Origin of the sequence: Micromonospora sp. MW-13, from assembly GCF_003434305.1 — a bacterium.
Taxonomy (GTDB): Bacteria; Actinomycetota; Actinomycetes; order Mycobacteriales; family Micromonosporaceae; genus Micromonospora.
In genome coordinates, this window is sequence record NZ_QKKX01000035.1 from 1 (window position 1) to 55,022 (window position 55,022).

The following is a 55,022-nucleotide window of genomic DNA, read 5'->3' on the forward strand; positions in this document are numbered from 1 at the left end:
CGCCCTGCTCCTGGCGGCAGCGCATGATCGCGGCGACCACGTTCGCGCCGACGTTGCGGATCGCGGCGAGGCCGAACCGGATGTCCTTGCCGACCGGGGTGAACGGCCCGGCCGAGGTGTTCACGTCGGGCGGCAGGACCTGGATGCCCATCCGCCGGCACTCCGACAGGTAGAGCGCCATCTTGTCCTTGTCGTCGCCGACGGAGGTGAGCAGCCCGGCCATGTACTCGGCGGGGTAGTGCGCCTTCAGGTACGCCGTCCAGTAGGAGACCAGGCCGTACGCGGCGGAGTGCGCCTTGTTGAAGGCGTACCCGGCGAACGGGACCAGCACGTCCCACACGGCCTGGATGGCCTCGTCGGAGTAGCCGCGCTCGCGGCAGCCGTCCCGGAACGGCACGAACTCCTTGTCGAGGATCTCCTTCTTCTTCTTGCCCATCGCCCGGCGCAGCAGGTCGGCCTGACCGAGGGTGTAGCCGGCGAGGATCTGCGCGGCGCGCTGCACCTGCTCCTGGTAGACGATCAGGCCGTAGGTCGGCGCGAGGATCTCCCGCAGCGGCTCCTCCAGCTCCGGGTGGATCGGGGTGATCTCCTGGAGGCCGTTCTTGCGCAGCGCGTAGTTGGTGTGCGAGTCCACGCCCATCGGTCCGGGCCGGTACAGCGCCAGGACGGCGGAGATGTCCTCGAAGTTGTCCGGCTTCATCAGCCGCAGCAGCGACCGCATCGGCCCGCCGTCGAGCTGGAACACCCCCAGCGTGTCGCCCCGGGCCAACAGCTCGTACGCGGCCTTGTCGTCCAGGTCCAGGCCCAGCAGGTCCAGGTCCTTGCCGTGGTTGAGCTGGATGTTCTTGACCGCGTCGTCGATGATCGTCAGGTTGCGCAGGCCGAGGAAGTCCATCTTCAACAGCCCGAGTGACTCGCACGTCGGGTAGTCGAACTGGGTGATGATCACCCCGTCGGCGTCCCGGCGCATCAGCGGGATGTGCTCGATGATCGGCTCGGCGGACATGATCACGCCGGCCGCGTGCACACCGGTCTGCCGGATCAGCCCCTCGATGCCCTTCGCGGTGTCGATCACCTTGCGCACGTCCGGGTCCGACTCGTACAGGCCCCGGATCTCCCCGGCCTCGGCGTAGCGGGGGTGCTTCGGGTCGAAGATGCCCGACAGCGGGATGTCCTTGCCCATCACCGCCGGCGGCATCGCCTTGGTGATCCGGTCGCCGACCGCGTACGGGAAGCCGAGCACCCGGGCCGAGTCCTTGATCGCGGCCTTCGCCTTGATCGTGCCGAAGGTCGCGATCTGGGCGACCTTGTCCTCGCCCCACTTCTCGGTGACGTACTTGATCACCTCGCCGCGCCGGCGCTCGTCGAAGTCGATGTCGACATCCGGCATCGAGACGCGCTCGGGGTTGAGGAACCGCTCGAAGATCAGCCCGTGCGGGATCGGGTCCAGGTCGGTGATGCCCAGCGCGTACGCGACGAGCGAACCGGCGGCCGAACCACGCCCCGGGCCCACCGCGATGCCCTGGTTCTTCGCCCACTGGATGAAGTCGGCGACCACGAGGAAGTACGACGGGAAGCCCATCTGGATGATGACGCCCAGCTCGTACTCCGCCTGCACGACGTGCCCCTCGGGGATGCCACCGGGGTAACGACGGGCCAGCCCGGCGAACGTCTCCTTACGGAACCACGACTCCTCGGTCTCCCCCTCCGGGATCGGGAACCGCGGCATCAGGTTGTGGAACTCGAACATCCCGGTCGGGTCGACCTTCTCGGCGACCAGCAGCGTGTTGCGGCAACCCTGGAGCCACAGCTCGGACGAGTCCACGGCGCGCATCTGGTCGGCGGACTTGATGAAGTAGCCGCCGCCCTCGAAGCGGAACCGGTTCGGGTCGGCGATGTTGCTGCCGGTCTGCACGCAGAGCAACACGTCGTGCGCCTCGGCCTGGGCCTCGTGGGTGTAGTGCGAGTCGTTGGTGACCACCGGCGGGATGCCGAGCTTCTTCCCGATCTCGGTGAGCCCCTCGCGGACCCGCTGCTCGATGCTCAGCCCGTGGTCCATCAGCTCCAGGAAGTAGTTCTCCTTGCCGAAGATGTCCTGGTACGCGGAGGCGACCTTGAGCGCCTCGTCGAACTGGCCGAGCCGCAGCCGGGTCTGCACCGCGCCGGAGGGGCAGCCCGTGGTGGCCATGATCCCCTCGGCGTGCTCGGCGATCAGCTCCATGTCCATCCGGGGCCACTTGACGTAGTGGCCCTCCATCGAGGCGCGCGAGTTGAGCGTGAAGAGGTTGTGCAGGCCCGTCTTGTTGGCCGCCCACATCGTCATGTGGGTGATCGCGCCGTTACCGGAGATGTCGTCGCTCTTCTGCTCCGGCCGGCCCCACTTCACCCGCGCCTTGTGGTACCGCGACTCGGGGGCGACGTACGCCTCGACGCCGAGGATCGGGGTGATCCCGGCGGCCATCGCCTGCTTGTAGAAGTCGTTCGCGCCGTGCATGTTGCCGTGGTCGGTCATCGCGACCGCGGGCATGCCGAGCCGACCCGCCTCGGCGAAGAGGTCCTTGAGCCGGGCCGCACCGTCGAGCATCGAGTACTCGGTGTGCACGTGCAGATGCGCGAACGAATCGCCCATGCAGAGCGCCCCCCCGGGTCGGATCATGGGTCGGCCGGACTGGCCGGGCACCACCCTACCGACGTGATCGAGCCGGCTCCACCGTCCGCGCCGGGGGTGGTGGCCCGCGTCTCCACCGGCCGCCCCGACGAGCCTCGTCCCACAACAACGATGTGCCGGGTGACAATAGTGTGTGGCATACAGTATGGTGTGAGGCATGGTGAGCGACGACATCCTGCGGACCCATCTCCAGGAGCTGCGCCGGGGCACGGTGGTGGTGGCGAGCCTGGTCGCGCTGCGCCAGCCGGGCTACGGCTACGCGCTGCTCCAGCGACTCACCGACCACGGCTTCCCGGTGGACGCCAACACGCTCTACCCCCTGCTGCGCCGACTGGAGGAGCAGGGGCTGCTGACCAGCGAGTGGAATACCGAGGAACGCCGGCCGCGGAAGTTCTACCGGACCAGCGAGGACGGCGAGACGGTGCTGCGCCTACTGCTGACCGACCTCGCCGCCGTGCAGAAATCCCTCACCGGCCTGATCGAAGGAGTGGACCGATGAGTTCGCTGACCGACCGCTACCTCGCCGCGACCCTGCGCGCGGTGCCCACCCCACGGCGGGAGGAGATCGCCACCGAGCTGCGCGGCTCGATCGAGGACATGATCGAGGGCCGGACCGGCGCCGGGCAGGACGCCGCCACCGCCGAGCGCGAGGTGCTCAACGAGCTCGGCAACCCCGACCGGCTCGCCGCCCGGTACGCCGACCGCCGGTTGCAGCTCATCGGCCCCACCTACTACCTGCACTGGCGGCGACTGCTGCGGCTGCTGCTCAGCTTCGTCCCGGCGCTGGTGGGAACGCTGGTCGGCCTGGCCCGGGCAGCCGCCGGAGACGGCCCGACCACCGCGATCACCTCCGGATTCACCACCGCCTTCGACGTCGCGATCCAGATCGCGTTCTGGGTGACCCTGGTCTTCGCCATCGTCGAGCGCGTCGACCCGTCGCTGAAGCTGCCGGCGTGGACGGTCGACCAACTGCCCGAGGTGCCGGCGAAGAGGGACATGACCCTGACCGACATCGCCGCGTCGGTCGCCCTGCTGCTGTTCACCGCGGCCTTCCTGCCCTGGCAGCACTTCTGGTCGTGGGTGAAGGACACCGACGGCGAGCGCATCCCGCTGCTCGACCCGGTGCTGTGGCGGTCGTGGCTGCCGGTGCTGATCGCCGTGCTGCTGGCCGGGGTGGTCTTCGAGCTGGTCAGGTACCGCGTCGGGCGCTGGACCTGGCCGCTGGTCGCGGTGAAGGCCGCGCTGGACCTGGCGTTCTCGGTGCCCGTGGTCTGGCTGCTGGTGGACGACCGGCTGCTCAACCCGGCCCTGGTCGAGCGCTTCGCCTGGCTCCAGGACGAGGGCAACCGACAGTCGATCACCGTCATCGCGATCATCACGGCGGTGGTGGTCCTGGTCTGGGACCTGATCGACTCCGGCGTCAAGGCCCGGCGCGCCGGCTGACCGCCCCCGCTGCGGCGGCCCGGCACGTCGGCACCGGCGGGCCGGGCCGCCGCGGCGGGTCAGAGCGGGTACGACGGGCGCGCCGTCGCCGCCGGGGCCGGCGACACCCGGTCGAACGGCATCGGGGTACCGCCGGTCCACCGGTGCAGGGTCGCCGTCGCGTCCTGGCGGCGCTGCCCGTCCACCACGATCCACCCGCCGGTCACCAGGTAGAAGCTGCCGTCGCCGAGCGACTCCAGGCCCCGGCTGCCGGGCGACACCCAGCCCCGGACCCCGGTACGCCGGTCGGACAGGCCGCCCCCGGCGAGGGTGGCGAGCCGGCCGGTCTCCCCCGCCGGCTGCCCGCGCACCACGCCCCGCCGCGGCGGGGTCGCCCCGTCGACGGCGTACAGCGAGTAGTTCGGCCAGGCCCGCTTGCCGCCGGGGTACACGGCCATCAGCCACCGGCCGGTGTGCCGGTCGTACTCCAGGTTCTGCACCCCGAAGGCGGTGTTGCCGGTGCGGACGAAGACCTTGTCGTCGGCCGTCCGAGGGCCGCTGCGGTGCGGGTGGCGCTGGTCCAGTGGCCGGGCGAAGCGCTGCCACCCCCGCACGTCGAAGGCGAGCAGCACCTGGTGGTCGTTGTCGCGGCGCCGGGTGTCGGGGTACACGCCGTACGCCACCATCAGCACGTCCGGGCCGTCCGGGTCGCCGAGCGGGGGCCCGAACGAGATGCCGTCCACGCCGCTGGCGCCGTAGCGGTGCCGCCGCGGCACGACGCCGGCCGGCAGGCCCGCGGCGCCCGCCCCGGCGGCGAAGTCCTCGGCGACGTCGCGCAGGTGCACGGTGGTCAGCACCCCACCGGTCTGGGCGTCGATGCCGACCCGGTCGATCCGGGCGCCGTCGAAGATCGCCACGTAGAACGCGCCGGCGTCGCGGTACTCCAGCGACCCGTACACCCGGCCGTCACGCCGGTCGAGGTCGAGGTCGCCCAGGTGCCCGGTGATCCCGGTGACCGTGCCGAGCACCCGGCCGGCGAGATCCGTCCTGACCAGCACCTCGGTGAAGGACCAGTAGACCGACCCGCGGCGCCGGTCGACCGCGATGCCCTGCACGTGCGAGGTCGGCCAGGCGCCGCCGTAGATCACCGCCGGCAGTTCCCCCGGCCCCCGGCGCGGGGAGGCGTCGGCCCGGGACGGCCGGCCCGGCAGGGTGTCGGCCAGCACGCCCACGCCCAGCGGGGCGAGGGCGTCCCGGGCCGACTGGGCCAGGGCGTTGACCGGGGCGAGCGCTGCCACCAGGGGCAGCACGGCCGCGACGACGACGGCGGCGGCGTTCCTACGCACTGTTACTCCGAGGTACTCCGGTGACCGGGCGGTCACAGACACTATCCGGACAGTGGGCACGACACACCACGAACAGGTCAACCGGGGATGAAGCGTACAGCGGGCCCGGCGGGCCGCGCAGCCGGGGTCAGCAGGGGATGGTGTCCCACCCGGCGGGCAGCGTCGGTACCGGCCAGGCCGGGTCGGGACGCCACCTCGCCCAGCCCGGGTCCCACCAGCGCTCCCCCGCGTCGAGCAGCGCCGCGATCCGGTCCCCCTCCGCGCGGATGGCCGCCGCCATCCCCGGGTAGCGCCCCTCGACCAGGCGCTGGGCGAACAACTCGGCGTCCTTGAAGACGTACCGGTCGGCGTCCGCCGCCCACCACAGGTCCAGCTCGTGGTCGAGCGTGTCCACCCCGATCGGGGTACGCCGCAGCGGGTCCTGGAGGTTGAAGTACCAGCCGGCGAACGTCCGCCCCGGCCCGGACCAGAACACGTCGACGGAGTGCGCCTCGCCGGGGCGGTGCAGCATCAGCTTGCCGGGCCCGCGCCACGCCCGCTGCCCGGCCACCTGCCAGGGGTGCCGCCCGCAGGGGAAGCGCCCGCGCTCGGGGAAGCCGAACTCGGCCCCGGTGGGCAGGTAGAGGGCGAGCACGTCGGGCGCGTCCCGCACGCAGACGGTCGGGACGGCGAACCACACCTCGCCGCGCAGGATCTCGCGCCGGACGACCACATCGCCCGGCGCGAACCGCCGCTCCCGCCCGGCCGCCACGGCTCAGCCGACCGCGGCCATCACCTCGTCGGAGACGTCGAAGTTGGCGTAGACGTTCTGCACGTCGTCGCAGTCCTCCAGGACGTCGATCAGCTTGAAGACCTTGCGGGCGCCCTCCTCGTCCAGCGGCACGTTCATGCTGGGGATCAGGGAGGACTCGGCCGACTCGTACTCGATGCCGGCGTCCTGCAGGGCGGTGCGCACCGCGATCAGGTCGGTCGGCTCGGAGACCACCTCGTACGCCTCGCCGAGGTCGTTGACCTCCTCCGCGCCGGCGTCGAGGACGGCCAGCATCACGTCGTCCTCGGTGGTGTCGGCCTTGGGGACGATCACCACGCCCTTGCGGGAGAACAGATAGGACACCGAGCCGGCGTCGGCGAGCGAGCCGCCGTTGCGGGTCAGCGCGGTGCGCACCTCGGTGGCGGCCCGGTTACGGTTGTCGGTGAGGCACTCGATGAGCATGGCCACGCCGTTCGGACCGTAGCCCTCGTACATGATCGTCTGCCAGTCGGCGCCGCCGGCCTCCAGGCCGGAGCCGCGCTTGACCGCCCGGTCGATGTTGTCGTTGGGTACGGAGTTCTTCTTCGCCTTCTGGATGGCGTCGTAGAGCGTCGGGTTACCGGCCGGGTCGCCCCCGCCGGTGCGGGCCGCGACCTCGACGTTCTTGATCAGCTTGGCGAACATCTTGCCGCGCTTGGCGTCGATCACAGCCTTCTTGTGCTTGGTGGTCGCCCACTTTGAGTGGCCGGACATCTGCTACCTCCGTCTGTTGATCACGCCTGCGTCGACTGCCCGCGCCAACTTCACACCGCCACCGGGCACCGCATGCCACCGGCCGGGGACCGGGCGGCTCCGCGTGGAGGGCGGCGGCGGGCGGCGGCCCTGCCGAACCGCCGGTAATCCTACCGAGGCCGCGCCTGGCGGCGTCACACCCGCCACCGCGGCCGGGCCGCCGCGTCCCGGCGGCCCGGCGCCGCGGTGACGGGCATCCGACACTCCCGCGAGCCTCCACCCGGAAGGACGCCCCGCGACGCGCGACCACATTCCCGCTGACCTGCCCCGATTCCCGCCTCCCGACCGGGTCGTCCGCCGAACGGCCAGCCGAACCGACAACGGGTCGCGCCCCCGCTGCCCTCTCCACCCCGGCAACCGCGGTCCACCGATCGACAACCTGCGATCGCCGTATGCCCGGACCGGGAGGGCGGATCACCGGATCGGCTGCAACGTCGGGGAACTGCTGCGACTCTCGCCGGAGGAGCAGGTGGTCGCCTTCAAGAGCGACCGGATGTCGCTCGCCGGCGTGGCCGGCCCCGGGGTCACGCCGCGGCGCGGACCAGGTCCACGAAGTAGCGGTGCAGCCGCAGGTCGCCGGTGAGTTCGGGGTGGAACGAGGTGGCCAGCAGGCTGCCCTGCCGGACGGCGACGATCCGGTCCGGGGCGGGACCGTCGGTGACCCGGCCCAGCACCTCGACGCCCGGGCCGACCCGCTCGACCCAGGGGGCCCGGATGAAGACCGCGTGGAACGCCCCGTCCGCCACCCCGGCGATCTGAACCGGCGCCTCGAACGAGTCGACCTGACGGCCGAACGCGTTGCGCCGGACCGTCATCTCGATGCCGGCGAAGCCGCGCTGGTCGGGGCGGCCGTCGAGCACCTCGGTGGCCAGCATGATCATGCCGGCGCAGGAGCCGTAGACCGGCATCCCGGCGGCGATCCGCTTGTCGATCGGCTCGCGCATCTCGAAGATGTCGGCGAGCTTGCTGATCGTGGTGGACTCGCCCCCGGGGATGACCAGCCCGTCGACCGAGTCCAGCTCGCCCGGGCGGCGGACCGGGCGGGCGTCCGCCCCGACCCCGGCCAGCGCGCCCAGGTGCTCGCGGACGTCACCCTGCAGGGCGAGCACACCGATGACCGGTGCCGTCACGTTCACTCCTCTCGGGTGTCAGGAAAGGGCCCCTGCTCCTGCCAGAGGCGGGGAGCAGGGGCCCTTTCGCACGTCACCAGCCGCGCTCGGCCAGGCGGTGCGGCTGCGGGATCTCGTCGACGTTGATGCCGACCATCGCCTCGCCGAGGCCCCGGGAGACCTTGGCCAGCACGTCCGGGTCGTCGTGGAAGGTGGTGGCCTTGACGATCGCGGCGGCCCGCTGGGCTGGGTTGCCGGACTTGAAGATGCCGGAGCCGACGAAGACGCCCTCGGCGCCGAGCTGCATCATCATCGCGGCGTCGGCCGGGGTGGCGATGCCGCCGGCGGTGAACAGCACCACCGGGAGCTTGCCGGTCTCGGCGACCTCCCTGACCAGCTCGTACGGGGCCTGGAGTTCCTTGGCCGCGACGAACAGCTCGTCGGCCGGCAGCGAGCTGAGCCGGGCGATCTCCTGGCGGATCTTGCGCATGTGCATGGTGGCGTTGGAGACGTCGCCCGTGCCGGCCTCGCCCTTGGAGCGGATCATGGCCGCGCCCTCGGTGATCCGGCGCAGCGCCTCGCCCAGGTTGGTCGCCCCACACACGAAGGGGACGGTGAACGCCCACTTGTCGATGTGGTTGGCGTAGTCGGCCGGGGTGAGCACCTCGGACTCGTCGACGTAGTCCACGCCGAGCGCCTGGAGGACCTGGGCCTCGACGAAGTGGCCGATCCGGGCCTTGGCCATCACGGGGATCGAGACGGCCTCGATGATGCCGTCGATCATGTCGGGGTCGCTCATCCGGGACACCCCGCCCTGGGCGCGGATGTCGGCGGGCACCCGCTCCAGGGCCATCACCGCGACGGCGCCGGCGTCCTCGGCGATCTTGGCCTGCTCGGGGGTGACCACGTCCATGATCACGCCGCCCTTGAGCATCTCAGCCATGCCGCGCTTGACGCGGGCGGTCCCGACGACGGGGGTGGCGCTGGCGTTCGGGGAACTGGTTTCGGGCACGGGTAATCGCTCCTCGGCGTGCTCGGGGGGTGGCTCTGCTGAATGCTACGACGGGCTCAACGCCGCTCCGACAGCCAATCAGACCCCGGGTGGCCTGCTCTGTGGCCGTCATCACCCCGCCGCCGGGCGGCGGGTGACGAGCCGGGGCGGCGGCCGGCTCCGCTCAGGCGGGCACGTCGGCGGGGAGCGCGAGGGTCGGGTCGTCGATGTCGAAGTAGCGCGGCCACGGGTGCCGGTGGCCCATCCGCAACAGCCGCACCAGCCGCCGGCCGCGCGCCGCGCGGGCGTCCCGGACCAGGTCGGTGTGCACCTGGCGGGCCAGGGCGAGCCGCCGGCTCGCGGCGATCACCGCCTCGCAGTCCGGGTCGGCCGGGTCCAGCCGCACCGCCCGTAGCTGCCGGGTGAGGTCGTTCTCCGCGGCCTCCCGCTCCTCCGGCTCGGCGTCCAGGGCGATCCGGGCCGCCGCGTACAGCTCCACGCCGTAGCGCCGCTCGGCGAGCACCGCGGCGGCGGCTGCCCGGCGCAGCAGGTGCGCGTCCAGGGCCCGGGCCGCCGACTCCGCGCGCACGCGCAGCCGCTCGACCCGGCCGACGGTCCAGGTCAGGTACGCCGCGAGCAGCCCCACGACGAGACTCGCGCCCACCCACCACCACATGCCCGGCATCGTAGTGCTGCTCCGTTCGCCTCTGGCCGGGGCGCGACCCGCCCCGACACCCGCGTCCCACCGGCACCCCCGGCCACGGCGGTCAGCCCAGCCCCGCCCATTCCTGGTCGATGACCCGCCCGTCGGTTGCCTCGATCGCCGCCGCGTACACCTCCAGCACCCGGCGGGCGACCACCGGCCAGTCGAAGTGCGCCACCACCTGGTCCCCGCACGCGGTCAGCGCGGCCCGCCGCGCCGGGTCGTCCAGCAGCCCGACCAGGGCCGCCCGCAGCGCCACCGCGTCCCCGGTGGGGAAGAGCAGCCCGGCCCGGCCGCCGTCGAGCACCCGGCGGAACGCGTCCAGGTCGCTGGCCACCACCGTGGTGCCGGCGGCGAGGGCCTCGGTGAGGATCATCCCGAACGACTCCCCCCCGGTGTTCGGGGCCACGTAGAGGTGGACGCTGCGTAGCATGCGCGCCTTGTCCTCCTCGGAGACCAGGCCGAGGAAGGTGACCCGGTCGCGCAGCTCGGCGGGAAACCGGTCGAACAGGTCGTCCGGGTCGCCCGGCCCGGCCACCAGCAGCCGCAGGCCCGGGCGGGAGCGGGCCAGCTCGACGAAGGCGTCGCGCAGGATCGGGAAGCCCTTGCGGGCCTCGGTGAACCGGCCGAGGAAGCCGAGCGTGCCGCCCTCCCCGAGGTCGCACTCCCCCGGCCAGCCGGGCAGCGGCGTCGCGTGGCTGAACTTGGCCACGGTGACGCCGTTGGGGATCTCCACCGCCCCACCGTCCATGTGCTCGACCTGCACCTTGCGGGCCAGGGCGCTGACCGCGATCCGGGCGGTGATCCGCTCCAGCACGATCTGGAGCACGCCCTGCGCGGCGGCGAGCACCCGGGACCGGGTCATCGCGGTGTGGAAGGTGGCCACCACCGGGCCCCGGGCGGAGAGCACGGCCAGCATCGACACGCTCATCGTCAGCGGCTCGTGCACGTGCAGCACGTCGAAGTCGCCCCGCGTGATCCACCGCCGGACCCGGGCGGTGGAGACCGGGCCGAACGCGATCCGGGCCACCGACCCGTTGTACGGCAGCGGCAGGGCCCGGCCCGCCGGCACCACGTACGGCGGGAGCGGGGAGTCCTCGTCGGCGGGCGCGAACACGCTCACCTCGTGCCCGAGCCCGATCAACGCCTCCGCCAGGTCCATCACGTGGTTCTGCACCCCGCCGGGCACGTCGAAGGAGTACGGGCACACGATGCCGATCCGCATGTGAGCGCCCCTCCGCCTCAGACCGTTCCGGTGGCGGCCGGCGGCGTGGAGACGGGTCCGGGCCCGCCGTCGCCGGTGCCGCGCTGGTCCAGCCACATCCGTTGCAACATGTGCCAGTCTTCCGGATGCCGGGCGATGCCCGCCGCCAGACCGTCGGCAATCCGCTGGGTCAGCTCCCGGACCCGCTGGTCCAGCGGCCCGCTGTCCTCCCCGGGCACGGGCAGCGGGCCCTCGATCGAGGCGCACGCCGCGTCCGGTTCGTACCACAACGAGGCGACGTAGAGCGGTGCCCCGGTGCGCAGCGCCAGCAGCGCCGGTCCGGCCGGCATCCGGGTCCGCGCGCCGAAGAAGTCGACCTCGATCCCCCGGGCGGAGAGGTCCCGGTCGGCCAGCAGCGGCACCACCGTGCCGGCGCGCAGCCGGTCCACCAGCACGTCGAACGCGGGCCGCTCGCCGCCGTGGGTGGGCAGGATCTCCATGCCCAGCCCCCGCCGGAAGGCAAGGAAACGCTGGTAGACCCCCTCGGGCTTGAGCCGCTCGGCGACCGTGGTGATCGGCCAGCCGGTGGCCGCCACCCAGGCCCCGGCGGCGTCCCAGTTGCCGGCGTGCGGCAGCGCCACCACCGCGCCCCGGCCGGCGGCGACGTCGGCGGCGAGCAGGTCGACCCCCTCGGGGGCGAGCCGGAACCCGGCCAGGAGCTGCCCCCGGCTCAGCGCCGGCAGCCGGAACGCCTCCATCCAGTACCGGGCGTAGGAGCGCAGGCCGCGCCGGAGCAGGTCGTCCAGCTCGGCCTCGGGCAGCTCCGGGCCGACCACCCGGCGCAGGTTGGCGCGCAGTCGGGCCGTACCCGCGCCGCCGGAGCGGTGGGCGCGGTCGGCGCCCGCCCGGAAGGCCGCGGCGACCAGGGGCCGGGGCAGTGCGCGGACCAGGCGCCAGCCGGCGACGTAGCCGAGCTCGGTGAGGTTCACCCCTGCGGCCCGTCCGGGGCGGCCTCGCGGGCCTGCCGGTACACGTGGGCGATCCGCTGGCCCACGGTGAAGATCGAGACGGCGGCCAGCAGCCAGAGCGCGATCTGCAGGGCGTACGGGACGCCGAAGCCGGTGAGCAGGCCGCCGACGCCGACGATGAGCAGCCGCTCGGTGCGCTCGGCGATGCCCACGTTGCAGGTCATCCCGAGCCCCTCGGCGCGGGCCTTGACGTAGGAGACCAGCCCGCCGGCGGCCAGGCAGAGCAGCGCGGCGGCGACCCCGCCGTGGTCGCCCTCGGTGGCCAGCCAGTACGCGACCGCGCCGAAGACGGCGCTGTCGGCGACCCGGTCCATGCTTGAGTCGAGGAACGCCCCGAATCTCGTCGAGCCGCCGCTCATCCGGGCCATCGTCCCGTCGAGCAGGTCGGTCAGCGCGAAGACCGTGACGATGAGGGCGCCGGCGACCAGATGGCCGCGGGCGCCGAAGCCGAGCGCCCCGACCAGCACCCCGAGGGTGCCGGCGACGGTGACGACGTTGGGGGACACGCCCGCGCGGAGCAGGCCGCGCGCGATCGGCTCGACGATGCGGGTCATCCCCGCCCGGACTGACACTTGGAAGATCTTCGCCATGGCGGTCCCACGATAACGGCCGGCCCCCGGCGACGGTACGCCCCGGTCGCCGACCCGCCCGGGGAAGTCTTGTGCCGGCTCCGCGAGGGGTGTGAGATCGAACCTGAGGGTGAGCCAGCTCACCCGACCGACCGTCCCGTACCCGCCGCACGGCAGATCACCGGAGGATGGCGCCGCGGAACTTCCGTACCGGGCCGCTTCCCCGTCGCGCGCGGCGGTCGCCACCAACCACCGGCAGAGGGAGGTGCGCCCCATGGCGCAGAGGAACCAGGACAAGGGAGTCACCGGCGGCGTGCCGGTGGTGACCGAGCCCGCCAGGGTTCGCAACGTGGTGCTCGTCGGGCACTCCGGGGCGGGCAAGACCACCCTGGTCGAGGCACTGCTCGCGGCGACCGGCACGATCGGGCGGGCCGGCGCGGTCACCGACGGCACCACGGTCTGCGACCACGACCCGGCCGCCGTGCGCCAGCAGCGCTCGGTGAGCCTGGCCTGCGCCCCGCTGGTGCACGACGGCGTCAAGGTCAACCTGCTGGACACCCCGGGCTACGCGGACTTCGTCGGCGAGCTGCGCGCCGGCCTGCGGGCCGCCGACGCCGCGTTGTTCGTGGTCTCCGCCGTCGACGGGATGGACGCCGCCACCGCCGCGCTCTGGGAGGAGTGCGCCGCGGTGGGCATGCCCCGGGCGGTCGCGGTGACCCGGCTGGACCACCCCCGCGCCGACTTCGACGAGGCCGTGGCGCTGTGCCAACGGGTCTTCGGCGACAACGTGCTCCCGCTGCACCTGACGATGCTCGGCGACGACGGCGAGTCGGTGGTCGGGCTGCTCGGCCTGGTCACCCGCCGGGTCTTCGACTACACCGCCGGGCTGCCGGCGCAGGTGCGCGAGCCCGACCCGGAGCACCTGCCGGCGATCGCCGAGTCCCGCAACGAGCTGATCGAGGGGATCATCGCCGAGAGCGAGGACGAGTCCCTGATGGACCGCTACCTCGCCGGCGAGGAGATCGACGCGCAGGTGCTGGTCGCCGACCTGGAGAAGGCGGTCGCCCGGGGGCACTTCCACCCGGTGGTGCCGGTCTGCGCGGCGACCGGGGTGGGCCTGGACGTGCTGCTCGACGGCCTCGTATCGGCGTTCCCGTCCCCGCTGGAACACGAGTTGCCCGCCGTCACCGGCGTGGACGGCTCCCCCCGGCCGCCGCTGACCTGCGACCCGGACGGCCCGCTCGTGGCCGAGGTGGTGCGCACGACGGTGGACCGGCACGTCGGCCGGGTCTCCCTGGTCCGGGTCTTCTCCGGCACCCTGCGACCCGACCGGACGATGCACGTCGCCGGCCACGGCCTGGCCGAGCGGGGGCACCCCGACCACGACGCGGACGAACGGGTCGGGCATCTCCACACCCCGCTGGGGGCGGCCCTGCGCGAGGTGCCGGTCTGCGTGGCCGGTGACATCTGCGCGATCACCAAGTCGGGCAGCGCGGAGACCGGCGACACGATCTCCGCCAAGGAGGACCCGCTGCTGGTGGCCCCGTGGGAGATGCCCGAGCCGCTGCTGCCGGTGGCGGTCACCGCGCGCAGCCGGGCCGACGAGGACACCCTGTCCCGTAACCTGGCCAGGCTGGTCGCCGGGGACCCGACGCTGCGGCTGGAACGCAACCCGGAGACCCACCAGCTCGTCCTGTGGTGCATGGGCGAGGCGCACGCCGACGTGGTGCTCGACCGGCTGCGCGGTGGCGGCGTCGAGCTGGACACCGAGCCGGTCCGGGTGGCGCTGCGGGAGACCCTCGCCGCCCCGGCCACCGGGCACGGCCGGCACGTCAAGCAGTCCGGCGGCCACGGCCAGTACGCCGTCTGCGACATCGAGGTGGAGCCGCTGCCCCGGGGGGCCGGGTTCGAGTTCGTCGACCGGGTGGTCGGCGGCGCGGTGCCGCACAACTACGTCCCGTCGGTGGAGAAGGGCGTGCGGGCCCAACTGGAGCGCGGTCTGGTCGCCGGGTACCCGGTGGTGGACCTGCGGGTGACCCTCGTCGACGGCAAGGCGCACAGCGTCGACTCGTCCGACGCGGCCTTCCAGACCGCCGGGGCGCTGGCGCTGCGCCACGCCGCCGAGCGGGGCCAGCCGACCCTGCTGGAACCGGTGGACGAGGTGGTCGTCCGGGTGCCGGACCACACCGTCGGGGCGGTGCTGGGCGACCTCTCCGGCCGGCGCGGCCGGGTGCTCGGCACCGAGCCGGACCCGGAGGCCGACGGCCGAACCCTCGTCCGGGCGGAGGTCCCGGCCACCGAGCTGCTCCGGTACGCGATCGAGCTGCGCGCGTTGACCTCCGGCACTGGCACCTTCCGCCGCCGGTTCGTCCGCCACGACCCGATGCCCACCCACCTGTCCGACCAGCCCCGCAGGCAACACCCCCCCACCCCCTGACCCACCCGTCGATCATGGGCCCGCGCGGTCAGGGGCGGGCGGGTCCGGTGGGGGGCATCGGCCAGTGGGGGCGGTCGGCGGAGCGCAGAGCCGCCGAGCGGAGCGCCGCGAGCTGGCGTTCCACCTCGGCGAATTGGTCGGCGGCGAGCGGGCCGAGGGCCAGGGCGGCGGCGTTCTCCTCGACCTGGGCGACGGTGCGGCAGCCGGGGATCGGGACCGTGCGGTCGCTGCGCGCCCAGATCCAGCCGAGCGCCCCCTGGGCCGCGGTGCGCCCGTCGGCGGTCAGCGCCGCCCGGACCGCCCCGACCCGGCGCAGCCACTCCGGGGCGGGCCGGCCGCTGCGGAACCACTCCACCCTGCTCACCGCGGCCCCCCGCACGTCGTCGCGGGGCAGCGTCGAGCCGGCGCCGTACTTGCCGGTGAGCAGCCCCATCCCCAACGGGCTGCGGTTGACGCTGGCCAGGTCGTACTTGTCGCAGACGGCGAGCAGCTCGGGGGCGTCGCGCAGCACCGACAGGGTGTGCTGCACGGCGGTGGCGTGCCGGCCGCCCTGCCCGAAGCAGGTGGCCCGGTCGGCCCGGTCGGTGCTCCAGCCGTACGCCCGGACCAGGCCGTCGGCGACGAGGTCCTCGCAGGCGCCGATCAGCGCCTCGGCCCTCGGCACCGGCAGGTCGCCCAGGTGTAGCTGGTAGAGGTCGATGCGGTCGGTGCCCAGCCGGCGCAGCGAGTCGGTGACCGCCTGGCGCAGGTACTCCGGCGAGGCGTCCTCCCCGGTGGCCTGGCGGGTGGCCTCGTCGAACGTGTAGCCCCACTTGGTGGCGATCACGGCCTCGTCGCGGTGGCCGGCGAGGGCCCGGCCGAGGACCCGCTCGCCGTGCCCGGCCCCGTACGTGTCGGCGGTGTCGAAGAGGGTGACCCCGAGATCGAGCGCGTGGCGCACCGCGCGGACGGACTCGTCGTCGTCGACCGCGCCCCAGCCCAGCGGCTGGACGCCCGCGGCCCAGGGGCCACCGATCGCCCAGCACCCCATGCCGAGGGCGCTGACCTCGATGCCGCTGCGACCCAATGTCCGTGTCGTCACTGCCATCGCCAGATCGTGTCACCTCCGGCCCCGCTGGGGGCACCGGCTTCACCGGAAGGACACAGTCGACCACGCAGGGTCAGCTCCGGCCGGCTCCGGGGTCAGACCGGCCAGGCGCGGGTGAACAGCTCGCGGGTGTCGGTGAGCACCTGCGGCAGGACCTTGGTCCGCCCGATCACCGGCATGAAGTTGGCGTCGCCGCCCCAGCGGGGCACCACGTGCTGGTGCAGGTGCGCGGCGATCCCGGCGCCGGCCACCCCGCCCTGGTTCATGCCCAGGTTGAACCCGTGCGCGTTGCTGACGCTGCGCACCACCCGCATCGCGGTCTGGGTGAACGCCGCCAGCTCGGTGGTCTCCGGCAGGTCCAGGTCGGTGTAGTCGGCCACGTGCCGGTAGGGGCAGACGAGCAGGTGGCCCGGGTTGTAGGGGTAGAGGTTCAGCACGGCGAACACGTGCGCGCCCCGGGCCACCACCAGGCTCTCCTCCGGCGGCAACCCGGGCGCCCGGCAGAACGGGCAGCCGGCAGGCTTCTCGTACCCGCCCTCGGGTCGGTCCTCGCCCGAGATGTAGGTCATCCGGTGCGGAGTCCAGAGCCGCTCCAGCCCGTCGGCCATGCCGCTGTCCGTGTGCCGTTCCGCCCCTGTCACGCCACCGATCCTACGTTCCCGGCCGGCATCGCCCCAGTGCCCCACGGGCCGCGCCCCGGGGGCGTCCGGCGGTGTGTCGCGGGGCCGCGCCGGGGGCGGATAGGGGGTGAAAAAACTTGACGTACTGATGCTCGTGAATGAAAACTTCCATACTGATCGATCCTGACGACCGTCGATGGGAGACCCCCGTGAAGACCGCATTCCGCCGGCTCGGCAGAACGCTGGCCGCCTGCGCGCTCGCCGCCGCCGCCACCCTGGTGGGCCTGACCGTGACCACCGGCGCGGCACACGCCGACGGCTGTTACACCTGGGGCCGTACGCTCGCCTCCGGCGCCTCCGGCGAGGACGTCCGCCAGCTCCAGATCCGGGTCGCCGGCTACCCGGGTTACAACTCGTCCATCGCCATCGACGGCGTGTTCGGCCCGGCCACCCGCTCGGCGGTGATCCGCTTCCAGCAGGCGTACGGCCTGTCCGCCGACGGCATCGCCGGCCCGCTGACGTTCAACAAGCTGTACGCCCTGCAGGACGACGACTGCACCCCGGTCAACTTCACCTACGCCGAGCTGAACAACTGCAACTCGACCTGGTCCGGCGGGGCGGTCGCGGCGAGCACCGCCAAGTTCAACGCGCTCGTCTCGATGTGGAAGCTCCAGGCCCTGCGGCACGCCCTCGGCGACGTCTCCATCTACATCAGCAGCGGCTTCCGCAGCTACGCCTGCAACAGCGCGGTCGGCGGGGCGTCGAACAGCCGGCACCTGTACGGCGACGGGGTTGACCTGGTCGGGTCCCCGTCGTTCTGCCGGCTGGCCCAGCAGGCCCGCTACCACGGCTTCGGGAACATCCTCGGCCCCGGCTACCCGGGCCACAACGACCACACGCACGTCGGAGCGGTCGGGGGCTGGTCGGCGCCGTCCTGCGGCATCTGATCGACCGACACCGGCACCAGCACGACGGCCCGACACGGGTGGGGCTCCTCCCGTCGCCCAGGCGACGAGGGGAGCCCCACCTCGCGGGTCAGGCCGGGTCGGAGGCGGTCGGTCCGGTGTTCGACCGGGAGGTGACCACGTCGAGCACGTGGGCCACCGCGTCGGCGACCGGCACGCCGTTGCGCTGCGAGCCGTCCCGGTACCGGAACGACACGGTCCCGGCGGCCACGTCGTCGTCGCCGGCGATCACCATGAACGGGATCTTCTGCTGCTGGGCGGTGCGGATCTTCTTCTGCATCCGGTCGTCGCCCGCGTCCACCTGGGCCCGGATGCCCTCGGCGCGCAGCGCCGCGACGAACCCGTGCAGGTAGTCGGCGTGGTCCTCGCGGATCGGGATGCCCACCACCTGCACCGGGGCCAGCCAGGCCGGGAACGCCCCGGCGTAGTGCTCGGTGAGCACCCCGAAGAACCGCTCGATCGAGCCGAACAGCGCCCGGTGGATCATCACCGGCTGCTTGCGGGTGCCGTCGGCGGCCTGGTACTCCAGCCCGAACCGGGCCGGCTGGTTGAAGTCGACCTGGATCGTCGACATCTGCCAGGTCCGGCCGATCGCGTCCCGGGCCTGCACCGAGATCTTCGGGCCGTAGAAGGCCGCGCCGCCCGGGTCGGGCACCAGGTCCAGCCCCGACGCCTCGGCGGCGGTGCGCAGCGCCTCCGTCGCCTCCGCCCAGTCGGCGTCGTCGCCGATGAACTTCGGCGAGTCGTCCCGGGTGGACAGCTCCAGGTAGAAGTCGTCCAGGCCGTAGTCGCGCAGCAGGTCCAGGACGAAGGTGAGCAGGGCGGACAGCTCGCCGGGCATCTGCTCCCGGGTGCAGTAGATGTGCGAGTCGTCCTGGGTCAGCCCGCGTACCCGGGTCAGGCCGTGCACCACGCCGGACTTCTCGTACCGGTAGACCGTGCCGAACTCGAACAGCCGCAGCGGCAGCTCCCGGTAGGACCGCCCGCGCGCCCTGAAGATCAGGTTGTGCATCGGGCAGTTCATCGCCTTGAGGTAGTAGTCCGCCCCCTCGAACTGCATGGGCGGGAACATGGTGTCGGCGTAGTAGGGCAGGTGGCCGGAGGTCTCGAAGAGCTGCGCCTTGGTGATGTGCGGGGTGTTGACGAACTCGTACCCCGCCGCCTCGTGCCGGCGGCGCGAGTAGTTCTCCATCTCCCGGCGGATGATGCCGCCCTTGGGGTGGAACACCGCCAGGCCGGAGCCGATCTCGTCGGGGAAGCTGAACAGGTCCAGGTCCGCGCCGAGCTTGCGGTGGTCGCGCCGGGCGGCCTCCTCCAGCAGCTTCAGGTACGCCTTCAGCTCGTCCCGGGTCGGCCACGCGGTGCCGTACACCCGCTGGAGCTGCGGGTTCTTCTCGCTCCCCCGCCAGTACGCGGCGGCCGAACGCATCAGCTTGAACGCCCCGATCAGCCGGGTGTTCGGCAGGTGCGGGCCCCGGCACAGGTCCGACCAGCAGACCTTGTCCTCCTTGGCCGCGAGGTTGTCGTAGATGGTCAGCTCGCCGCCGCCCACCTCCATCACCTCGGAAGAGTCCAGCCCCTCGCCCTTGACGTCGATCAGCTCCAGCTTGAACGGCTCGGCGGCCAGCTCGGCCTTCGCCTCGTCCAGGCTGCCGAACCGCCGCCGCCGGAACCGCTGCCCCGACTTGACGATCTCCTGCATCCGCTTCTCGAGCTTGGCCAGGTCGTCGGGCTGGAACGGCTTGTCCACGGCGAAGTCGTAGTAGAAGCCGTTCTCGATCGGCGGGCCGATGCCGAGCTTCGCCTCGGGGAACACGTCCTGCACGGCCTGGGCGAGCACGTGCGCGGTCGAGTGGCGCAGCACGTTCAGCCCGTCCGGGGTGTCCAGGCCGACCGGCTCGACGGTGACGTCCTCGGCCGGCGTCCAGTCCAGGTCGCGGAGCTGGCCCTGCGGGTCGCGGACCACGACGACCGCCTTGGGGCCGCTGGCCGGCAGGCCGGCCGCGACCACCGCGTCGGCCGCCGTCGTCCCGGCGGCGACGACGACGGGGTCGGCCACGACGGGGGTACGGGGTGCGGACACGGTGACTCCTCCAGCTGACGACGGACGCGACCGGGCGGTCGCCCCCGCTGATGCTAGCGGGCCAGGAAGTACCCCTTCTTATCGCATTCGGTGGTGGAAGGGCTCCTTTTGACACCGGCCCCGGGTGGGCCGGTCGGCACGGCCGCGCGGAGACCGAGGGGTGCGACGATGCCTGGAGGTCAGGGCGCCCAGTCGGGCAGCGGCTCACGGGCCGCGAGCCAGTCGGTGGGCACCCCGCCCGGCGCGCCGACACCGGTGTGGGCGGCCACCACCGCCCCGGCGATCGCCGCCGTGGTGTCCACGTCCCCGCCCGCCTCGACGCACGCCCGGATCGCGGCCGGGTAGTCGTCGAGGCCCGTGGCGGCGACCCAGAGCGCGAAGGGGACGGTGTCCTGCGCCGTCACCCGCGAGCCGTTGCCGAGCGCCTCGGCGGCGACCGCCACGGGGCGGCCCAGCAGGGCGGCGGCCCGGCGTACCCCCTGGTGCACCTCGCCGCCGGGGTCGAGGGCGGTGGCCACCGCGGCGAGCAGCCGCGACGGCGGCGGGCGATCCCCGTCGAGGCGGGCCCGGGCGGCCAGGGCGGCGGCCACCGCCACCGCCACCGCGCCGGCGATCCCCTCCGGGTGGGCGTGGGTGACCTCGGCGGACGCCCGGGCCTGGGCCGCCGCCCGCCGGGTCGAGTCGGCGAACCACGCCCCGAGCGGGCCGACCCGCATCGCCGCGCCGTTGCCGCACGAGCCCTGCCCGTCGAACGCGGAGGCCGCGGCGACGGGCCACGGCGTGCCGGTACGGATCAGCCGCAGGGTGGTCACCGCCCCGGGGCCGTAGCCGCGGTACGGCTCGCACCGGTGCGCGAAGGCCAGCGCCAGCCGGTCCCGGTCGACCTCGCCGGCGCCGGCCAACTCGGTCAGCACGGAGCACGCCATCTCGGTGTCGTCGGTCCACTGCCAGGGCGGCGCGGGGAGCCGGCCGGCGGCGAGGTCGGCCGGCCGCTGCCCCGGTACGAAGAACTGGGAGCCGAGGGCGTCGCCCACGGAGAGGCCGGCGAGACTGTCCCGGGCGAGGGCCAGGCGGGTGTCCGGGAAGAGCGTGAAGGACATGGTCGTATCAGCTTGCCCGGTTCGCGGGTGCGCCGCAACGCGATCGGCTTGCCCCGCCGAGTACGGTGCTGACGTGGCCACGGTGCTCCTGGTCGAAGACGACCACGTCGTACGCGGCGCGATGCTGCGGTCCCTCGCCGACCGGGGGCACGCCGTACACGCCGTCGGCACGGCGCTGGACGCGCTGCGCCGGGTGGCCGCGGAGACCCCTGACCTGGTGGTGCTCGACCTCGGCCTGCCGGACCTGGACGGCTCGGACGCGCTGCGGATGCTGCGCGGCATCACCGACGTGCCGATCATCATCGCCACCGCCCGCGACGACGAGCAGTCGGTGGTGCGCCTGCTGCGGGCGGGCGCGGACGACTACATGGTCAAGCCGTTCACCGGCGCGCACCTGGACGCCCGGATCACCACGGTGCTGCGGCGGGCCGGTCGGGCCAGCCGGAGCGTGCAGCCGGCCGTGCACACCGTCGGCGGCCTGCGGGTGGACGTCGGCGAACGCAGCGCCCAGCTCGACGGGATGCCGCTCGCGCTGACCCGCAAGGAGTTCGACCTGTTGGCGTATCTCGCCGCCCGACCAGGGCGGGTGGTGTCCCGCCGGGAACTCTTGGAGGAGGTATGGCGCCAGCCGTCGGTCGGCGAGGACCAGACCATCGACGTTCACCTGTACTGGCTGCGCCGCAAAATGGGCGAGTCCGCGGCGAAGCCGCGCTACCTGCGCACCGTGCGGGGGGTGGGCTTCCGGTTGGTGGCCCCGGACTGAGGGTCGCGCTGGCCTGGCTCACGGCGGGCATGTGCGCGCTCGTCGCGTTGGCGTTCCTGGTCCCCCTCGGCACCAGCCTGGGTGAGCAGACCCGCCAGGAGGCCCTCGCCGACGCCGCCCGGCGCGGCGCGCTGGTCACCGGCGCGCTCGCGGTCAGCACCGAGCCGGCGGCGGTGCGGCGCGCGGTGGAGGCCAGCGGCGAGGACCCGGCGACCCGGCCGGTGGTACACGGGCTGGGCGGCGTCGGCCCGGCCGGCCGGGCCGACCCGGCGGAGCTGGCCAGGGCCACCGGGGAGCGGCGCTCGGTGGTCGTCGACGTGCCCGGCGGGGCGCTCCGGCTGGACCCGGTGGTGCTCGGCGACACGGTGGCCGTGGTCGAGGTGTTCGTGCCGGACTCCGGGCTCGAGGAGGGTTCCGGGGGCCGGTGGCTGCTGCTGGCCGCGGTGGCGGTGGCCCTGGTCGGGGCGGCCGTGCTGGTGGTGGACCGGGTCGCCGCCCGCGCGGCCGACTCGACCCGGGGGCTGGTGAAGGCCGCCCTCGCGGTCGGCGACGGCGACCTCGGGGTACGCGTCGAGCCGAGCGGCCCGCGTGAGCTGGCCGAGGCCGGCTACGCGTTCAACCGGATGGCGGACCGGCTGGTGGCGGCGCGCACCGACGAGCGGGAGCTGGTGGCGGACCTGTCGCACCGGCTGCGCACCCCGTTGACCGTGTTGCGGCTGGACGCCGAGGGGCTGGACTCCGACGACACCGGCGTGGGCTCGTTCACCGAGGCGGAGTTGGACCGGCGACGCGCGATCCGGCGGATCCGGCAGGCCATCGTGACCCTTGAGGGCGAGATCGACGTACTGATCAAGACGACCCGCAAGGCGATCACCCATGAGGTCGGCCCGGCGATGTGCGACGTCAGTGAGGTGGTCCGGGACCGGATGGTCTTCTGGTCGGCCCTCGCGGGGGACCAGAACCGGCCGCACCGGGTCAGCGGGGCGCAGCTTCGCATCCCGGCGCCCGTGCCCCGGGCCGAGCTGGCCGCCGCCCTCGACGCGGTGATCGGCAACGTGTTCCGCTACACCCCGCAGGGCACCGCGTTCGAGGTCGCGGTCTCCCGCCGCGACGGATACGTGGCGATCCGCGTCGACGACGCCGGCCCGGGCATCGCCAACCCGGACCGGGCGCTGCGCCGGGGCACCAGCGACCAGGGCTCCACCGGGTTGGGCCTGGACATCGCCAAGCGGGTGTCGTTGCAGGCCAACGGATCGGTGAGCATCGACCGGGCCCGGCTCGGCGGGGCCAGCGTGGTGATGCTGCTGGCCGACCCGGAGGCCACCCCTCGGCAGGTCAACCGGTTCGGACTGGTCGGCCGGATGGCCCGGGAGGCCCGGGAGCAGAAGAGCGGGGGCCGCCGCTGGCCCCGGCAGCGCCCCACGGACGGCTGACCGCCCGCCCGTCTGTGGGCAGACGCAAGTCTTTCTTAGATCCGGATTAACGGCACCGGCGCGCCGGGCGCGGCCTGACAGGATCGAAGGGCGAACCCATCAGTTCCACCGGCCACTCCCGGATCCACCCCCCTGGCCGGTGGAGCCCGTGCGCGCGGCGGGAGTCCGGTCCCCCCACAACCAACTCCCGCCGCGCGCACCAGCCCCCACGACCTGCGCGCCGACCGGCCGGACGGCCTGCGGCGGGCCGGTCGGCGCCGTCGGGTCAGCGGGTCGCCGTGGCCAGGTAACCGTCGATCTCGGCGGTGAGCCGCGCCTTCTCCCCCGGCTCCAGGAACGCGGCGGTCACCGCGTCGGTGGCCAGCGCGGCCAGCCCCTCGGCGCCGCGCCCGAGCAACCGGGCGGCCACCGCGTACTCGTCGTTGAGGGTGGTGCCGAACATCGGCGGGTCGTCGGAGTTGATGGTGACCAGCACGCCCGCCTCGACGAGCCGGGGCAGCGGGTGGTCGTCGAGGGAGGCAACCGCCCGGGTACGCACGTTGGAGGTCGGGCAGACCTCCAGGGCGATCCGCCGCTCCGCGAGGTGGGCGAGCAGCTCCGGGTCCCCGGCGGCGGAGATGCCGTGGCCGATCCGCTCCGCGCCGAGGTCGCGCAGCGCGTCCCAGACGGTCTGCGGGCCGGTGGTCTCCCCGGCGTGCGGCACCGAGCGCAGCCCGGCGGCCCGGGCCTGGTCGAAGTACGGCTTGAACTGCGGGCGGGGCACCCCGATCTCGGGGCCGCCCAGGCCGAAGCTGATCAGCCCGGCGGGCCGCTCCTCCAGGCAGATCCGCAGGGTCTCCTCGGCCGCCGGCAGCCCCGCCTCGCCCGGGATGTCGAAGCACCAGCGCAGGGCGATGCCGAAGTCGGCCTCGGCGCGCTTGCGGGCGTCCTCGATCGCCTCGCAGAACGCGGGCGCGGGGATGCCCCGGGACACGTGCGAGTACGGGGTGACGGTCAGCTCGGCGTACCGGACCTGCTGGCGGGCCAGCTCGCGGGCGACCTCGTGGGTGAGGATCCAGACGTCCTCGGGGTCGCGGATCAGGTCCACCACGCTGAGGTAGACATCGATGAAGTGAGCGAAGTCCCGGAAGGCGAAGTAGTCGGCGAGGGCTTCCGGATCCGCCGGCACCGGGCTGCGCCCCTCGTGCCGGGCGGCCAGCTCGGCCACGATCCGCGGCGACGCGGAGCCGACGTGGTGCACGTGCAGCTCCACCTTGGGCAGTCCGGCGATGAAGGTGGACAGGTCGGTCACAGGTTCTCCTCTATGCGGGCGCCGGTTCGGGCGACGACGAAGACCCGGCGGAACGGGAAGGACACCTGCCCCCGCCGGACCGGGTACGCCGCCGCGAGGCGTGCTCCCAGCGCGGTGCGGAAGTCGGCCCACCGCGCGGCGTCCAGCGCCGCCCGGACCGGGCGTAGCGCGGTGCCCTCCATCCAGGTCAGCACCGGATGATCGGCCTCGGCGGGGGCCGGCAGCAGGTGCACATAGACAGTCTCCCAGGCGTCGACCGCGCAGCCGGCACCGGTCAACAGCGTGGCGAAGCCGACCGCGTCGTCGACCGGGGCCCCGCGCACCAACGGGTTCAGCTCGGCCGCCCACGGCCCCTCCCCGGCCACCGCGCGCAGCGCCCGGTGCGACGGCGCGTCGAAGTTCCCCGGCACTCCGACGGCGAGCCACGCCCCGGCGGGCAGCCCGGCGGCCCACCGGGTCAACAGTTCCCGGTGCTCCGGCACCCACTGGAGCACCGCGTTGCTGACCAGCACGTCGACATCGGCGGCGGGACGCCAGTCACGCACGTCGCCGACCGCGAAGTCCACCGGCGCGCCCAGGGCGGCGGCCCGGTCGATCATCTCCGCCGACGAGTCGAGGCCGGTGACCCGGGCGCCCGGCCAGCGGGCGGCCAGGGTGGCGGTGAGCGTGCCGGGGCCGCAGCCGAGGTCGACGACGGCCCGGGGCCGCCGGGCCCGGACCCGGGCGACCAGGTCGTGGAAGGCCCGCCCCCGCTCGTCGTCGTAGCGCAGGTACGCCGCCGGGTCCCACATCGCCGCCTCCCAAACCGTACGTTCGTCTTGTTGTACGGTACGGCCCGCCGCACGGCCGGGCAAGCCGATCACTAGGCTCGGGTCGTGCAGCAGCGGACCCGCACCCGGCTCGGGCGGCGCGTCGGCCTCGGCGCCGGCGACGCCGACCAGGCCCGGCGTGCCGCCGCCGCCGGCCCGCCACCGCCCGTCCACCAAGGAACTGGCCGTCGGCCGAGCCGCCCACGACGAGCTGGTCCGGCCGCGGGCGCACGACCGGTGACGACCCGCCCGGGGGCGACGGTGCCCGCCCAACCCGGCGACGGCATGCATGCTGGACGGGCCCGGCCGGCCGGCGAAGGAGGAACGCGATGAAGGGGTGGCTCCCGCTCACCCTCGGACTGCTCGCCATGGTCGTGGGCGCCGTCTGGACGGTGCAGGGCCTCGGCTACGTCGACGGCAGCGTCATGACCGACCAACGGATCTGGGCACTGCTCGGCCTGCCGCTGGCCCTGATCGGACTCGTGACGATCTGGCGCGGCCTGCGCAGCCGCCGCCGGCCCTGACCGCTCCCCGGCGGATCGGGCACCCGACCGGCCGGGCCCGACGCGCGGGCCGGTCGAAGCGAGGTAGGTCGAAGCGATGCCCGGTCGAAGCGAGGCCGGGCAACGGGTGCGGGGCAACCGGGTGCGGGGGGCAACGGAAAACCCCGCATCCCGGACGGGACGCGGGGTTTCACTGTGATCCGGGTCGGATCATCCCCTCGGCCGGCGCGCCGGCCACGGCTGCTCAGATCGGGCGGACCTGCTCAGCCTGCGGGCCCTTCTGACCCTGGGCGATCTCGAACTCCACCCGCTGGTTCTCCTCCAGCGAGCGGTAGCCGCTGGTCTGGATGGCCGAGAAGTGGACGAACACGTCAGCACCCCCGCCGTCGACGGTGATGAAGCCGAAGCCCTTGTCTGCGTTGAACCACTTCACGGTTCCCTGCGCCATGTGTATCTCCTTCTAAAACTGGCGGCCGAGCACGCCGTGCGGCCGATTGGCCGTTTTCGATCAGCGGCGCCTGAGGCGGCCCCCTGTGCAGGAGACTTCTCTCAACCCACGCCATCTCGCAACAGCGTGGAACAGCAAACCACGTAGCGAAAACTCTGCACAGCCTACCCGACGAAATTCTCCGGCAGGTGACCCGAAGGACGCCCGAATTCCGGCTTGGTGGGCCGGCGTCGCCAGCAGAAAGGGCCCCTCCCCGGCGTACCGGAAAAGGGCCCTCCGCCTGGTAACGACAGGTCAGTCGGGCCAGCGGCCGGTCAGCCGACGTACGCCGACCGCCCCGCCCCGGTCCACGGCCGCCCGGACCACCGCGAAGATCGCGCCCTGGAGGGCGGCGGCGGCCAGGATCTCGCCCCAGCCACGCTCCTCGTCGGTCGCGCTCGGGGCCTCGCCGTCGCCAGCGGTCACCTTCCAGACCTGCCGGAAGATCACGCCCGCGACGGTGCCGGCGGCCAGGCCGAGCAGCACCCCGACCGGCTTGTACGCGGCCTTGCCGATGCCCCTGCTCACCTGCGCCTCCCCCGAACGATCAACAGCACGATCATGGTAGCCACCGCGCCGGCCGCGACGGCCGCCCACGGTACCGGGCCGCGCAGCCCCGCGCCGGCGGAGGACGCCTCCCGCGCCGCCCCGGCGCTCTGCGTCGCCTGCTCCCGCACCCGGGCCACCGTCTGCGCGGCCTGCTTCCGCATCCGGCCCTTCGCCTGCTCGGCGGAGGATCTCAGGCGGGCCTTGACGTCGGCCTTGGCGGCCAGCGCCTCCATCGTCTCGCCCAACTCCACCCTGGTCCGCCGGATCTCCTCGCGGAGCGCCTCGGTGTCGCCGGTCCCGTTGCCCGTCATGCCCGTCCCCTGTCCTTCACCGCGGCGGTTACGGTGTCCACGTCCGCCCGGACGCTGCGTACCGTCGCCGCCGGAAGCGGCGGGACCGCCTGGCTGACCTGCTTCTTGCCGACCAGGGCGAGGATCCCGGCCATCAGGAAGAGCGCCACCGCCACAATCAGCGCCGCCAGCCACGCGGGCATGACCAGCGCCAGCAACAGGATCACGGCGGCGACCAGCGCGCCGAGCCCGTAGAGCGCCAGGGCCCCGCCGCCGCCGAACAGGCCGATCCCGATGCCGGCGTGCTTACCCTTCTGGGTCAGCTCCGCCCGGGCCAGCGCGAGCTCGTCCCGGACGAGGCGAGAGACCTGCTCCGTGGCCCGCTGCACCAGTTCGGCGGTGGACGGCTCGCTCCCGTTCTGAGACGTGCGGTGGTTCGCGACGTCAGCCATGCTGTCCTCCTTTCATCATCACCGCGCTGTATGCCCGGAGTAGCCGCCCGTCAATCCTGCGCGCTGCGGCCAGTCGCCTGACCACCGCGCACCAGTCCCCCACAATCAGCCGCTCAAACCCCCACCCCACCCACCACCCCCACCCACGCCCACCCCGCCGGCCCACGGTGATCAAGAGGTTTGCGTCGGGATCCCGCGGCCGGGGCGACGCAAACCTCTTGATCACCGCTTCGAGCGGGGGTGGGGTCAGCGGGGGGTGGGGGTGGGGGTGTCTTCTGGGCCGACGAAGGCCTCGCTGCGGGCCGCGCCGTCGTCGCTGCCGCCGAAGACCCGGGCGTCGTCGGGGACGTCGGTGTCGGCCGGCCGGCGCACCGGGCGCCGGGGCTGCACCGACTGCCAGGGCAGGGCGCCGGAGGAGTCGCCGATCTCGGCGCGCATCCGGGGCAGGGCGGTCGGGCGGTGGTCGCGGACCCAGCCGACCAGGTGCTCGCGCACCAGGCAGCGCAGGTCCCACAGGCTGCCGGCGTCCGCGGCGCTGACCAGGGCGCGGACCTTGACCAGGCCGCCGGTCGCGTCGGTCACCTGGAGTACGCAGACCCGGCCGTCCCACAGGTCGCTGCCCTCCACCAGCCGGCGCAACTCCTCGCGCATCGCCTGCACGTTGACCGACCAGTCGACGTCGAACTCGGCGGTCCCGAGCACCGCCGCCTCTGTGCGGGTCCAGTTCTGGAAGGGCTTGCTGGTGAAGTACGAGGTGGGCAGGATCAACCGGCGGTCGTCCCAGATCTGCACCACCACGTAGCTGAGGGTCAGCTCCTCGATCCGGCCCCACTCCCCCTCGACGACCACCACGTCGTCCAGGCGTACCGCGTCGCTGAACGCGAGCTGGAGGCCGGCGAAGACGTTGCCGAGCAGGCTCTGCGCGGCCAGCGCGGCGACCACACCGGCCACGCCGGCGGAGGTCAGCACGCCGGCCCCGACGCCCCGGACGCTGGGGAAGGTCATCAGCATCACGCCGACGGCCAGGATCACGATCACCGCGATGGTCAGCCGGCGCAGCATCACCACCTGGGTACGCACCCGGCGGGCGTGCCGGTTGTTCGGCACGTCCACCCGGAACCGGGCCAGCGCCACGTCCTCGACCACCACCAGCAGCGAGGCGACCAGCCAGGCCGCGGTGACGATGACGGTGAGCACCAGCACGTGCAGCACCACCTGCCGCCACTGGGTGCCGACGGCGTAGCCGGTGGAGAACCGGACGGCGAACTGCACGGCGAGGACGGTCGCGGCGACCTGGAACGAGCGGTGCGCGTGGTCGGTCAGCTCGGTCATCAGCAGCGAGCGCCGGCCGAGCCGCCGGGTCGCGCGGTGCACCACCTCGACCAGGAAAACGGCGATCGCCGCCGCGGCGAGCGCGGCGACGACCGTCGTGAGGTAGCTCTGCACGGGTGTCTCTCTCCCTCCAACGGGCACCCTGGGTCCGGGCAAAGGCCCAATGGTGCCCGTTGTTGCCCGATCCGGCCAGATCAGACCTTGCGGTACCGGGACTGGAGGAAGCAGTAGGCGCCGAAGCAGGCGATGCCGAGGGCGACCAGGGCCAGCAGGAACGGGCCGTAGGACTGGTCGCGCAGGGCGCGCAGGGCGGCGTCGAGGCCGCGGGCCTTCTCCGGGTCGTAGTTGACGGCGGCCACCACGACCAGCAGGCCCGCGATGCCGTACGCGACGCCCTTGGCGATGTAGCCGGCCATGCCGAGCCGGCGGGCCAGGGTGCGGGTGTGGGGGCTCATCTCACCGGTCTTCAGGTGCTTCTCGAACTTCTTCCTCCACCCGTAGACCACCAGGCCGATGCCGATGGCGGCGAGCACCAGGCCGGCCAGGCCGACCAGCCAGCGTCCGCCGGCGGAGGTCATCAGCTTGCCGGTCAGGGCCTCCTGCTGCTCGGCGCTGCTGGAGCCGGCGTTGGAGAAGACCTTCCAGGCGGTCCAGGCGAAGTAGAGGTAGACCAGGGTGCGGGCGGCCGAGGCGATCCGCTCGACGAGCCGCTCCTTGTCGCGCTCGGCGCGGTGGCCGACGGCCGCCTCCAGGGCCTGCCAGATCGCCATGGCAAGCATGCCGACGGCGATGGCGACGCAGAGGAACTTGCCCAGCGGCTGCTCGGCCAGGGTGCCCAGCGCACCGGACTGGTCGCCGCTCTTGCCACCCGAGCCGCCGAAGGCGATCTGTAGGGCCAGCCAGGCGAACAGCAGGTGCACGACGCCGTAGCCGATGAAGCCGGCCCGGGCGAGTAGTTCGAGCCACCGGCTGTTCGCGGCCTGCGAGGCGGTGGCTTCGGCGTTCCGGGTGAGTGACATGGCGCCACAATCTCCGATCGCGGAGATCCCCAAACGTCGGCCACCGCCGCCGCGGCGCCGTCAGCCGGAGGGGTTGCGCGAGACGCGGATCTTGACCTCCTGGTCGGTGACGCTGTCCAGGGTCACGGCGAAGCCGCCGACCTCGGTAGCCTGCTGGCCGACGGTCAGCGACAACTGCTCGCCGGCGACCTCGACGGTCACCTGGTCGCCCTGGGCGCCGACGAGCTTGGCCTCGACGCCGAGGATGGTGGCGCTGGCCTCGACACCACGGTCGAAGGTGACCGTGCAGGCGTCCAGGCCGCAGTCGGTGGAGGCGCCCTCGCTGCTGCAACCGGCGAGCAGGGCGACGCCGAGCGCCATGCCGGCCAGCAGGCCGGCGGCCCGGCGGGTGGGGGTGGACGGAGAGGTACCGGGTCGGTTCGTCACCCGATCAAGGGTACGAGGCCCGCGCGAGCGCCCGAGGGGCCCACGATCGCCCCTGCTTGCCCTGGGCGGACGTGCCGGCGGTCGCCAAGGCGGCGCACGCGGCCGGCGCGCTGGTCTGCGTGGACGGGGTGCACTCGGTGCCGCACGGCCCCACCGGCGTCGCCTCGCTGGGCGCGGATTTCCTGGTGACCAGCGCGTACAGGTGGTCCGGGCCAGCCGACCAGGTGGACCGGTTGCTGGCGAACTGGACGAGCTGGCCGGAACCCGGGGCAGAATGACCGGGTGAGCTTCCTGGTCGAGGACAACCCCGCCCGCCGCCGCTTCGAGATCCTGGTCGACGACGCGCTGGCCGGGTTCACCGCGTACCTGCCCCGCGGCGAGGTGCTGGTCTTCACGCACACCGAGGTCGACCCCGGGTTCCAGAACATGGGGGTCGGGTCCGCGCTGATGCGGGCCACCCTGGACCAGGTCCGCGAGCGCGGCGGCCGGGTGGTGCCCAGGTGCCCGTTCATGGCCGCGTTCATCGAGCGCCACCCGGAGTACGCGGACCTGGTCACCACCGGCTGATCCGGCGGGCGCGCCGAGGCGGGCGGCCCGACCAGCGTCGGCGGGCCGGGGCCCGGCCGGCCGGGCCCCGGCCCGCCGGGCGTCGAGGCGTCAGCCGAGGACGTCCAGCCGAGGCTGGCCGGCGGTCGGCCGGGTGCCGGCGAGCAACTCGGCCGCGGCGCGGGCGCCGGCCCGGGTGGCGCCGTGCGTGGCCACGTGCACCGCGCCGGCGACCAGCACGGGCACGCCCAGCTCGACCACCACCGCGTCGGGGCGCACGGCGATGGCCCGCCGCACGGCGGCGCGCATCCAGTCGTGCCGGTGCAGGTCGCGGACGACCAGCACCAGCGGCCGGCCGGCCGCCCCGGCGGTCGGGTCGGCGGGCAGGTCGGCCTCGCCGAGGCGTACCGAGGTGGTGCCGGTGAGCAGGCCGGCGAGGGGGGCGGCGATCCCCCACGGGGTCTCCGGACCGATCGCGATGTTGCGCGGCGGCTCGAACTCGACCACGTGCGGGGCGGCGGCCAGCGGCAGCGCCGACTCGGCGCCGGTGCCCGCGGTCACCCGCAGCGCCCGGCGGGCGGCGGCCAGCCCGACCGGGGAGCCGTCGACCCCGACGCCGGGGCGGGCCGGGATCCCGGCCCGGGCCGCCGTCGTCCAGCTCGCCAGCCGGCCGACCCGCTGAGCCGCCTCGGCCAGCCGCTCCTCGGGCAGCTCGCCGGCCACCACGGCGGCGACGATGGCGTCGCGCAGCTCGCGGGCGGACTCCTCGTCGGCCCGTTCCCCGCCGATGCAGATCGCGTCCGCGCCGGCGGCCAGGGCGCGCACGGCCGCCCCGGCGAAGCCGTACCGGTCGGCGACCGCGCGCATCTCCACCGCGTCGGTGACCACCACGCCGGCGAAGCCGAGCTCGTCGCGCAGCAGGCCGCCGAGGATGCGCGGGCTGAGCGTGGCCGGCAGCTCCGGGTCCAGCGCCGGGACGAGCAGGTGGCCGGTCATCACCGCCCGCACCCCGGCCGCCACGGCGGCCCGGAACGGGACCAGTTCGGCGGCGTCGAGCTGTTGCCGGGTGCCACCGATGCGGGGCAGGTCGTGGTGCGAGTCGACCCGGGTGTCGCCGTGGCCGGGAAAGTGCTTGGCGCAGGCGGCCACCCCGCCGGACTGCAACCCCCGGACCCAGGCGGCGGTGTGCCGGGCGACCAGGGCCGGGTCGGCACCGAAGGCACGGACCCCGATGACCGGGTTGGCCGGGTTGGAGTTGACGTCCGCGTCCGGGGCGAAGTTGAGGGTGACGCCGACCGAGGCCAGTTCGCGGCCGAGGTCGCGGGCCACCTCGTGGGTCAGCTCCGGGTCGTCGACCGCGCCGAGGGCGAAGTTGCCGGGGCGGGAGCTGCCTCGTCCGGACTCGATCCGGGTGACGTCGCCGGCCTCCTCGTCGATGCCGACCACCACGTCGGGCCGCTCCGCGCGCAGGGCCGCGGTGAGCGCGGCGACCTGGTCGAGGTCGACGATGTTGCGGGCGAAGAGGACCACCGAGCCGAGCCCTTCGCCTAGCCACCGGCAGACCCAGGGCGGTGGGGTGGTGCCGACGAATCCCGGTTGCAGGACGGCGGCCGCCAGGCTCGCCAGCTTCCCCGTCGGTGCGCTGCTCATGCGGCTGCCGTACCCCCGTCTTTCCCGTTTCGGACCCGGCCGCGGGACGCGGCGGTGCTTGCCATGGTCACACCGGGCCCAGTAATAGTCAATAAACCTTACTGTTAACGGATGGCGCGGGCCGGCCCGGCGTGGGAGAGTTCCCACATGCCACTGCCGCCCCTCGCCGACGCGACCAGCGCGGCCGACGTGCCCGGTGTACGGCTGCTCGGACTGGTCGTCGGCGGCCTGCTCCTGCTCGCCGCCATCCGGGCGATGTTCCGCCGGCGCTGACCCCCGCGGATCCCGGTCGGCGCCGCGCGGGCCGGCCGGGCACCCCGCCGTTCCCCGGGTACGGCCCGGCAGGTCCGGCGCTGCGCCCTCCTGGCGCGGGGTTTCGCCGCTGATCGCGGCGGGTACCTCCGGCCCTCGATGAGACTGTCCACGCACTCGATGACGTTGCGCCGCGCGGCGCGCAGCCTGTTCGGCTGGACCGCCCTGCGACCCAACCAGCTCGCCGCCATGCGCGCGGTGATGAAGCGACGCGACGCCCTGGTGGTGCTGCCCACCGGCGCCGGCAAGTCGGCGATCTACCAGATCCCGGCCAGCCTGATCCCCGGCCCGACCGTGGTGATCTCCCCGCTGCTCGCCCTCCAGCAGGACCAGATCGCGGCGCTCAACGAGCGCCGACGCCCGGAGCTGCGGGCGGTGCGGATCAGCTCGGACGAGACCGCCGCCCAGCAGGCGGAGGCGATCGCCGAGATCCGCGAGGGCCGGGCGGAGTTCCTCTTCATCACCCCGGAGCAGCTCGCCAACCCGGACCGGATGGCGGAGGTGAAGTCGCTGCGGCCGGCCCTCGTGGCGATCGACGAGGCGCACTGCATCTCGGCGTGGGGGCACGACTTCCGCCCCGACTACCTGGCGCTGGGCCACCTCATCGACGGCATCGGCCGGCCGCCGGTGGTCGCGCTGACCGCCACGGCCTCGCCACCGGTCCGCGACGACATCGTCGCCCGGCTGCGGCTGCGCGACGCCGAGGTGGTGGTCTCCGGGCTGGACCGGCCGAACCTCTTCCTGGAGGTGGCGCACTGCCCCACGGAGGACTACCGGTGGCGGCGGCTGATCGCGCTGCTGCGCGAGGACCGGCGGCCCGGGATCATCTACGTGCCGACCCGGCGCGCCGCCGAGGAGCTGGCCGGCCGGCTCACCGACGCCGGCCTCCCGTCGCAGTGCTACCACGGCGGCATGCCCGCCGGGGCGCGCGGGGAGCTGCACGAGGCGTTCCTCGCCGACCAGGTGCCGATCATGGTGGCCACCTCGGCGTTCGGCATGGGCATCGACAAGCCCGACATCGCCTGGGTGGTGCACCTGGCGCTGCCCGACTCGCCGGACAGCTACTTCCAGGAGATCGGCCGGGCCGGGCGCGACGGGAAGCCGGCCCGGGTGCTGCTGCTCTGGCAGGCCGAGGACGTCGGCCTGCAACGCTTCTTCTCCGGCGGCCTGCCGGCCGCCACCGAGCTGCGCGACCTGGCCGCCCTGCTGCGCAGGAAGCCGGCCACGAAGAAGGAGCTGCGGGAGCTGACCGGCCTGGGGCCGCGCAAGCTCGGGCAGTACCTCGCCCTGTTGGAGCAGGTCGGCGCCGCCGAGCCGCGGCCGAAGCAGCGGATCGGCGCGCCCCGGTACTCCCTCACGCCGGCCGAGGCCGGCGAGGCCGCGCGGGCCGAGGCGGAACGCCAGCAGACCGTGACCCGGTCAAGGACCGACATGATGCGGGCCTTCGCCGAGACCACCGGCTGCCGGGGGCAGGCGCTGCTGGCGTACTTCGGCGAGCAGATGACCGAGGTGTGCGGGCACTGCGACAACTGCCTGGCCGGCACGAGCGTCGCCGACGACGGCGCGGGCGGGCCGTTCCCGGTGCACAGCCAGGTGCGGCACCCGGAGTGGGGGCCCGGCATGGTGCTCAGTTACGAGGACGACCGGATGACGGTGCTCTTCGACGAGGTCGGCTACAAGACGCTGTCGGTGCGCGTGGTGTCCGGACAGGGGCTGTTGACCCTCGACTAGCCTGAGCCGGGCCCCGGCGACCGGGGCGGCGGCAGTCGAGCCGAGTGAGACAGTCGAGCCGAGTGAGACCAGGATGAGAGGAGCGGGGACGTGATCGAGCAGCCGGCGTACACCGGGTTCGGTTTCTCCGACGAGGAGTGGGGGCTGCTGGTCGGCCTGCCGCAGTCGGTGCTCACCGCGGCGAGCGCCGCCGAGCACGACAGCGCCCGCCGCACCATGGCCGAGAACGCCGCGGGCCTGGAGACCATCGCCACCGGGCGGGAGTCGGCCAGCCCCCTGGTCGCGGCCGTGTCGGGCGAGATCGTGTCCCGGGTGGGCGACCCGGAGGCCGGCGAGGAGCTGCCCGTGATCGCGCCGGCCGACCCGCGGGCGATGATCGAGGACGTGCTGAACCGGGCCGCCTCGGCGGCCCGGCTGCTGGCCGCCAAGGTCGACGAGGGCGAGGCCGGCGCCTACAAGCACTGGCTGGTCGAGATCGCCGAGCACGTGGTGGGCGCGGCGTCCAGCGGCGGCATCCTCGGCCTCGGCGGCGACCAGGTGAGCGACTCCGAGCGGCGGTTCCGCGACCGGCTCTCCCAGGTCCTCAACGACTGACCCCGGGCAGCGCGCCGGCCGTGCCCGCACCGGGCGTGGCCGGCGTCGCCGTCTGCTCGCCCGGCGCGGCCGGTCCCGTCCCCGGGCCGGGGGGTCGGCGGCACCGGCCCCGGTCGGCTCCGGCGCGCTCGACCGGGTGCTCGACGGCTTCGCGGCCCTGGTCGCCGCCCACACGCCCTGACCGGGTGCCCGCGCCGGCACCCGTACTGTCGGCCACCCGACCGTCCCGAGGGCCGCCGGGGGCTCCGGCGGCGGCCCTCGGGCGCTCCCCGCGTCGACAATGGAGCGACGGCGGGGACGGGGAGGGGACGGTGGACCGCCGACCGGCGACGGATGCCGGCCGGCCTCGTCGTCGACACCGCACGGCGCGACACGGGAGGTCGGTGATGGGCACACTGCGGGCCGAGACGGTGGACACGACGGCGCTGCCGCCGGCGGAGCGGTGGCCCTTCTGGGTCGACATGGCGGCCCGGGTCTCCGCGCCGATCGCGTTCACCAGCGACCACACGGCCGACTTCCGGGGCCGCGCCCGGCTGGTCGACCTGGGCGGCGGGATCCAGCTCACCCGGTTCCGCTACCAGTCCCTGGTGGGGCGGCGGACCCCCCGGCTGATCCGCCAGGGCGACCCGGAGGTCTACCAGATCCCGCTGACCGTCGCCGGCACCAGCGCGATCAGCGCCCGGCGCCGGGACACTGCGATGGGCAGCGGTGACTTCGCGCTCATCGACTGGGGCCGGCCGCACGACATCATGCACGCCAGCCGGCAACACGGCCGGGAGGACGCCGCCTCGGCCACCGTGCTCATCCCCCGGGCGCTGCTGCCGCTGGACACCGACAAGGTCGACCGGCTCTCGGCGGTGCGGATGTCGGGCGCCCAGGGGCACGGCGCGCTGCTCGCCCAGCATCTGCACCAGATCACCCGGCACCCCGAGCAGTTCCGCGCCACCGATGCCCCCCACCTCGCCGACGTCACCCTCACCCTGGTCTCCCTGCTGCTCGCCCGCCACCTCGACGCGGAGGCCGCCCTCCCCACCGAGCTGCGCCAACAGGCCCTGCTCACCCAGGTACGCGACTTCATCGAGCGCCACCTCGGCGACCCCGACCTGTCCCCCCAGTCCGTCGCCGACGCCCACCACGTCGCCCTGCGCACCCTGCACCGCCTCTTCGCCGACCAGGACGAGACCGTCGGCGGCGTCATCCGCCGACGCCGCCTCGAACGCTGCCGCCGCGACCTCGCCGACCCGCTCCTGCGCGACCAGACCGTCCAGGCCATCGGCGCGCGCTGGGGCTTTCGCGACAAGACCCACTTCAGCCGCGCCTTCCGCGCCGCGTACGGCACCAGCCCGCGCGCCTTCCGGGAGAGCCGGTAGCCGGCGGCGGTCCCGACCCGACCGGCCCACGGCGCTCGGCCCGCACCGTCCCGCAGGGGTGACCCGTACCACCCGCCGGGGCGCTGGCGGGCGCACCGCCCTCGACGGCACGGATCGTCAACCGCCCGGCGTCCACTGTCAACTCCGTCCCGCCGCCGCCCACCGATACTGGGGGCGGGCCGGCGAACGGGACGACCGGCGCGGCGGCCCACACGTATCGGGGGGCCGTGGCGAGGCGCCCGCGACCGACCGTCGCGGGCGGTCGCCCGGTGCCGTCCGGCCGCGTCCCCAGCCGCGCGACGCGACGATCCCGTGCGTCGGTCGCCGCCGGCCCCGGCCCCGGCCCCGTCGCTCTCCCCCCAGGACCGTCGGCGGGGCCGGTCAGGCTTCCTCCAGCAGTTCCAGCACCCGCCGCTCCGCCTCCGCCCGGGGCGCGCCCGGCTCCACCGGGGCGACCACCCCGTCGTGGAACAGGTCGACCACGCGCGGGTCCACGTAGGAGGTCCGGGCCACGGTGGCGGTGTTGCCGAGCAGCTCGGCGACCTCGCGCATCACCGCCGCCACCGCCCGCCTGCGGGCCGTCGCGGACCGGGCCGGCCCGTGGGTGGCCAGCTCGGTGGCCGCCAGCACGGTGGCGTGCCAGGTGCGGAAGTCCTTCGCGGTCATCTCGCCGCCGCTGGCGGCGCGCAGGTACTCGTTGACCTCGTCGGCGCGCACGTCCCGCCAGTCCCGGCCGTCCCAGTAGCCGAACAACCGCTCGGCCCGGCGGCGCTGGCGGCGCAGGTTGGTCAGCACCCGGCACAGCTCCGGGTCCTCGATCCGCCGCACCTGGTCGATGCCGCCCTTGGCGGGGAACTCGAACACCACGCAGCCCTGCCGGCTGCGGGCGTGCTCGGGGCGCAGCGTGGCGACCCCGAAGGTGGCGTCGTCGCCGACCGCGTACTGGTCGCTACCGACCCGGAACATTCCCATGTCGAGCAGGCAGGCGACCGTGGCGAGCACCCGGTCCCGGTTCAGCCCCCGGCCGGACAGGTCACATCGCACCCGCTCGCGCAGCACCGGGAGCCGGTGGGCGACCTCCAGCACGTGGTCGAACTTCGCCTCGTCCCGGTTGCGCCGCCACTGCGGGTGGTAGAGGTACTGCTTGCGGCCGGCCGCGTCGATCCCGGTGGCCTGGATGTGCCCGTTGTGGTGCGGCGAGATCCAGACGTCCCGCCAGGCCGGCGGGATCACCAGGTCCCGCAGCCGGGGCAGCTCGCCGGAGTCGCGGACCGGCTCGCCCCTCGGGTCGAGGAACGTCCAACCTCTGCCGCTTCGCCGGCGGCCGTACCCCGGCCCAGCCGGATCGCTACGCCGTAACCGCACCGGAGACCCGCACCGCCCGTTCCGCGTCGTCCACGGCCGCCAGCACCTCGTCGAGGCCGACGGCCGACAGTGTCGAATCGGTTGTTACCCCGTCGTACCCGGGCCAATCGCCCCGCGCTCCGGGTGGCCGGGCGGCGGGCCGGTGGGGCCGGTGGGGCCGGGCACCGTCGCCGTGCCAGAGCACCCGGTGCCACGGGCGGTCCGGCGGCGGCCCCCACCGCGCCGGCGGGACGGGACCGAAGAGCACCACCGACGCGGTGCCGTACCCGGTGGCGAGGTGCGCGACGCCGGTGTCCCCGCTGACCACCAGGCGGGCACTGGCGACGAGGGCGGCGAGGTCGCCGAGGTCCGTCCGGCCGGCGAGCACGGCGTCCGGCGCCAGCCCACCGTGGTACGCCACCCACCCGGCCAGTTCCCGCTCGCCCGCCGATCCGGTGACCACCACCCGGTGCCCCCGGCCGGTCAGCTCCCGGGCCAGTGCCGCGAACCGCCGGGCCGGCCAGCGCTTGGCCGGGACCTTGCTGCCGGGGTGCACCACCGTCACCCCGGTCGGGATGCCGCCGGGGGCGGGACGGCGCAGGGCGAGGTCGGTGCGGTCGGCGGGGACGCCGTACCAGCCGAGCAGTCGGCACCACCGGTCGATCTCGTGCTCGTCGGCCCGCCAGTCGGGGCCGTCGGCGTGGCCGGCGTCGGGACTGGCGAAGGCGAGCAGCCGGCCGGGGCGGGTGGCGGCCAGCACGCGGTGCGACCGGGGGCCGCATCCGTGCAGGTTGACCGCCAGCCCGGGCGGCGGGCCGGGCCACCCCAGGTTCCCCAGGCCGTCCGCCGGCACCAGGCGGTCGACGCCGCCGACCAGGTCGACCAGGGGGGCCAGCCAGCGCGGCGCGGCCAGCGCCAGCTCCCGGTCGGGGTACGCGGCGCGCAGGGCGCGCAGCGCCGGCACCCCGGTGGCGAGGTCGCCGACGCCGAGCGCCCGGAGCACGAGGATCACGGGTACGACGACTCCTGCTCGGCGCAGACGACCAGCTCGCGGACGGTGCTGCCGGGCGGCTGGGACAGGGCGAACATGACCGCGGCGGCGGTGTCGGCGGGGTCGTTGAGGTTGGCGTCGGGGCCGGGCCGGTACTGCGCGTCCCGGTCGTCGAAGAAGGCGGTGCGCATCCCGCCGGGGACGAGCAGGGTGACGCCGACCGCGCCGGCCAGCTCGGCGGCGAGGGCGCGGGTGAAGCCGACCACGCCGAACTTCGCGGCGCAGTACGCGGTGGCGTCGCTGACGGCCTTGACGCCGAGGGTGGAGGCGACCGTGACGACGTTGCCCCGGGACTCCTCCAGCCAGGGCAGGGCGGCCCGGATCACCGCCGCGGTGGCGAGCAGGTCGACGGCGACGATCCGGTCCCAGGTCTGCCCGGGCACGTCGGCGAGCCGGCCGGGCACGTCGATGCCGGCGGCGGTGACCACGGCGTCGAGGCCCCCGGAGCGTTCGGCGAGCCGCCGGGTGGCCGCCTCGGCGGCCCGGGTGTCGGCCAGGTCGCACTCGACCCACGGCACCCCGTCGGCCGGGGCGTCGCGGTCCAGCACCAGCGGCCGGCCGCCGGCCCGGGCCACGGCCGTCACCACGGCCGCCCCCAACCCGCTCGACCCGCCCGTGACCAGGACGGTCGGCCCCGTCCCCACAGTGTTGCCGGTCATCGTGCCCCCTTCGCCGTCGCGCCATCCACGCCCACCGCGACGCCTGGCGGCGGCCCGGGCACCCGGTCGCCGGACCCGGTCGTCCCGCCGCCGGCGCGGGCGGCGGCGATCATGTCGGTGGTGGAGCGCCCGTCGAGGTACGGCACGACCACCGTGTGCCCGCCCCAGCGGCCCAGCAGCTCCGCCTCGGGCAGCCCCGGCTCGCCGCCGGTGGCGTAGTCGCCGCCCTTCACCCAGATGTCGGGACGCAGCCAGGTCAGGGCCGCCTGCGGGGTGGGCTCGTCGAAGACCAGCACCGCGTCGACGCAGCCCAGTGCCGCCAGCAGCCGACCGCGGTCGCCCTGCGGCACCACCGGCCGGTCCGGCCCCTTCAGCCCCGCCACGCTGGCGTCGGAGTTGAGGCAGACGACCAGGCAGTCACCGAGCTGGCGGGCCGCCTCCAGGGTGGCCACGTGCCCGGCGTGCAGCAGGTCGAAGCACCCGCCGGTGGCGACGACCGTGCCGCCGGCCGCGCGGACCGCGGCGACCACCCCGGCGGCGGCGCCCACCCCGACCCGGTCGCCCCCGCCGCGGCGGGACCCGGTCAGCGAAGCCGTCCGGGCCGGCGGCGGCAGGGCCGCGGCCACTCCCCCGGCCGCGACGTACGCCGACGCCTCGGTGACCGCCGCCTGCACCGCCTCGGAGACCAGCGCGCCCCGGGACAGGGCGATGCTGGCGGTCGCGGCGAACCGGTCGCCCGCGCCGCAGGTGTCCCCCTCGGCGCTGGCCGGGGCGGGCACCACCAGCGGCGTCGACCCCGCGTGGCAGAGCAGCGCGCCGTCGCCGCCCAGGGTGACGGTGACCGCGCCGGCCCGCCAGCGCCGGCGCAGTTCCTGCGCGCCCCTCGACGCGGTGGCCAGCCGGGACGCGCCCGGCCCGGTCTTCACCAGATCGCGCACCTCCGACTCGTTCGGGGTGGCCAGATGCACCCCCGGCACCGCCGCCGGCCCTCGGGGGTGCGGGTCCCACACCACGGGCGCGCGGGTCGCCGCGAGCGCGCAGCGCAGGGCCGGCTGTCGGGCCACCCCCCGGCCGTAGTCGCTGACCAGCACGGCGGACGCGGAGGCGAGCAACCGCAGGGCGGCGTCGCTCGGCTCGCCGGGCTCCCCGGCCGACCCGCCCCGGTCGTGCCGCAGCAGCACCCGGCCCCGGGCGTGCAGCCGGATCTTCTCCGGGGTGGCGCCGCGCAGCGGCAGCGCGTACACCTGCACCCCGGCCGCGGCGAGCAGCGTGCTCAGCCGGGCCCCGCCCTCGTCGTCGGCGAGCGCGGTCACCAGGGCCACCTCGGCGCCCAGCGCGGCGGCGAAGACCGCCGCCAGGCCGGCGCCGCCGGGCCGGTCCACGGCCGTCGACTCGTCGAGCACCGGCACCGGGGAGTCCGGACAGAGCCGGTTCACCACCCCCTCGACGTCCCGGTCGAGCAGGATGTCACCGACCACCACCACGGGTCCCGCCATCAGCTCGCCTCCTCAGCCCGTCTCGACCTGCCGGTCGGCCTCGCCGTCCAGCACCACCTCGACCCCGGCCCGCACCGGCCGGTCCGGCCCACCGGACGGAGCCGCCGCCGGTTCCGCGCCGCCCGGGCCGCGCGCGCCGGCCACCGCGAGGGCGGCGGGCAGCACCCGGTCGACGTACTCGCAGAGCACGTGGACGGAGACCAGGTGCAGCTCCTGGACCACCTGGCTGTCGGGGGAGTCGATGGCGAGGACGTCGTGGCAGGCGTCGGCGAGGGGGTTGGGGGTGGGGCCGGTGAGGGCCCAGCAGAGCAGGCCGGTCTCGCGGGCGGTGTGGGCGGCGGTCAGGAGATTGGTGCTGGTGCCGCTGGTGGACATGAGCAGGAGGATGTCGTCCCGCCGGCCGTGGGCGCGGACCTGGCGGGCGAAGGTGTGGTCGTAGCCGTAGTCGTTGGCGATGGCGGTGAGGGCGGAGGTCTCGGCGTGCAGGGCGATGGCGGAGAGGGGCTGGCGGTCGTCGCGGAGCTTGCCGACGAGTTCGGCGGTGAGGTGCTGGGCCTCGGCGGCGCTGCCGCCGTTGCCGGCCACCAGCAACCGGCCGCCCGCGGCGAGCCGGTGCGCCAACTCCCCGCCCCACCGGGCCAGCAGCTCCTCCGACCGGCGGTACGGCAGCAGGGCCGCGGCCAGGCTGGCCAGGTGCCCGTCGAGCACCGACGGGGCGGCCGGGCCGGCGGGACCGGGCGGCGCGGCGGCCATCAGGCGACCACCCGGGTGGGCCGGCGCACCGCCGCCACCTGGCCGTACACGTCGGCCAGCCGCTCGGCCGTGGCGGCCCAGGAGTAGCTGCGCCGGGCCCGGTCGCGGGCCGCCCCGGCGTAGGAGAACCGCCGGATCCGGTCGTCGAGCAGGCGGCGGATCGCGGCGCCCAGCGCGCGCGGGTCCCGGGCCGGCACCAGGTCGCCGGTCACCCCGTCGAGCACGGTGTCGGTCAGCCCGCCGACGGCCGTGCCGACCACGGGCACGCCGCACGCCATCGCCTCCAGCGGGGTCAGCCCGAACGGCTCGTACCAGGGGGCGGCGACCAGCACGTCGGCGGAGCGGTACCAGCGGCCCATCTCCTCGCGGGGCACCGCCCCGACCAGCGTCACCCGGTCGTCCACCCCGCAGGACTGGGCGAGGGCCCGCAGCCGGCGGGCGTGCGGGTCGGTCTCCAGCAGCCCCTCCGGCGGGCCGCCCACCACCACGCACTCGGCGTCCGGCACCAGCGGCATCGCGCGGATCACGTCCTGGAAGCCCTTGCGCTCCACCAGGCGGCCCACGGTGAGGATGCGGCGCCCCGGGCCCCGCGCGGCGGCCGGGCCGAGCGGCGTGAACGTGCCGAGGTTGACCCCGGACGGGACGACGGTGATCCGCGACCGGGGCACCCCGAGCCGGACCAGCTCGCCGACCTCGTCCTGGCACTGGGCGACCACCCGGTCGACAGCCCGGCCCAGCTCCCGCTCGTGACCGATCCGGCGGGGCGGGCTGGTGTCCTGGACGCCCTGGTGGCGGCGCTTCACCGCGCCGAGGGCGTGGTACGTCTGCACCACCGGCACCCCGGTCTGCCGGCCGGCGGCCAGCGCGGCCAGGCCGCTCATCCAGAAGTGGGCATGGATCACCTCGGGCGTCCAGTCCCCGGCGCGCCACCGGTCGACCAGCCAGCGGCCGAACGCCCGCATGTGCGGCAGCAGCGCGTCCTTGGCGACCGGCTCGGCCGGCCCGGCCGGCACGTGCACCACGTCGTACCCGTCCGGGCTGCGGACCGTCACCGGCAGGTCCACCGCGTCCCGGCGGGTGTACACCCGCACGTCGTGACCGGCGGCGGCGAGCGCGGCGGAAAGCTCCGCGACATGCGTGTTCTGGCCGCCGGCGTCCTCGCCGCCGAGGACGGCGAGCGGGCTGGCGTGCTCCGAGATCATCGCGATGCGCATACTTCCTCCTCCAGCAGCCGGTCCCAGTCAGCGAGGAAACGGTCCAGGCCGTAACGGTCCCGGGCGGCCCGCCGGGCCGCCGTGCCCGCGCGGCGGGCGGCCGACGGGTCGTCGAGGAGCCGGCGGGTCGCCGCCAGCAGGTCGTCGACCCGGGTGGAGAGCGCGCCGGCCTCCGGCGGCACCGCCACCACCGCCTCGGTGGTGGCCAGCGTGACGACCGGCATGCCGATGGCCATCGCCTCGATCAGGCTGAGCCCGAGCGAGGTCCACCGGCACAGGTGCAGGTAGGCCCGCCGCCGGGCCAGTTCGGCGTGCATCCGGTCCTGCGGCACGTCGTCGTGGCTGGCGACCCGGTCGGCGGGCAGCCCCAGCCGGTCGGCGAGCCCGGCGACCCCCATGCCGAAGACGTCCAGCGGGGCGAGGGCGGCGAACCGGGGCAGCAGGTCGGTGCCGGTGACCCGCCAGCGGCGTACCGGCTCGTTGATGACGACGGCGAGCCGGTCGAGTTCGCCGGTCCACTCGACGTTCGGGGCGACGATGCCGTGCTCGACGACGGTGCTGCGGGTGCCGCCGTTGTCCCAGAAGAGCTGGTTGAATCCGGTTACGTGGACGAGCAGCAGGTCGTCGCGGTCGGCCATCGGGTGACGGCTGTTGGGCACGTCCCCCTTGGGGGTGTTGTGCTCGACGTAGACCGCCGGCACGTCCCGGCCGACCCGGCGGCCGAGCCACTCGGAGGCCAGGTCGAACTCCTCGGGGCGCTGGAGGATCACCACGTCCACCTCGGCCCCGCGCAGCTCGGCCGGGGTGACCTCGACGGCCCCGTCGGGCCACGGGTAGGTGCGGGCCCGGCCGAGGCCGTAGGGGCCCCGGTCGGGGGTGACCGGCACCAGGTAGCGGTGCCTGCCGTGCACGAAGGACGTGGCCCAGGAGCCGTGCACGTGCCAGACCAGGATGTTCATCGGCCGCTCCCGCCACCGGCCGGCACGGCGACCGCCGGCGGCCCACCGGCGCCGGCCGCACCGCCGGCACCGGCCGTGACGTCCGCACCCGCCGTGGCGTCGGCGCGGGCGGCCCCCGTGGTGGGCACGCCGAGGAGCCGGACCGCGGCGAGGACCGCGGCGGGGTCGACCCCGGCGAGGCAGGGGTGCCCGGCGACCGGGCAGCCCGCCGAGCGGGTGTCGCGGCAGGGCGCGTCGGCGTCGCCGAGGCGGACGGTCGGCACCCGGTAGGGCCCCCACTGCCCGAACGGAACGGTGGGGGCGAACAGGCTGACCACGGGGGTGCCGAGCGCGGCGGCGAGGTGGGCGGGGCCGGTGTTGCCGACGACGAGGGCGCCGGCGCCGGCGATGATCCCGGCCAGCTCGGCGAGTCCGGTGCGTCCCCCGAGGTCGGTGCCGCCGGCGGCGGCGACCCGGGCGGTCAGTTCCCGTTCGCCGGGCCCGCCGGTGACCACCACCCGGTGACCGGCGCCGGCGAGCACCCGGACGATCCGGGCGGCCAGCTCCGCCGGGCAGGCCCGGGCCGAGGCCGACGAGCCGGGGTGCACGACCACGTACCCGGGCGGGCCGAGCCGCGACGGCGCGGCCGGCACCGCGTCCCGGCGCAGGCGCAGTCGGGGTTCGTCGTCGGCGGGCAGGGCGTGGCCGGCGGCGGCGGCCAACGACAGGGCCCGCTCCGGCTCCGGCGCTCCCACCGGGACGCGGTGGCGCACGTCCAGCAGGCTGCCCGGGTAGTCGTCGCTGATCGCGGCGATCCGGGGCACCCCGGCCAGCCGCAGCAACAACGCCAGCGGCAGCGGCGACTGGTGGAAACTGGTGAAGATCACCGCCTCGTCGGCCCCCACCGCCGCCAGCCGCCGCACCAGCCGCCGGGTCCGCTCCGGATCCACCCCGGCCGGCTTCGGATCGATCCACTCCAGGGGCCACTCGACGATCTCGTCCACCCCCGGCAACAACCCCGCCGCCGCCCGGCCCCGCGGCCCGCACAACAGCACCACCCGCTCCGCGTGCGCCGCCACCGCCCGGATCCCCGGCCCGGTCACCAGCACGTCCCCCGCCGAGTCCGAGCGCACCACCAACACCGTCCCCGCCGTGCGCGGCACGGCCGCGACGACGGCGGCCTGCCGGCGCAGGATCTCCTCCACCGCGGCCGGCAGCGTCGGGGCGGTGTGCGGGGCGGCGGCGACCTCCTCGGCCCGGGTCACCGGCGTCGGCACCAACACCCCGGACGCGCCCGCCGCGAGGGCGGCGGTCATGTCCCGGCCGATGTCCCCCACCACCACGCAGCGTCCCGGCGTCGTGCCCAGGTCGGCGGCGGCGGCGCGCACCAGCCCCGCCGCCGGCTTACGGCACCCGCACCCCGCCCCGTCGTCGTGCGGGCACACCCGCCAGGTGTCGAAGGGGCCGAGCAGCTCCTCGATCCGCGCGTGCACCCGGCCCAGTTGTCCGGCGGTGAAGCAGCCCCGCGCCAGGCCCGACTGGTTCGTCACCACCCCCAGCCGCAGCCCCGCCGCCCGCAACCGGTCAAGGGCCTCCCGCGCCCCCGGCATCGGCCGCACCTTCTCCGGATCCCCGTTGTACGGCACGTCCTCGACCAGGGTCCCGTCCCGGTCGAGCAGCACCGCGTCGAACAGGACGCCGCCGGACCGGCCCCGGCCAGCACCCGGGTCCACCCGGGCTGACCTGCGCCGATCCGGCTCCAACTGGTCCCGTCGCACGGGCGGCGGGTTCCCTGCGCCCTGAGGAGTAAACGTCGTCCCCGGGCGCGGTAGCGCCGCTCGTGCGACGGACCAGCCCTCGCGCCGCCCTCCGGGCCGGCGGCCGTCGCGGGCGCTCACCTTCGGCGGCGGGCCGGACGCGACGGGACGTCCGTCGGCTCCGGTGCGGCGATACCCGCCGCACCGGAGAAGCTAACCCGCTCGGGTCGTTAGCCCACCTCGGACCCGGGTACGGCAGGGCGGTGGCGACTGTGGATGAAGTGATCGAGGCACCCCCGCAGCAGGTCTTCGACGTCCTCGCGGACGGCTGGACGTACAGCGACTGGGTGGTGGGCACGGTGCACGTGCGCGACGTCGACGACGCCTGGCCCCGGGTCGGCGCCCGGCTGCACCACAAGGCCGGGCCCTGGCCGTTCTCCCTCCAGGACACCTCGACCGTGCTGGCCTGCGAGCCGCCCCGCAGGCTGGTGCTCCGGGCCGGGCTGTGGCCGGCCGGCGAGGCGACCGTGGTGTTCACCCTCGAACCGGCCGGCGAGAACGCCACCCTGGTCCGCATCGGCGAGGACTTCGCCGCCGGCCCGCTGCGCTGGGTCCGGAACAAGCTCAACGACCTGGTGCTGCACCAGCGCAACCGGGAGACGCTGCGCCGGCTCGCCGACATCGCGACCCGGCAGAAGGCGGGCCGGTGACGGGGCGGGGAGGCGGGCCGGTGACCTGCCGTGACGAGCGCCGGGGTCGGCCGGGCGTACGCCGAGCGGGGCGCCCGGCCGAGGGCTGATCGCCCGGGGACGTCACTGCCGGGCCGGCGAACACACCACGTCATTCGTACCGGACGGGGAGCCTTTACGACACGCGACGGGCAACTGGCTACCCTCTCTGGTGAACCTGTCGGCAAACCGAGGATGTCCGTCATGATCGAACCCGTGCAGTTGCCCGAGCCGTGGCGGGACGCGCGCCTGACCGTCGTGGTCCCCACCTACAACGAGGCGGGCAACCTGCCGGTGCTGGTCGAGCGGCTCCTCGCGCTGCCGCTGCCGGGCCTGACGGTGCTGGTCGCCGACGACAACTCGCCGGACGGCACCGGCGAGGTGGCCGACAAGCTGGCCCTCGAACACCCCGACCGGGTGCGGGTGGTGCACCGGGCCGGCAAGGAAGGGCTCGGCCGGGCGTACGTCGACGGGATCACCCGGGCGCTCGACGGGGGCGCCGAGTACGTGGCGCAGATGGACGCCGACCTGTCCCACCCGCCGGAGGCGCTGCCCGGCATGCTCGGGGCGCTGCTGTCCACCCGGGCGGGCGTGGTCATCGGCTCCCGCTACGTCCCCGGCGGCCAGCTCGACGAGGCGTGGCCGCTGTACCGCCGGGCGCTCAGCGGCTGGGCCAACCTCTACGTGCACACGCTGCTGCGGGTGCGCATCCGGGACCTCACGGCGGGTTTCAAGATCTGGCAGGCCGACGCGCTGCGGGACATCGGCCTGGACCGGGTGCAGTCGAACGGCTACAGCTTCCAGGTGGAGATGCACTACCTGGCCACGAAGCTCGGCCACACCATCCTGGAGGTGCCGATCCGCTTCGAGGAGCGCCGCGACGGCGACTCGAAGATGACCACCGCCACCAAGATCGAGAGCGCGCTGATGCCGTTCAAGCTGCGCACCCGGCACCGCAACATCGAGCGCTGACCGCCCGCGGCCCGGGCGCCCGACGCGCCCGGGCCCGCCCCGCCGCGTCGCCCGGTCGACCGCGCTCGACGACGGGCCGGCGGGCTCAGCGGCGGGTCGGCGGGCGGGACCGGCAGGTCGGCGGGCTCAGCGGTAGACCGCCCGGTGGGCCGCGCCGATCACCCCGGCGTAGAGCCCGCCGGTGACCGCCCGGTCGCGGGCCAGCGCCGCCCGGGCCGCGTTCGCGCCCGGCGCGCCGTGCACCCCGCCGCCCGGGTGGGCCGAGGAACTGGCCAGGTACAGCCGGTCGACCGGGGTGTCCGCGCGACCCAGGCCGGGGATCGGCCGCAGGAAGAGCTGCTGGTACGCCGCGGCGGTGCCGCCGCCCAGCGCCCCGCCGACCAGGCTCGAGTCGCCCCGCTCCAGGTCGGCCGGGCCGGCGACGTGCCGCCCGACGATCCGGGCCCGGAAGCCGGGGGCCGCCGCCTCCAGCACCTGCTCCATCCGGTCGACGTGCGCGGCGACGTCCTCGGCCCGCCAGTTCCGCCGGAACGGCAGGTGGGTGTACGACCAGAGCGACTCGGTCCCGGCCGGCGAGTGGCTCGGGTCGGCGACGCTCATCTGCCCGGTCAGCAGGAACGGGTCCCGGGGGAGCTCGCCCCGGGCCAGTTCGGCGGCGTAGCCGGTCAGACCGTCGAGGTCGGCGCCGAGGTGCACCGTGCCGGCGGCGGCCACCGCCGGGTTGGCCCACGGCACCGGCCCGGACAGCGCCCAGTCGACCTTCAGGGTGGAGCCGTCCCACCGGAAGTGCGCGAGGTCCGCCACCAGCCGGGGCGGCAGCGTCGCCGGCCCGACCAGGTCCAGGTAGAGCGCGGGGGCGGGGACGTCGGCCAGCACCGCGCGGCGGGCCCGCCAGGCGGTGCCGCCGACGGTGCGTACCCCCATCGCCCGGCCCCGGGCGGTGAGCACCCGGTCCACCCGGGCGGCGTAGAGGATCCGCCCGCCCCGGGCGGTGAGCCGGTCCACCAGCGCGTCGGTGATCCGCTGCGACCCGCCGACCGGCACCGGCCAGCCGACCTGCTGGCCGAGCATGGCCAGCAGCCAGCCGTACACGCCGGAGCCGGCCTCCTCCGGCGCCAGGTCGGTGTGCAGGGCACAGCCGGCCAGCAGCAGGGTGCCGCCCTCGCCGTCGAACAACTCCTCGCCCAGCCTGCGCACCGGCACGACGAGGCGGCGGGCCAGCCGCAGCGCCCCGCCCACCCTGAGCCGGCGCAGCAGGGCGAGCCCGCCGCGCACGGGCGGGAACGGGGTGGTGACGGACTCCAGCATCGGCCCGGCGACGTCCAGCCAGTCGGCGTACGCCCGGCGCCAGCGCTCGCCGTCGGCGGGGGCGAACGCAGCCAGCGAGGCCGCCGTGGCGTCGAGGTCCCGGTTCAGCACCGCCGCCCGGCCGTCGGGCAGCAGGTGGGCCAGCACGTCGGGGGCGTGGGTCCAGCTCAGGCCGTGCCGGTCCAGGTCCAGCCCGGCCAGCACCGGGGAGGCGTACCCGAGGGGGTAGAAGGCGCTGTACAGGTCGCTGAGATAGCCGGGCGCGGTCACCTCGGCCGAGCGCACCGCCCCGCCGGGCGCGCCGGTCGCCTCCAGCACCAGCACGTCCCAGCCCGCGTCGGCCAGCAGGTTGGCAGCCACCAGGCCGTTGTGGCCCGCGCCGACCACCACGGCGTCCGCCGTCTGCACCCCGGTCGAGATCATCCGATCCGGCTACCCGGCCGGTTACCGGGTAAAACGCGTTTGCGCCGGGGGGACCGGGGCATCCACCGCCGCATGTACACGGTTTCGCAGCTCATAGGTGGAGTGTGGGGCGCGGGCGGCGCGGGCGGCGAGTTGGTCGTCCACGATCCGGCCGACGGCTCGCCGGTCAGCACCGTGCCGGTGGCGACGGCGGACGAGGTCGGCAAGGCGGTGGAGGCCGCGCGGGGCGTGGCGGCCGAGTGGGCGGCGACCGCTCCGGCCGAGCGGGCGGCGGCCCTGCACCGGGCCGCGGACGCGGTCGAGGCCGCGACGGACGAGCTGGCCGCGGCGGTCACCGCCGAGATGGGCAAGCCCCTGACGGACGCCCGGGGCGGCGTCGAGGCGGGTGTCGGCACCCTGCGCCAGTACGCGGAGCTGGGCCCGGTGCGCGGCGGGCGGACCCTGCTCGGCGGCGGGCAGGCGATCGACTTCATGACGCCGCAGCCGCGCGGGGTGGTCGCCGCGCTCACGCCGTGGAACGACCCCGTGGCAGTCTCCTGCGGGCTGCTCGGCGCGGCCCTGGTGACCGGCAACGTGGTGCTGCACAAGCCGAGCGAGCGGACCCCGGCGACCGGGTGGCTGCTGGCCCGGGCGCTGGACGGCGCACTGCCGCCCGGGGTGCTGTCGCTGCTCACCGGGGGTGGCGAGGTCGGTGCGGCGCTGGCCGCGAGCGACGTGGACGTGGTGGCGCACGTCGGGTCCAGCGTCACCGGCCGGTCGATCGCCGCGGCGGCGGCCCGGACCGGGGCGAAAGCGCTGCTGGAGAACGGCGGCAGCGACCCGCTGGTCGTCGACGCCGGCGTCGACCCGGTCTGGGCGGCGGAGCAGGCGGCGCTGGGTGCGTTCGCCAACGCCGGGCAGATCTGCGTCGCGGTGGAGCGGATCTACGTGCACCGCGACGTCGCCGAGGACTTCGTCGACGCCCTGGTGCGGCGGGCCGAGGCGCTGCGGGCGGGTGCCGGCCGGGACCCGGGGACCGAACTCGGGCCGCTGGTCGACCGGCGGCACCGGGACCACGTGCACGGGCAGGTGACGGCGGCGGTGGCCGACGGGGCGCGGGTCCGCGCCGGCGGCACGCTGCCGGACGGGCCGGGGGCGTTCTACCCGGCGACCGTGGTCACGGACTGCCGGCACGACATGACCCTGGTCCGCGAGGAGACGTTCGGCCCGGTCGCCCCGGTGGTCGTGGTGGACTCGTTCAGCGAGGCGCTGCGGTGCGCCGCCGACTCGCCGTACGGGCTGGCCGCCACGGTCCTCACCGGGTCGATGAGCCACGCCCAGCGGGCCTGGCGGGAACTCCCGGTCGGCACCGTCAAGGTCAACGCCGTCTTCGGCGGCGCTCCGGGCGGCGCCGCCCAGCCACGCCGCGCCAGCGGCCGGGGCTACGGCTACGGCCCGGAACTCCTAGACGAGTTCACCGCCACCAAGGCGGTCCACATCCAGGCCCCCGGCAGCGGGCACTGGTGACCCCTCCCGCGATCATGGAGTCGTGCCGGGTGGTTCGGCCGCTTCGCGGCTTCCGTACCCCGGCACGACTCCATGATCGACGGATCGGTCAGTCGCCGCGGGCCCGGCGGGTCTGCCGGTCGTTGGCCTTCTCGATGGCCCTGACCAGTTCGGGCTTGGTCATTCGGGACCGGCCCGGGACGTCCAGTTTGCGGGCCACCGTCATCAGGTGGTCCTTGGTGGCGTTGGCGTCCACCCCGCCCGCCGTGGGGGCCCGTCGCTCCGGGCCGCCACCGGCCGCCTGGCGGTCGCTGGGCCCCTTGCGACCCTTGGGCTCCCAGTGGTCGCCCACCTTCTCGAACCTGTGTTTCACGGCGGCGAAGGCGGTACGGTGCGCCCGTTCCCCCTCGCCGTACGTCTCCACCGCCGAGTCGTGCGTCTTCTCCCAGGTGCGCTGCGCCTTGTCCGGGGAGCGCCGCAGCGTGCTGGGCAGTACCTCGCGCCCGGGCATGTCGTCCTCCTCCGCGTCGACGGGATCGCTGACTCCCACCGTTCCCCCGGGCCGCACCGCCAAACCGGGCGCCGGGTTTGGCGATTTCCGGCTCCGGGTACCGGCTGGGCCAGGCGAGCGACGGGTGGGCGGATCACCCGGGCCGCCGGGCGCAGGGGGCGGTCATGACAGCGACGACGCAACCGGGCACGGCTCCTCCCGGCGGGCCGCTGCGGCTGCCCCGGCGGGTACGCCAGCTGAGCTGGCACACCTGGCGCGGGGTGCTGGTGCGCAGCGGCCGGAACTTCGTGCAGGACAACTGCGCGGACTGGGCCGCCGCGCTCACCTACTACGGGGTGCTCGCGCTGTTCCCGTCCACCATCGTGGTGGTCGCCCTGGTCGGGCTGGTCTCCGACGGGGAGCGCACGGTGGACACCGTGATCGACCTGGCCCGGGAGGTGGGGGCCGGGTCGGTGGTCGGCAACGACGGTTTCGTCAGCGTGGTGCGGGGCGTGGTGGACCAGCAGAGCGGCGCCAAGGTGCTGCTCAGCTTCGGCCTGCTCGGTGCGCTCTGGTCGGCGTCCGGGTTCATCGGGGCGTTCACCCGGGCCTCCAACGCGATCTACGGGGTGCGGGAGGGGCGGCCGGTCTGGAAGCTACGCCCGCTACAGATCGGCCTGGCCGCCGTGACGCTGGTGCTGCTGGCCGTGGTGGCCACCGGTCTGATCGTCAGCGGCCCGGTCACCGACGCGGTAGGCGACCTGGTCAACGCCGGCGGGCTGACCCGGACGATGTGGAGCGTCGTGAAGTGGCCGGTGCTGGCCATGGTGATGATGGTGCTGCTGTCGCTGCTGTTCAGGATCGCCCCGAACGTGCGCCAGCCGCGGTTCCGCTGGCTCACCCCGGGCGGGGCGGTGGCCCTGGTGTCCTGGGCGCTGGCCTCCTTCGGCTTCGGCCTGTACGTGGCGAACTTCGGCTCGTACGACGTCACCTACGGCAGCCTCGGCGCGGTGATCGCGTTCCTGGTCTGGCTCTACCTGTCCAACTGCGCGCTGATGCTAGGCGTGCAGATCAACGCCGAACTGCAACGCGGCCGGCAGATCCAGGCCGGCGGTCCCGACCCGGGCGAGCCGGTGCTGCCGCCCCGGTCACCGGCCGCCTCGTGACGAGTCGCCGCATTCCGCCCGTCCGGCGTCCCCTTCGGTTTACCGGCGGCCCCCTCGGGTAGCGCACAAGGCATGGACCGTTTGGAACGTGGCAGCAGCAAGCACAGCCCGAGGGTCGACGAGCAGATGAGCCAGGAGGTCAACGGCCTGGTTCAGGGCCCGGGGACCGGTGGCTCGCGGGTTGACGAGTTCCGGCAGCCCGAGCCCGCAGGCGAGGACCAGCCGGAGCCGACCACGGCGCCGGCCGGCGAGCTGCGCACCGGCTCCCCGCAGGGGATGAGTTCCTCCGACGTGGAGGCGCGCAGCCGGCTCGGGCGGTTCATCACGATGACCGCCCTGCCCGGCGAACGGGACGCGTTGGTCGCGAACGCGCGCGACAACGACGCCCCCGACGACATCGTCGCCGCCCTGGAGGGCCTGCCGCCGGACACCCGTTACCAGACGGTCTCCGAGGTGTGGGCCGCGCTCGGGCACAAGAACGAGACGACGCGCTGGTGACCGGACCGGCCCACGATCCGGACCAAGCACCGGCGCACTGAGGAGGATTGTCGATGAGTGGCGTCACCGAACACGTTGACGTGTCCGTGCCGATCCGGACCGCGTACGACCAGTGGACCCAGTTCGAGGAGTTCCCGCACTTCATGGAGGGGGTGCAGGAGGTCCGGCAGATCTCCGACACGAAGACCCACTGGACGGTGGAGATCGCCGGGGTCAAGCGCGAGTTCGACGCCGAGATCACCGAGCAGTTGCCCGACGAGCGGGTCGCCTGGCGGTCCACCGGCGGCACCCAGCAGGCTGGCGTGGTGACCTTCCACCGCCTGGACGGGGGCAACACCCGGGTCACCCTCCAGCTCGAGTTCGAGCCGCACGGGGTGGTGGAGCAGGCCGGCGACAAGCTCGGCGTCGTCGACCGCCGCGCCAAGGGCGACCTGGAGCGGTTCAAGCAGTTCATCGAGCGGCGCGGTCAGGAGACCGGCGCCTGGCGGGGTGCCATCGACCGTCCCCAGCCCTGATCCCCCGCGCACGCCCTGACGATGGCCGCCGGCCCCCGGCGGCCATCGTCGTGTCCGGGGTACGGCGGCGGCGCGGCCGTTTGCGATCACCGACCCCGGGTACCGCGACAGCATGACCGACAACGACAGCCATGTGTGGCGCGACGAGGAGCGGCTCCCCCTGGAGGAACTGGACCGGGCGGTGGCCCGGTCGACGCTCGACGGGCAGTCCGACGACGTGACCGGCAACGACGCCGGTGAGGAGGCCGCGTTCGGGCACGGCCCGGAGGCGGTGGACCGCGGCGCGGCGCCGGCCGAACGGGAGCGCGAGCGCACGGACGCCGACCGGGCGTACCGGGCGTCGACCACGGGTCGGACCGGCCCGGACACCATGTGACACCCGCCCCGCCCGGCCCCGCCCGCCCCGCTTCCGACGGCGGGCGGGGCCGGTTCGGGGGTCGGCCGCTACCCCCGAACCGACAAAAAGCACCGTACGGATGGCCGAAAAAGCGGACAGGTCATCCAGAATCGGCCAATCGGGTGACGGCGACCGGCGGGGGCCGCGTAAGACTTTCGGGATGCAACAGGGCTCCGGCTTCCTCACCGTTCGTCAGCGCCGCCTCGCCTGGCTCGGCTTCCTCCTCGCCGCCGTCCAGGCGCCGGTGGCCGCCAGGTTCGCCACCGACGACTCCTGGCTGTTCAGCCTGTGCGTCGCCCTGATGGTGGCCACCGTGATCATCGCGGACGACGCCTCGCGGCGGCGCCCCGCCGGCGCGACCTCCTCCGACTAGTCCCCGACGCCCGGGCGCGCGGGGTCAGCCCCCGCAGCCCGGGCGCGCCTCGTGCCCGGGCCGACCCCGGGTGCGCCGCCGCTCCTTCATCTCCGCCTCGTACAGGTGCCGCCGGCCGCCGACCAGTTCCTCGCGGGCCTGGCGGTCGAGGTCCCGGAACAGCGCGTGGTACCCGTCGTCGAAGTCCTCGACGACCTGGAAGGTCCACCGTCCGGCGATCACGTTGCGGCCGAGCAGGTCGGTGGCGATCCGGTCGGCGATCACGTCGTGCCCGGCCGCGCGGAACTTCGCCACGGCGTCGTCGAGCATCAGGTCGGCGTGGCCGATGAGCTGGTGCATCGAGTAGAGGTGCCCACGGGCCCGCTCCACGGTCTCCAGCGCCTCGCTGAGCCTGCCCAGCGCCTCCACGGTGGCGTCGCTCACCCCCGGCGGGCGACGGTGCTGCTCGTCGGGTCCGTCCCGGTGTCCCATCCGTCCCTCCACCGTGTCGACCGCGCGGCGATACGCGCGTCCTCCCTTCTGCCCCGTCGGGACCGGGTCAATCCTCACGGCCGGGTACGGGCCGTCGGGCGGAGGATCCGGTACCGGCCGAGCGGCCGACTCCGCCCCGGTTACCAGCCGGTTAGCCTCGTTGCTCATGCGTGTGCCGTCGAACCAGGTGGTCAGCCGTTCCGCCGCGGACTCCGCCAACACCGTCCTCGCCCGGTTGACCGTCGCGATCGGCACCGCCGGGCTCGCGGCGGCGGCGGCCCGGCCCGGGCTGCTCGCCGAGATCGACCAGCACGCCGCGGCCGTCCGGGACAGCCTCGGCGGCGACCGCCGGCCGCTGAGCCCGGCCGCGCTCGCCGGGTACGCCGAGGGCGTCCGGGACGCGGCGCGGGCGCACGGCTGGCAGCCGCCCACCCGTTCGACGGACTGGTCGGAGCCCGACTGGCCGCTGGCCCGGCTGCTGGCGGTCTGCGCTCTGGCCCGCGCGCTGGAGAACGGCCCGGCGGCGCGGCCCACCCCCTGACGTACGCGAGC

55 protein-coding genes and 2 pseudogenes are annotated in these 55,022 nt (G+C 74.7%); 22 read left to right on the forward strand and 35 right to left on the reverse strand.

Annotated features, from left to right (window positions below):
• Positions 1–2,629: DNA polymerase III subunit alpha (gene dnaE, locus C5N14_RS18350; protein WP_117669339.1), on the reverse strand; the 2,629-nt coding region annotated here is incomplete at its 3' end.
• A gap of 196 nt (positions 2,630–2,825) precedes the next feature.
• On the opposite strand from dnaE, the gene C5N14_RS18355 reads away from it, so the two are divergent.
• Positions 2,826–3,167 carry a PadR family transcriptional regulator gene (locus C5N14_RS18355; RefSeq protein WP_117669340.1) on the forward strand — a complete coding sequence of 114 codons (342 nt, stop codon included), beginning with the start codon at positions 2,826–2,828 and terminating at the stop codon, positions 3,165–3,167.
• The gene (locus tag C5N14_RS18360; RefSeq protein WP_117669341.1) at positions 3,164–4,111 is read left to right on the forward strand and encodes a permease prefix domain 1-containing protein; all 948 of its coding nucleotides are present in this window, start codon (positions 3,164–3,166) and stop codon (positions 4,109–4,111) included. Before C5N14_RS18355 ends, C5N14_RS18360 begins: the two co-directional genes overlap by 4 nt.
• 59 nt (positions 4,112–4,170) lie before the next feature.
• On the opposite strand, the gene C5N14_RS18365 is transcribed toward C5N14_RS18360, so the two are convergent.
• The 9 genes from C5N14_RS18365 to pgsA all read right to left on the reverse strand — a co-directional run bounded on the left by C5N14_RS18365 (position 4,171) and on the right by pgsA (position 12,604).
• Positions 4,171–5,436, reverse strand: coding sequence for a hypothetical protein (locus C5N14_RS18365; protein ID WP_165878148.1), 1,266 nt, complete (start codon positions 5,434–5,436; stop codon positions 4,171–4,173).
• A 127-nt stretch (positions 5,437–5,563) separates the two neighbouring features.
• Positions 5,564–6,187 carry a DUF402 domain-containing protein gene (locus C5N14_RS18370; protein ID WP_243639753.1) on the reverse strand — a complete coding sequence of 208 codons (624 nt, stop codon included), beginning with the start codon at positions 6,185–6,187 and terminating at the stop codon, positions 5,564–5,566.
• Between the two features lie 3 nt (positions 6,188–6,190).
• Positions 6,191–6,940 carry a YebC/PmpR family DNA-binding transcriptional regulator gene (locus C5N14_RS18375; protein WP_117669342.1) on the reverse strand — a complete coding sequence of 250 codons (750 nt, stop codon included), beginning with the start codon at positions 6,938–6,940 and terminating at the stop codon, positions 6,191–6,193.
• A gap of 563 nt (positions 6,941–7,503) precedes the next feature.
• Positions 7,504–8,109 (reverse strand): pyridoxal 5'-phosphate synthase glutaminase subunit PdxT, encoded by a 606-nt coding sequence (gene pdxT, locus C5N14_RS18380; RefSeq protein ID WP_117669548.1) that lies wholly within the window; start codon positions 8,107–8,109, stop codon positions 7,504–7,506.
• Between the two features lie 73 nt (positions 8,110–8,182).
• Positions 8,183–9,100, reverse strand: a complete 918-nt coding sequence (pdxS, locus tag C5N14_RS18385; protein WP_117669343.1) for a pyridoxal 5'-phosphate synthase lyase subunit PdxS — start codon at positions 9,098–9,100, stop codon at positions 8,183–8,185.
• Positions 9,101–9,263: 163 nt separating this feature from the next.
• A complete protein-coding gene (locus C5N14_RS18390; protein WP_117669344.1) occupies positions 9,264–9,764 on the reverse strand; it encodes a hypothetical protein in 501 nt (166 codons plus the stop codon).
• An 82-nt stretch (positions 9,765–9,846) separates the two neighbouring features.
• Positions 9,847–11,007 (reverse strand): glycosyltransferase family 4 protein, encoded by a 1,161-nt coding sequence (locus C5N14_RS18395; RefSeq protein WP_117669345.1) that lies wholly within the window; start codon positions 11,005–11,007, stop codon positions 9,847–9,849.
• Positions 11,008–11,024: 17 nt separating this feature from the next.
• On the reverse strand, positions 11,025–11,975 hold the full coding sequence (locus tag C5N14_RS18400; RefSeq protein ID WP_117669346.1) for a phosphatidylinositol mannoside acyltransferase: 951 nt from the start codon (positions 11,973–11,975) through the stop codon (positions 11,025–11,027).
• Positions 11,972–12,604, reverse strand: coding sequence for a phosphatidylinositol phosphate synthase (gene pgsA / locus C5N14_RS18405; protein WP_117669347.1), 633 nt, complete (start codon positions 12,602–12,604; stop codon positions 11,972–11,974). Before pgsA ends, C5N14_RS18400 begins: the two co-directional genes overlap by 4 nt.
• 253 nt (positions 12,605–12,857) lie before the next feature.
• Between pgsA and C5N14_RS18410 the strand changes: the two genes are divergently transcribed.
• A complete protein-coding gene (locus C5N14_RS18410) occupies positions 12,858–15,020 on the forward strand; it encodes an elongation factor G-like protein EF-G2 (RefSeq protein WP_117669549.1) in 2,163 nt (720 codons plus the stop codon).
• A gap of 28 nt (positions 15,021–15,048) precedes the next feature.
• Here C5N14_RS18410 and C5N14_RS18415 read toward each other — a convergent pair whose 3' ends face one another.
• Together C5N14_RS18415 and C5N14_RS18420 are read right to left on the reverse strand one after the other, a co-directional pair.
• Entirely contained in the window at positions 15,049–16,107 is a 1,059-nt protein-coding gene (locus tag C5N14_RS18415) for an aldo/keto reductase (protein WP_117669348.1), read from the reverse strand.
• A 95-nt stretch (positions 16,108–16,202) separates the two neighbouring features.
• The gene (locus tag C5N14_RS18420; protein WP_207892789.1) at positions 16,203–16,715 is read right to left on the reverse strand and encodes an HIT domain-containing protein; all 513 of its coding nucleotides are present in this window, start codon (positions 16,713–16,715) and stop codon (positions 16,203–16,205) included.
• Between the two features lie 221 nt (positions 16,716–16,936).
• Between C5N14_RS18420 and C5N14_RS33985 the strand changes: the two genes are divergently transcribed.
• The gene (locus C5N14_RS33985; RefSeq protein WP_305792070.1) at positions 16,937–17,674 is read left to right on the forward strand and encodes a D-Ala-D-Ala carboxypeptidase family metallohydrolase; all 738 of its coding nucleotides are present in this window, start codon (positions 16,937–16,939) and stop codon (positions 17,672–17,674) included.
• A gap of 88 nt (positions 17,675–17,762) precedes the next feature.
• Here C5N14_RS33985 and thrS read toward each other — a convergent pair whose 3' ends face one another.
• Positions 17,763–19,775, reverse strand: a complete 2,013-nt coding sequence (thrS, locus tag C5N14_RS18430) for a threonine--tRNA ligase (RefSeq protein WP_117669351.1) — start codon at positions 19,773–19,775, stop codon at positions 17,763–17,765.
• Positions 19,776–19,954: 179 nt separating this feature from the next.
• Positions 19,955–20,875: an ADP-ribosylglycohydrolase family protein gene (locus C5N14_RS18435; protein WP_117669352.1), complete on the reverse strand. Its 921-nt coding sequence runs from the start codon at positions 20,873–20,875 to the stop codon at positions 19,955–19,957.
• 73 nt (positions 20,876–20,948) lie between these two features.
• Between C5N14_RS18435 and C5N14_RS18440 the strand changes: the two genes are divergently transcribed.
• Positions 20,949–21,638, forward strand: coding sequence for a response regulator transcription factor (locus tag C5N14_RS18440; RefSeq protein ID WP_117669353.1), 690 nt, complete (start codon positions 20,949–20,951; stop codon positions 21,636–21,638).
• Positions 21,639–21,667: 29 nt separating this feature from the next.
• The gene (locus C5N14_RS18445) at positions 21,668–23,071 is read left to right on the forward strand and encodes a HAMP domain-containing sensor histidine kinase (protein ID WP_117669354.1); all 1,404 of its coding nucleotides are present in this window, start codon (positions 21,668–21,670) and stop codon (positions 23,069–23,071) included.
• A gap of 265 nt (positions 23,072–23,336) precedes the next feature.
• Here C5N14_RS18445 and C5N14_RS18450 read toward each other — a convergent pair whose 3' ends face one another.
• Both C5N14_RS18450 and C5N14_RS18455 read right to left on the reverse strand, forming a co-directional pair.
• Positions 23,337–24,362, reverse strand: coding sequence for an adenosine deaminase (locus C5N14_RS18450; RefSeq protein WP_117669355.1), 1,026 nt, complete (start codon positions 24,360–24,362; stop codon positions 23,337–23,339).
• Complete coding sequence (locus C5N14_RS18455) at positions 24,359–25,153, reverse strand: trans-aconitate 2-methyltransferase (RefSeq protein ID WP_117669550.1); 795 nt, start codon at positions 25,151–25,153, stop codon at positions 24,359–24,361. The genes C5N14_RS18450 and C5N14_RS18455 overlap by 4 nt, the downstream gene beginning before the upstream one ends.
• A gap of 347 nt (positions 25,154–25,500) precedes the next feature.
• Between C5N14_RS18455 and C5N14_RS18460 the strand changes: the two genes are divergently transcribed.
• Positions 25,501–25,695: a hypothetical protein gene (locus C5N14_RS18460; RefSeq protein WP_117669356.1), complete on the forward strand. Its 195-nt coding sequence runs from the start codon at positions 25,501–25,503 to the stop codon at positions 25,693–25,695.
• A gap of 223 nt (positions 25,696–25,918) precedes the next feature.
• On the opposite strand, the gene C5N14_RS18465 is transcribed toward C5N14_RS18460, so the two are convergent.
• From C5N14_RS18465 to C5N14_RS18495, 7 genes are all read right to left on the reverse strand, one after another.
• On the reverse strand, positions 25,919–26,122 hold the full coding sequence (locus C5N14_RS18465; protein ID WP_030338233.1) for a cold-shock protein: 204 nt from the start codon (positions 26,120–26,122) through the stop codon (positions 25,919–25,921).
• Positions 26,123–26,416: 294 nt separating this feature from the next.
• Positions 26,417–26,689, reverse strand: coding sequence for a DUF4235 domain-containing protein (locus tag C5N14_RS18470; protein WP_117669357.1), 273 nt, complete (start codon positions 26,687–26,689; stop codon positions 26,417–26,419).
• Positions 26,686–27,021 carry a DUF3618 domain-containing protein gene (locus C5N14_RS18475; RefSeq protein ID WP_117669358.1) on the reverse strand — a complete coding sequence of 112 codons (336 nt, stop codon included), beginning with the start codon at positions 27,019–27,021 and terminating at the stop codon, positions 26,686–26,688. The genes C5N14_RS18470 and C5N14_RS18475 overlap by 4 nt, the downstream gene beginning before the upstream one ends.
• Positions 27,018–27,452 carry a phage holin family protein gene (locus C5N14_RS18480; RefSeq protein WP_117669359.1) on the reverse strand — a complete coding sequence of 145 codons (435 nt, stop codon included), beginning with the start codon at positions 27,450–27,452 and terminating at the stop codon, positions 27,018–27,020. Before C5N14_RS18480 ends, C5N14_RS18475 begins: the two co-directional genes overlap by 4 nt.
• A 246-nt stretch (positions 27,453–27,698) precedes the next feature.
• The gene (locus C5N14_RS18485; RefSeq protein ID WP_117669360.1) at positions 27,699–28,898 is read right to left on the reverse strand and encodes a mechanosensitive ion channel family protein; all 1,200 of its coding nucleotides are present in this window, start codon (positions 28,896–28,898) and stop codon (positions 27,699–27,701) included.
• Positions 28,899–28,978: 80 nt separating this feature from the next.
• On the reverse strand, positions 28,979–29,803 hold the full coding sequence (locus C5N14_RS18490) for a DUF1206 domain-containing protein (RefSeq protein ID WP_117669361.1): 825 nt from the start codon (positions 29,801–29,803) through the stop codon (positions 28,979–28,981).
• Between the two features lie 60 nt (positions 29,804–29,863).
• Positions 29,864–30,229: a hypothetical protein gene (locus C5N14_RS18495; RefSeq protein ID WP_117669362.1), complete on the reverse strand. Its 366-nt coding sequence runs from the start codon at positions 30,227–30,229 to the stop codon at positions 29,864–29,866.
• A 68-nt stretch (positions 30,230–30,297) separates the two neighbouring features.
• On the opposite strand from C5N14_RS18495, the pseudogene C5N14_RS18500 reads away from it, so the two are divergent.
• Both C5N14_RS18500 and C5N14_RS18505 read left to right on the forward strand, forming a co-directional pair.
• Positions 30,298–30,444: pseudogene (locus tag C5N14_RS18500) on the forward strand (aminotransferase class V-fold PLP-dependent enzyme); the annotation flags it as partial.
• 67 nt (positions 30,445–30,511) lie between these two features.
• Entirely contained in the window at positions 30,512–30,796 is a 285-nt protein-coding gene (locus tag C5N14_RS18505; RefSeq protein ID WP_117669363.1) for a GNAT family N-acetyltransferase, read from the forward strand.
• Between the two features lie 90 nt (positions 30,797–30,886).
• Here C5N14_RS18505 and C5N14_RS18510 read toward each other — a convergent pair whose 3' ends face one another.
• Positions 30,887–32,425: a glycoside hydrolase family 3 protein gene (locus C5N14_RS18510; protein WP_117669364.1), complete on the reverse strand. Its 1,539-nt coding sequence runs from the start codon at positions 32,423–32,425 to the stop codon at positions 30,887–30,889.
• A gap of 147 nt (positions 32,426–32,572) precedes the next feature.
• Here C5N14_RS18510 and C5N14_RS33795 point away from each other — a divergent pair, with 147 nt between their 5' ends.
• The 4 genes from C5N14_RS33795 (at position 32,573) to C5N14_RS18525 (ending at position 36,432) form a co-directional block, all read left to right on the forward strand.
• Positions 32,573–32,698, forward strand: coding sequence for a hypothetical protein (locus tag C5N14_RS33795; protein WP_256371533.1), 126 nt, complete (start codon positions 32,573–32,575; stop codon positions 32,696–32,698).
• 138 nt (positions 32,699–32,836) lie between these two features.
• Positions 32,837–34,468, forward strand: coding sequence for a RecQ family ATP-dependent DNA helicase (locus C5N14_RS18515; RefSeq protein WP_117669365.1), 1,632 nt, complete (start codon positions 32,837–32,839; stop codon positions 34,466–34,468).
• Positions 34,469–34,558: 90 nt separating this feature from the next.
• Complete coding sequence (locus tag C5N14_RS18520) at positions 34,559–35,062, forward strand: hypothetical protein (RefSeq protein WP_117669366.1); 504 nt, start codon at positions 34,559–34,561, stop codon at positions 35,060–35,062.
• A 386-nt stretch (positions 35,063–35,448) separates the two neighbouring features.
• Positions 35,449–36,432, forward strand: a complete 984-nt coding sequence (locus tag C5N14_RS18525; RefSeq protein ID WP_117669367.1) for a helix-turn-helix domain-containing protein — start codon at positions 35,449–35,451, stop codon at positions 36,430–36,432.
• Between the two features lie 381 nt (positions 36,433–36,813).
• On the opposite strand, the gene C5N14_RS18530 is transcribed toward C5N14_RS18525, so the two are convergent.
• The 8 genes and pseudogenes from C5N14_RS18530 to C5N14_RS18565 all read right to left on the reverse strand — a co-directional run.
• Positions 36,814–37,797, reverse strand: coding sequence for a DNA topoisomerase IB (locus C5N14_RS18530; protein WP_117669368.1), 984 nt, complete (start codon positions 37,795–37,797; stop codon positions 36,814–36,816).
• Positions 37,781–38,788, reverse strand: coding sequence for a glycosyltransferase family 9 protein (locus C5N14_RS18535; protein ID WP_117669369.1), 1,008 nt, complete (start codon positions 38,786–38,788; stop codon positions 37,781–37,783). Before C5N14_RS18535 ends, C5N14_RS18530 begins: the two co-directional genes overlap by 17 nt.
• Positions 38,785–39,471, reverse strand: coding sequence for an SDR family oxidoreductase (locus C5N14_RS18540; RefSeq protein ID WP_117669551.1), 687 nt, complete (start codon positions 39,469–39,471; stop codon positions 38,785–38,787). The genes C5N14_RS18535 and C5N14_RS18540 overlap by 4 nt, the downstream gene beginning before the upstream one ends.
• A gap of 11 nt (positions 39,472–39,482) precedes the next feature.
• Positions 39,483–40,982, reverse strand: a complete 1,500-nt coding sequence (locus C5N14_RS18545; RefSeq protein WP_117669370.1) for a PfkB family carbohydrate kinase — start codon at positions 40,980–40,982, stop codon at positions 39,483–39,485.
• A gap of 12 nt (positions 40,983–40,994) precedes the next feature.
• Positions 40,995–41,735 carry an SIS domain-containing protein gene (locus C5N14_RS18550; RefSeq protein WP_117669371.1) on the reverse strand — a complete coding sequence of 247 codons (741 nt, stop codon included), beginning with the start codon at positions 41,733–41,735 and terminating at the stop codon, positions 40,995–40,997.
• Positions 41,735–42,949 carry a glycosyltransferase gene (locus C5N14_RS18555; protein WP_117669372.1) on the reverse strand — a complete coding sequence of 405 codons (1,215 nt, stop codon included), beginning with the start codon at positions 42,947–42,949 and terminating at the stop codon, positions 41,735–41,737. Before C5N14_RS18555 ends, C5N14_RS18550 begins: the two co-directional genes overlap by 1 nt.
• Positions 42,934–43,908: a glycosyltransferase gene (locus C5N14_RS18560; RefSeq protein WP_117669373.1), complete on the reverse strand. Its 975-nt coding sequence runs from the start codon at positions 43,906–43,908 to the stop codon at positions 42,934–42,936. The genes C5N14_RS18555 and C5N14_RS18560 overlap by 16 nt, the downstream gene beginning before the upstream one ends.
• An 83-nt stretch (positions 43,909–43,991) precedes the next feature.
• Positions 43,992–45,620: pseudogene (locus tag C5N14_RS18565) on the reverse strand (HAD-IIIA family hydrolase); the annotation flags it as partial.
• Positions 45,621–45,907: 287 nt separating this feature from the next.
• On the opposite strand from C5N14_RS18565, the gene C5N14_RS18570 reads away from it, so the two are divergent.
• Both C5N14_RS18570 and C5N14_RS18575 read left to right on the forward strand, forming a co-directional pair.
• The gene (locus tag C5N14_RS18570; protein WP_117669375.1) at positions 45,908–46,354 is read left to right on the forward strand and encodes an SRPBCC family protein; all 447 of its coding nucleotides are present in this window, start codon (positions 45,908–45,910) and stop codon (positions 46,352–46,354) included.
• A gap of 222 nt (positions 46,355–46,576) precedes the next feature.
• Entirely contained in the window at positions 46,577–47,344 is a 768-nt protein-coding gene (locus C5N14_RS18575) for a polyprenol monophosphomannose synthase (RefSeq protein ID WP_117669376.1), read from the forward strand.
• 126 nt (positions 47,345–47,470) lie between these two features.
• Here the strand turns inward: C5N14_RS18575 and C5N14_RS18580 are convergent, their stop codons facing one another.
• Positions 47,471–49,075 carry an NAD(P)/FAD-dependent oxidoreductase gene (locus C5N14_RS18580; RefSeq protein ID WP_117669377.1) on the reverse strand — a complete coding sequence of 535 codons (1,605 nt, stop codon included), beginning with the start codon at positions 49,073–49,075 and terminating at the stop codon, positions 47,471–47,473.
• 72 nt (positions 49,076–49,147) lie between these two features.
• Here C5N14_RS18580 and C5N14_RS18585 point away from each other — a divergent pair, with 72 nt between their 5' ends.
• Positions 49,148–50,581: an aldehyde dehydrogenase gene (locus tag C5N14_RS18585; protein ID WP_117669378.1), complete on the forward strand. Its 1,434-nt coding sequence runs from the start codon at positions 49,148–49,150 to the stop codon at positions 50,579–50,581.
• Between the two features lie 88 nt (positions 50,582–50,669).
• Here the strand turns inward: C5N14_RS18585 and C5N14_RS18590 are convergent, their stop codons facing one another.
• On the reverse strand, positions 50,670–51,071 hold the full coding sequence (locus tag C5N14_RS18590; RefSeq protein ID WP_117669552.1) for a ChaB family protein: 402 nt from the start codon (positions 51,069–51,071) through the stop codon (positions 50,670–50,672).
• Between the two features lie 164 nt (positions 51,072–51,235).
• Between C5N14_RS18590 and C5N14_RS18595 the strand changes: the two genes are divergently transcribed.
• From C5N14_RS18595 to C5N14_RS18615, 5 genes are all read left to right on the forward strand, one after another.
• Positions 51,236–52,216 (forward strand): YihY/virulence factor BrkB family protein, encoded by a 981-nt coding sequence (locus tag C5N14_RS18595; protein ID WP_117669379.1) that lies wholly within the window; start codon positions 51,236–51,238, stop codon positions 52,214–52,216.
• Between the two features lie 81 nt (positions 52,217–52,297).
• Positions 52,298–52,714: a DUF2795 domain-containing protein gene (locus tag C5N14_RS18600; protein ID WP_117669380.1), complete on the forward strand. Its 417-nt coding sequence runs from the start codon at positions 52,298–52,300 to the stop codon at positions 52,712–52,714.
• A gap of 53 nt (positions 52,715–52,767) precedes the next feature.
• The gene (locus C5N14_RS18605; protein ID WP_117669381.1) at positions 52,768–53,229 is read left to right on the forward strand and encodes an SRPBCC family protein; all 462 of its coding nucleotides are present in this window, start codon (positions 52,768–52,770) and stop codon (positions 53,227–53,229) included.
• A 112-nt stretch (positions 53,230–53,341) separates the two neighbouring features.
• Positions 53,342–53,605: a hypothetical protein gene (locus C5N14_RS18610; RefSeq protein WP_117669382.1), complete on the forward strand. Its 264-nt coding sequence runs from the start codon at positions 53,342–53,344 to the stop codon at positions 53,603–53,605.
• Positions 53,606–53,786: 181 nt separating this feature from the next.
• Positions 53,787–53,999: a hypothetical protein gene (locus C5N14_RS18615; RefSeq protein WP_117669383.1), complete on the forward strand. Its 213-nt coding sequence runs from the start codon at positions 53,787–53,789 to the stop codon at positions 53,997–53,999.
• Positions 54,000–54,023: 24 nt separating this feature from the next.
• Here the strand turns inward: C5N14_RS18615 and C5N14_RS18620 are convergent, their stop codons facing one another.
• On the reverse strand, positions 54,024–54,470 hold the full coding sequence (locus C5N14_RS18620; protein ID WP_117669384.1) for a hypothetical protein: 447 nt from the start codon (positions 54,468–54,470) through the stop codon (positions 54,024–54,026).
• A gap of 166 nt (positions 54,471–54,636) precedes the next feature.
• Between C5N14_RS18620 and C5N14_RS18625 the strand changes: the two genes are divergently transcribed.
• A complete protein-coding gene (locus C5N14_RS18625) occupies positions 54,637–55,011 on the forward strand; it encodes a DUF6401 family natural product biosynthesis protein (RefSeq protein WP_117669385.1) in 375 nt (124 codons plus the stop codon).
• Positions 55,012–55,022: the final 11 nt, after the last annotated feature.

Bases quoted from the DNA above. Each gene is read 5' to 3' on its own strand.
- C5N14_RS18455 (WP_117669550.1), bottom strand. From the start codon at position 25,153: ATGTGGGACCCGGCGGCGTACCTGCGCTACGACGACGAGCGGGGGCGG.
- C5N14_RS18490 (WP_117669361.1), bottom strand. From the start codon at position 29,803: ATGTCACTCACCCGGAACGCCGAAGCCACCGCCTCGCAGGCCGCGAAC.
- C5N14_RS18580 (WP_117669377.1), bottom strand. From the start codon at position 49,075: ATGATCTCGACCGGGGTGCAGACGGCGGACGCCGTGGTGGTCGGCGCG.
- C5N14_RS18360 (WP_117669341.1), top strand. From the start codon at position 3,164: ATGAGTTCGCTGACCGACCGCTACCTCGCCGCGACCCTGCGCGCGGTG.
- C5N14_RS18525 (WP_117669367.1), top strand. From the start codon at position 35,449: ATGGGCACACTGCGGGCCGAGACGGTGGACACGACGGCGCTGCCGCCG.
- C5N14_RS18355 (WP_117669340.1), top strand. From the start codon at position 2,826: ATGGTGAGCGACGACATCCTGCGGACCCATCTCCAGGAGCTGCGCCGG.
- C5N14_RS18620 (WP_117669384.1), bottom strand. From the start codon at position 54,470: ATGGGACACCGGGACGGACCCGACGAGCAGCACCGTCGCCCGCCGGGG.
- C5N14_RS18415 (WP_117669348.1), bottom strand. From the start codon at position 16,107: ATGGCAGTGACGACACGGACATTGGGTCGCAGCGGCATCGAGGTCAGC.
- C5N14_RS18420 (WP_207892789.1), bottom strand. From the start codon at position 16,715: ATGGCCGACGGGCTGGAGCGGCTCTGGACTCCGCACCGGATGACCTAC.
- C5N14_RS18410 (WP_117669549.1), top strand. From the start codon at position 12,858: ATGGCGCAGAGGAACCAGGACAAGGGAGTCACCGGCGGCGTGCCGGTG.
- C5N14_RS18465 (WP_030338233.1), bottom strand. From the start codon at position 26,122: ATGGCGCAGGGAACCGTGAAGTGGTTCAACGCAGACAAGGGCTTCGGC.
- C5N14_RS18585 (WP_117669378.1), top strand. From the start codon at position 49,148: ATGTACACGGTTTCGCAGCTCATAGGTGGAGTGTGGGGCGCGGGCGGC.
- C5N14_RS18595 (WP_117669379.1), top strand. From the start codon at position 51,236: ATGACAGCGACGACGCAACCGGGCACGGCTCCTCCCGGCGGGCCGCTG.
- C5N14_RS18560 (WP_117669373.1), bottom strand. From the start codon at position 43,908: ATGAACATCCTGGTCTGGCACGTGCACGGCTCCTGGGCCACGTCCTTC.
- C5N14_RS18475 (WP_117669358.1), bottom strand. From the start codon at position 27,021: ATGACGGGCAACGGGACCGGCGACACCGAGGCGCTCCGCGAGGAGATC.
- C5N14_RS18375 (WP_117669342.1), bottom strand. From the start codon at position 6,940: ATGTCCGGCCACTCAAAGTGGGCGACCACCAAGCACAAGAAGGCTGTG.
- C5N14_RS18435 (WP_117669352.1), bottom strand. From the start codon at position 20,875: ATGTCCTTCACGCTCTTCCCGGACACCCGCCTGGCCCTCGCCCGGGAC.
- C5N14_RS18480 (WP_117669359.1), bottom strand. From the start codon at position 27,452: ATGGCTGACGTCGCGAACCACCGCACGTCTCAGAACGGGAGCGAGCCG.
- C5N14_RS18625 (WP_117669385.1), top strand. From the start codon at position 54,637: ATGCGTGTGCCGTCGAACCAGGTGGTCAGCCGTTCCGCCGCGGACTCC.
- C5N14_RS33795 (WP_256371533.1), top strand. From the start codon at position 32,573: ATGCCACTGCCGCCCCTCGCCGACGCGACCAGCGCGGCCGACGTGCCC.
- C5N14_RS18575 (WP_117669376.1), top strand. From the start codon at position 46,577: ATGATCGAACCCGTGCAGTTGCCCGAGCCGTGGCGGGACGCGCGCCTG.
- C5N14_RS18610 (WP_117669382.1), top strand. From the start codon at position 53,342: ATGACCGACAACGACAGCCATGTGTGGCGCGACGAGGAGCGGCTCCCC.
- C5N14_RS18395 (WP_117669345.1), bottom strand. From the start codon at position 11,007: ATGCGGATCGGCATCGTGTGCCCGTACTCCTTCGACGTGCCCGGCGGG.
- C5N14_RS18515 (WP_117669365.1), top strand. From the start codon at position 32,837: ATGAGACTGTCCACGCACTCGATGACGTTGCGCCGCGCGGCGCGCAGC.
- C5N14_RS18445 (WP_117669354.1), top strand. From the start codon at position 21,668: ATGTGCGCGCTCGTCGCGTTGGCGTTCCTGGTCCCCCTCGGCACCAGC.
- C5N14_RS18590 (WP_117669552.1), bottom strand. From the start codon at position 51,071: ATGCCCGGGCGCGAGGTACTGCCCAGCACGCTGCGGCGCTCCCCGGAC.
- C5N14_RS18550 (WP_117669371.1), bottom strand. From the start codon at position 41,735: ATGGCCGCCGCGCCGCCCGGTCCCGCCGGCCCGGCCGCCCCGTCGGTG.
- C5N14_RS18390 (WP_117669344.1), bottom strand. From the start codon at position 9,764: ATGCCGGGCATGTGGTGGTGGGTGGGCGCGAGTCTCGTCGTGGGGCTG.
- C5N14_RS18605 (WP_117669381.1), top strand. From the start codon at position 52,768: ATGAGTGGCGTCACCGAACACGTTGACGTGTCCGTGCCGATCCGGACC.
- C5N14_RS18555 (WP_117669372.1), bottom strand. From the start codon at position 42,949: ATGCGCATCGCGATGATCTCGGAGCACGCCAGCCCGCTCGCCGTCCTC.
- C5N14_RS18615 (WP_117669383.1), top strand. From the start codon at position 53,787: ATGCAACAGGGCTCCGGCTTCCTCACCGTTCGTCAGCGCCGCCTCGCC.
- C5N14_RS18510 (WP_117669364.1), bottom strand. From the start codon at position 32,425: ATGAGCAGCGCACCGACGGGGAAGCTGGCGAGCCTGGCGGCCGCCGTC.
- C5N14_RS18460 (WP_117669356.1), top strand. From the start codon at position 25,501: ATGAAGGGGTGGCTCCCGCTCACCCTCGGACTGCTCGCCATGGTCGTG.
- pgsA (WP_117669347.1), bottom strand. From the start codon at position 12,604: ATGGCGAAGATCTTCCAAGTGTCAGTCCGGGCGGGGATGACCCGCATC.
- C5N14_RS18545 (WP_117669370.1), bottom strand. From the start codon at position 40,982: ATGGCGGGACCCGTGGTGGTGGTCGGTGACATCCTGCTCGACCGGGAC.